General features: G+C 70.9%; 42 protein-coding genes and 1 pseudogene. 15 read left to right on the top strand and 28 right to left on the bottom strand.

Going from position 1 to position 56425, the window contains the following annotated elements:
* The 7 genes from ABFX50_RS46025 to ABFX50_RS45995 form a co-directional block, all read right to left on the bottom strand.
* Positions 1–7529: amino acid adenylation domain-containing protein (locus tag ABFX50_RS46025; RefSeq protein ID WP_346156452.1), on the bottom strand; the 7529-nt coding region annotated here is incomplete at its 3' end.
* 55 nt (positions 7530–7584) lie between these two features.
* Entirely contained in the window at positions 7585–8619 is a 1035-nt protein-coding gene (locus ABFX50_RS46020) for a methyltransferase (protein ID WP_346156450.1), read from the bottom strand.
* Positions 8612–9868 carry a tryptophan 2,3-dioxygenase gene (locus ABFX50_RS46015; protein ID WP_346156448.1) on the bottom strand — a complete coding sequence of 419 codons (1257 nt, stop codon included), beginning with the start codon at positions 9866–9868 and terminating at the stop codon, positions 8612–8614. The genes ABFX50_RS46020 and ABFX50_RS46015 overlap by 8 nt, the downstream gene beginning before the upstream one ends.
* A 19-nt stretch (positions 9869–9887) precedes the next feature.
* Complete coding sequence (locus tag ABFX50_RS46010) at positions 9888–10631, bottom strand: tryptophan 2,3-dioxygenase family protein (RefSeq protein ID WP_346156445.1); 744 nt, start codon at positions 10629–10631, stop codon at positions 9888–9890.
* Between the two features lie 120 nt (positions 10632–10751).
* Entirely contained in the window at positions 10752–12461 is a 1710-nt protein-coding gene (locus ABFX50_RS46005) for a non-ribosomal peptide synthetase (protein WP_346156443.1), read from the bottom strand.
* 30 nt (positions 12462–12491) lie between these two features.
* Positions 12492–13175, bottom strand: a complete 684-nt coding sequence (locus tag ABFX50_RS46000) for an FMN-binding negative transcriptional regulator (RefSeq protein WP_346156441.1) — start codon at positions 13173–13175, stop codon at positions 12492–12494.
* A 17-nt stretch (positions 13176–13192) separates the two neighbouring features.
* Positions 13193–13828 carry an LmbU family transcriptional regulator gene (locus tag ABFX50_RS45995; RefSeq protein ID WP_346156439.1) on the bottom strand — a complete coding sequence of 212 codons (636 nt, stop codon included), beginning with the start codon at positions 13826–13828 and terminating at the stop codon, positions 13193–13195.
* A 230-nt stretch (positions 13829–14058) separates the two neighbouring features.
* Between ABFX50_RS45995 and ABFX50_RS45990 the strand changes: the two genes are divergently transcribed.
* Positions 14059–14700, top strand: coding sequence for a TetR family transcriptional regulator (locus ABFX50_RS45990; protein WP_346156436.1), 642 nt, complete (start codon positions 14059–14061; stop codon positions 14698–14700).
* Here ABFX50_RS45990 and ABFX50_RS45985 read toward each other — a convergent pair.
* On the bottom strand, positions 14675–15298 hold the full coding sequence (locus ABFX50_RS45985; RefSeq protein ID WP_346156434.1) for a ScbR family autoregulator-binding transcription factor: 624 nt from the start codon (positions 15296–15298) through the stop codon (positions 14675–14677). The two genes, ABFX50_RS45990 and ABFX50_RS45985, sit on opposite strands and share 26 nt — an antisense overlap.
* Before the next feature lie 189 nt (positions 15299–15487).
* Between ABFX50_RS45985 and ABFX50_RS45980 the strand changes: the two genes are divergently transcribed.
* Together ABFX50_RS45980 and ABFX50_RS45975 are read left to right on the top strand one after the other, a co-directional pair.
* Positions 15488–16417 carry a ScbA/BarX family gamma-butyrolactone biosynthesis protein gene (locus ABFX50_RS45980; protein WP_346156432.1) on the top strand — a complete coding sequence of 310 codons (930 nt, stop codon included), beginning with the start codon at positions 15488–15490 and terminating at the stop codon, positions 16415–16417.
* A gap of 33 nt (positions 16418–16450) precedes the next feature.
* On the top strand, positions 16451–17239 hold the full coding sequence (locus ABFX50_RS45975; protein WP_346156429.1) for an SDR family NAD(P)-dependent oxidoreductase: 789 nt from the start codon (positions 16451–16453) through the stop codon (positions 17237–17239).
* Here ABFX50_RS45975 and ABFX50_RS45970 read toward each other — a convergent pair.
* Positions 17210–17989, bottom strand: coding sequence for a MerR family transcriptional regulator (locus ABFX50_RS45970; protein WP_346156428.1), 780 nt, complete (start codon positions 17987–17989; stop codon positions 17210–17212). The genes ABFX50_RS45975 and ABFX50_RS45970 overlap by 30 nt on opposite strands.
* A gap of 68 nt (positions 17990–18057) precedes the next feature.
* Here ABFX50_RS45970 and ABFX50_RS45965 point away from each other — a divergent pair, with 68 nt between their 5' ends.
* On the top strand, positions 18058–19017 hold the full coding sequence (locus tag ABFX50_RS45965; RefSeq protein WP_379505852.1) for an ABC transporter ATP-binding protein: 960 nt from the start codon (positions 18058–18060) through the stop codon (positions 19015–19017).
* Positions 19014–19916 carry an ABC transporter permease gene (locus ABFX50_RS45960; RefSeq protein ID WP_346156425.1) on the top strand — a complete coding sequence of 301 codons (903 nt, stop codon included), beginning with the start codon at positions 19014–19016 and terminating at the stop codon, positions 19914–19916. Before ABFX50_RS45965 ends, ABFX50_RS45960 begins: the two co-directional genes overlap by 4 nt.
* Positions 19917–20362: 446 nt before the next feature.
* Here ABFX50_RS45960 and ABFX50_RS45955 read toward each other — a convergent pair.
* From ABFX50_RS45955 to ABFX50_RS45895, 13 genes and pseudogenes are all read right to left on the bottom strand, one after another.
* Positions 20363–20548, bottom strand: a pseudogene (locus ABFX50_RS45955) (IS5/IS1182 family transposase); the annotation flags it as partial.
* A gap of 194 nt (positions 20549–20742) precedes the next feature.
* Positions 20743–21222: a hypothetical protein gene (locus ABFX50_RS45950; protein WP_346156423.1), complete on the bottom strand. Its 480-nt coding sequence runs from the start codon at positions 21220–21222 to the stop codon at positions 20743–20745.
* Positions 21223–21231: 9 nt separating this feature from the next.
* On the bottom strand, positions 21232–21453 hold the full coding sequence (locus ABFX50_RS45945; RefSeq protein ID WP_346156420.1) for a hypothetical protein: 222 nt from the start codon (positions 21451–21453) through the stop codon (positions 21232–21234).
* Between the two features lie 36 nt (positions 21454–21489).
* Positions 21490–22311, bottom strand: a complete 822-nt coding sequence (locus ABFX50_RS45940; protein WP_346156416.1) for a hypothetical protein — start codon at positions 22309–22311, stop codon at positions 21490–21492.
* Positions 22312–22367: 56 nt separating this feature from the next.
* Complete coding sequence (locus tag ABFX50_RS45935) at positions 22368–22898, bottom strand: hypothetical protein (protein ID WP_346156413.1); 531 nt, start codon at positions 22896–22898, stop codon at positions 22368–22370.
* Positions 22899–23058: 160 nt separating this feature from the next.
* Positions 23059–23529, bottom strand: coding sequence for a hypothetical protein (locus ABFX50_RS45930; RefSeq protein ID WP_346156411.1), 471 nt, complete (start codon positions 23527–23529; stop codon positions 23059–23061).
* Between the two features lie 161 nt (positions 23530–23690).
* The gene (locus ABFX50_RS45925; RefSeq protein WP_346156409.1) at positions 23691–24338 is read right to left on the bottom strand and encodes a hypothetical protein; all 648 of its coding nucleotides are present in this window, start codon (positions 24336–24338) and stop codon (positions 23691–23693) included.
* Positions 24338–24988: a hypothetical protein gene (locus ABFX50_RS45920; protein ID WP_346156406.1), complete on the bottom strand. Its 651-nt coding sequence runs from the start codon at positions 24986–24988 to the stop codon at positions 24338–24340. Before ABFX50_RS45920 ends, ABFX50_RS45925 begins: the two co-directional genes overlap by 1 nt.
* On the bottom strand, positions 24988–25197 hold the full coding sequence (locus ABFX50_RS45915) for a hypothetical protein (protein WP_346156404.1): 210 nt from the start codon (positions 25195–25197) through the stop codon (positions 24988–24990). The genes ABFX50_RS45920 and ABFX50_RS45915 overlap by 1 nt, the downstream gene beginning before the upstream one ends.
* Before the next feature lie 104 nt (positions 25198–25301).
* Positions 25302–30878: a hypothetical protein gene (locus ABFX50_RS45910; RefSeq protein ID WP_346156401.1), complete on the bottom strand. Its 5577-nt coding sequence runs from the start codon at positions 30876–30878 to the stop codon at positions 25302–25304.
* On the bottom strand, positions 30879–31313 hold the full coding sequence (locus ABFX50_RS45905) for a hypothetical protein (protein ID WP_346156398.1): 435 nt from the start codon (positions 31311–31313) through the stop codon (positions 30879–30881). It lies immediately after the preceding gene.
* An 8-nt stretch (positions 31314–31321) separates the two neighbouring features.
* Positions 31322–32161, bottom strand: coding sequence for a hypothetical protein (locus tag ABFX50_RS45900; protein ID WP_346156395.1), 840 nt, complete (start codon positions 32159–32161; stop codon positions 31322–31324).
* 73 nt (positions 32162–32234) lie between these two features.
* The gene (locus ABFX50_RS45895; RefSeq protein ID WP_346156392.1) at positions 32235–33881 is read right to left on the bottom strand and encodes a major capsid protein; all 1647 of its coding nucleotides are present in this window, start codon (positions 33879–33881) and stop codon (positions 32235–32237) included.
* 203 nt (positions 33882–34084) lie between these two features.
* On the opposite strand from ABFX50_RS45895, the gene ABFX50_RS45890 reads away from it, so the two are divergent.
* Positions 34085–36001: a hypothetical protein gene (locus ABFX50_RS45890; RefSeq protein ID WP_346156390.1), complete on the top strand. Its 1917-nt coding sequence runs from the start codon at positions 34085–34087 to the stop codon at positions 35999–36001.
* 25 nt (positions 36002–36026) lie between these two features.
* Here the strand turns inward: ABFX50_RS45890 and ABFX50_RS45885 are convergent, their stop codons facing one another.
* From ABFX50_RS45885 to ABFX50_RS45875, 3 genes are all read right to left on the bottom strand, one after another.
* Positions 36027–36662 (bottom strand): hypothetical protein, encoded by a 636-nt coding sequence (locus tag ABFX50_RS45885; RefSeq protein ID WP_346156388.1) that lies wholly within the window; start codon positions 36660–36662, stop codon positions 36027–36029.
* A gap of 343 nt (positions 36663–37005) precedes the next feature.
* Positions 37006–40161, bottom strand: a complete 3156-nt coding sequence (locus ABFX50_RS45880) for a phage minor head protein (RefSeq protein ID WP_346156385.1) — start codon at positions 40159–40161, stop codon at positions 37006–37008.
* The gene (locus tag ABFX50_RS45875) at positions 40154–41716 is read right to left on the bottom strand and encodes a hypothetical protein (RefSeq protein WP_346156382.1); all 1563 of its coding nucleotides are present in this window, start codon (positions 41714–41716) and stop codon (positions 40154–40156) included. The genes ABFX50_RS45880 and ABFX50_RS45875 overlap by 8 nt, the downstream gene beginning before the upstream one ends.
* Positions 41717–41896: 180 nt before the next feature.
* On the opposite strand from ABFX50_RS45875, the gene ABFX50_RS45870 reads away from it, so the two are divergent.
* A complete protein-coding gene (locus ABFX50_RS45870; protein WP_346156380.1) occupies positions 41897–42409 on the top strand; it encodes an NUDIX domain-containing protein in 513 nt (170 codons plus the stop codon).
* Positions 42410–42500: 91 nt separating this feature from the next.
* On the opposite strand, the gene ABFX50_RS45865 is transcribed toward ABFX50_RS45870, so the two are convergent.
* Complete coding sequence (locus tag ABFX50_RS45865; RefSeq protein WP_346156378.1) at positions 42501–43385, bottom strand: DUF8189 domain-containing protein; 885 nt, start codon at positions 43383–43385, stop codon at positions 42501–42503.
* A gap of 1145 nt (positions 43386–44530) precedes the next feature.
* On the opposite strand from ABFX50_RS45865, the gene ABFX50_RS45860 reads away from it, so the two are divergent.
* The 6 genes from ABFX50_RS45860 to ABFX50_RS45835 all read left to right on the top strand — a co-directional run bounded on the left by ABFX50_RS45860 (position 44531) and on the right by ABFX50_RS45835 (position 52325).
* Positions 44531–44794 (top strand): hypothetical protein, encoded by a 264-nt coding sequence (locus tag ABFX50_RS45860; RefSeq protein WP_346156375.1) that lies wholly within the window; start codon positions 44531–44533, stop codon positions 44792–44794.
* Between the two features lie 569 nt (positions 44795–45363).
* Positions 45364–46230: a hypothetical protein gene (locus ABFX50_RS45855; RefSeq protein WP_346156373.1), complete on the top strand. Its 867-nt coding sequence runs from the start codon at positions 45364–45366 to the stop codon at positions 46228–46230.
* The gene (locus tag ABFX50_RS45850; RefSeq protein ID WP_346156455.1) at positions 46184–47683 is read left to right on the top strand and encodes an NUDIX domain-containing protein; all 1500 of its coding nucleotides are present in this window, start codon (positions 46184–46186) and stop codon (positions 47681–47683) included. Before ABFX50_RS45855 ends, ABFX50_RS45850 begins: the two co-directional genes overlap by 47 nt.
* 2022 nt (positions 47684–49705) lie before the next feature.
* Positions 49706–51073 carry an NsdA family TPR-like regulatory protein gene (locus ABFX50_RS45845; protein ID WP_346156370.1) on the top strand — a complete coding sequence of 456 codons (1368 nt, stop codon included), beginning with the start codon at positions 49706–49708 and terminating at the stop codon, positions 51071–51073.
* Positions 51070–51570: an NUDIX domain-containing protein gene (locus ABFX50_RS45840; RefSeq protein ID WP_346156366.1), complete on the top strand. Its 501-nt coding sequence runs from the start codon at positions 51070–51072 to the stop codon at positions 51568–51570. The genes ABFX50_RS45845 and ABFX50_RS45840 overlap by 4 nt, the downstream gene beginning before the upstream one ends.
* Positions 51571–51659: 89 nt before the next feature.
* Complete coding sequence (locus ABFX50_RS45835; protein WP_346156364.1) at positions 51660–52325, top strand: NUDIX hydrolase; 666 nt, start codon at positions 51660–51662, stop codon at positions 52323–52325.
* A 704-nt stretch (positions 52326–53029) separates the two neighbouring features.
* Here the strand turns inward: ABFX50_RS45835 and ABFX50_RS45830 are convergent.
* Positions 53030–53287 carry a Rossmann-fold NAD(P)-binding domain-containing protein gene (locus ABFX50_RS45830; protein WP_346156362.1) on the bottom strand — a complete coding sequence of 86 codons (258 nt, stop codon included), beginning with the start codon at positions 53285–53287 and terminating at the stop codon, positions 53030–53032.
* Between the two features lie 507 nt (positions 53288–53794).
* Here ABFX50_RS45830 and ABFX50_RS45825 point away from each other — a divergent pair.
* Together ABFX50_RS45825 and ABFX50_RS45820 are read left to right on the top strand one after the other, a co-directional pair.
* Positions 53795–53932 carry a hypothetical protein gene (locus tag ABFX50_RS45825; RefSeq protein ID WP_346156360.1) on the top strand — a complete coding sequence of 46 codons (138 nt, stop codon included), beginning with the start codon at positions 53795–53797 and terminating at the stop codon, positions 53930–53932.
* 490 nt (positions 53933–54422) lie between these two features.
* The gene (locus ABFX50_RS45820; RefSeq protein WP_346156357.1) at positions 54423–55001 is read left to right on the top strand and encodes an RICIN domain-containing protein; all 579 of its coding nucleotides are present in this window, start codon (positions 54423–54425) and stop codon (positions 54999–55001) included.
* Positions 55002–55054: 53 nt separating this feature from the next.
* On the opposite strand, the gene ABFX50_RS45815 is transcribed toward ABFX50_RS45820, so the two are convergent.
* Complete coding sequence (locus ABFX50_RS45815; RefSeq protein ID WP_346156355.1) at positions 55055–56038, bottom strand: tyrosine-type recombinase/integrase; 984 nt, start codon at positions 56036–56038, stop codon at positions 55055–55057.
* Between the last annotated feature and the right edge of the window lie 387 nt (positions 56039–56425).

Genomic DNA, 56425 nt, shown 5'->3' with positions numbered 1-56425 from the left:
TCCACACCGACCCGCTCCACCCCCAGCACCTCGGCGAACAGCCGGCAGAGCACCTCCTCCTCACCCGCCGACGGCGCCCGGTACACCGACGCCCCGACTTCCGGAGCGGGAAGCGCCGCCCGGTCCACCTTCCCGTTCGGCATCAGCGGCAGCGCCGGCAGGACGACGACCGCGGAGGGCACCATGTACTCGGGCAGCCGGCCCCGGACGAAGCCGCGCAGGGCCTCGCCCTCGGCCCGGCCCACCGCATACGCCACCAACCGGCCGTCCCGCGCCACCACCACGGCCTGCTCCACCAGCGGGTGCGCGGCCAGAGCCGCCTCCACCTCGGCCGGCTCTATCCGGAAGCCCCGGATCTTGACCTGGTTGTCCGAGCGGCCCAGGTACTCCAGCTCCCCCGTCGGGTTCCAGCGGGCCAGGTCGCCGGTGCGATACATCCGCGCGCCGGGCGGCCCGAACGGGTCGGCGACGAACCGCTCGGCGGTTAATCCTGGGCGGTTGTGGTAGCCGCGCCCCACGCAGGCGCCGGCGACGTAGAGCTCGCCCGCGGCGCCCGACGGCACCGGCTTGAGCCTGGGACCGAGCACGTAGACACGCATGTTGCCCAGCGGCCTGCCGATGGGGGCGCCGCCGCTGCTGCTCCGGGTGGCGGTCGTGCCGAGCAGGCAGGTCGTGGCGTAGAAGGTCTCCGTCTGCCCGTACGCGTTGACGATCTTCGCCCCGGGCAGCGCCGTGCGGGCCTGCCGGACGAGCGAGGCCGGCAGCGCCTCGCCCGCGAACACGACCGCGTCGGCCGTGACCCGCCCGCCGAGCCCGCCGACGAGCTCGGCGAAGGCCGACGGGACCGTGCTGATCACGCCGCCCGTCCAGGTGTCGTGTTCGCCGAGCACGAGCACGTCCCGGACGATCTCGGCCGTCCCGCCCCGGCAGAGCGTGCTGAACAGCTCGAACACCGACACGTCGAAGCTGATCGAGGTGCCCGCGAGCATCCGGGCGCGCGGCGGCAGGCTGAGGACGTCGTTCAGGCGCAGCACGCCGTTGACGACGTTGCCGTGGGTGATCGCGACGCCCTTCGGCTCGCCGGTGGAGCCCGAGGTGTACATCAGGTAGGCGGTGTTGCCGGGCAGGAGCCCGGTACGGGGAGCGTGCTCGGGCCCGGAGCCGAGCTCGCCGAGGTGGACCCGTGGGATGCGCGCGTCGCACACCGCCGGCTCGGCGGCGGGGTCGGTGACCAGCAGCGCGGGACGGGCGTCGGCGAGCACGAAGTCGAGCCGATTGCTGGGGAACCCGGGGTCGATCGGCAGGTAGGCGGCGCCCGCCTTGAGCACGCCGAGCACGGCCACGACCAGCTCCGCGGACCGGGGCAGGGCCAGCGCCACCGTGGTCTCGGGGCCCGCGCCGCGGGCGATCAGGTCGTGGGCGAGCCGGTTGGCCCGGGTGTCCAGCTCGCGGTAGGTGAGGGTGCGCCCGCCGGACGTCACGGCAGGGGCGTCGGGCGTCCGCTCCGCCTGGCGTTCGACGAGGCCGGGAACGGTCAGCGGCGGGGTCGCGACGGCGGTGTCGTTGAGCTGGTGCAGCAGCCGGTGGCGTTCGCCGGGTTCGAGCAGGTCGAGCCGGGCGAGGCGGGCCTGAGGGTCGTCGGCCAGGTGCCGCAGGACGCGCACGACGCGGCGTGACAGCCGGTCGGCGTCGGCGCCGGAGAGCCGGTCCCGCTGGTACTGCACGGTGAGCCGCAGGTGGGGGTCGGCGGCGGCGAGCAGCGCCACCGGGTAGTGCGTCGCGGTGAACGGCCGGACGCCGGTGACGGCGAGGCCGGCCGTGGCGTTGGCCTCGTCGAGGCCTATCCGGTCCACCGGGTAGGACTCGAACACGATCAGGGTGTCGAACAGGGTGCTCAGGCCGGTGGCCTGCTGGATGTCGCCGAGTCCGCTGTGGTGGTGCTCGAGCAGCGCCGCCTGCCGGTCCTGCACGCGGGCGAGCACCTGCGCGAAGGTGTCGGAGGGCTCGCAGGGCACCCGGACCGGCACGGTGTTGATGAACAGGCCGACCATGTCCTCGACGCCGGGCAGCGCGGGTGTCCGCCCGGAGACGGTGGTGCCGAACACCACGTCCCTGCGGCCGGTCAGCTCGGCCAGCAGCACGCCCCAGGCGCCCTGCACCAGCGTGTTGAGTGTGACGCCCAGCTCGGCGGCGCGGCGGGACAGGGTGGCGGCCACGTCCGGGGGCAGCGGGACGTCGGTCTGGCCGATGCCCGCGTCGGTGGTGGGGGCGGGCGGGCTCGCCGCCAGCAGCGTCGGCTCCGACACCCCTTGGAGTTCGCGGGCCCAGGCGCGCAGCGACGCCGCGTGGTCGCGGGAGCCCAGCCAGGCGAGGAAGTCGCGGAACCCGCCGGCCCTGGGCAGGCCGTCCGGCTCGCCCTGCGCCGCGTAGAGCCGCAGGAGGTCCTGCATCAGCCGCGGGAGCGACCAGCCGTCGAGGAGGGCGTGGTGGGTGCTGAGGACGAGCTCGGCCCGGCCGGAGCCGAGCGTGACGAGCGTCAGCCGCAGCAGCGGCGGGGCGGCGGGGTCAAAGCGGACGCCGCGGTCGGCCACCAGCAGCCGCTCCAGCTCGCGGGCGCGCTCGGCCTCGTCGAGCCGGGACAGGTCGTGCTCGCGCCACGGCAGCCGGACTCCGTCCACCACGAGCTGGGCGAGGTCGCCGGCCTCGTCGGCGGCGAACGCGACGCGTAGGTTCGGGTGCCGGTCGAGCAGCGCCTGCCCGGCCGCGCGCAGCCGCGCCGGGTCGAGCGGCCCGTCGAGGCGCAGGACGAGCTGCATCTGGTACGCGTCGGCGCCCGCCCCGGTGAGCATCGAGTGGAAGAGCATGCCGGACTGGAGAGGCGTCAGGGGCCAGACGTCGGACAGGCCGGGCCAGGCGTGCTCCCATGTTTCGAGCTGGCGCAGGCTCACGCCGGTGAGCGTCAGGTCCGAGGGCGTCAGGCCGCCTGCGTCCGGCGCGGCGGCGTGCTCGGCGAGTGCCGAGACGGCGGCGGCCCACAGCTCGGCCAGTTCCTCCACCTCGTCGCGGGAAAGCAGCTCGTCCGGGAAGGTGAACAGCGCCGTCAGCTCCTGCTCGCCGGTGATCAGGGTGTCCACCTGCAGCGCGGCGGGGACGGGCAGGCCGGGATCAGGCATGGCGACTAGTTCTGGCCATTCCGGCGCGGGCCCCCAGGCGCCTCCGTCCAGGTCCTCGGAGAGACGTCCGAGGTAGTTGAAGATGATCTGCCCCTCGGGACGGCGGCTCAGCTCGGCCGCGGTTTCCTCGTTGAAGTGGCGGAGCAGGCCGTACCCGATGCCGTGGCCGGGGAGGGAGCGCAGTTGCTCCTTGACCGCCTTGATGGCGGCTCCTGCGGCGGGACCTGCGGCGAAGGCCTGCTCGACGTTGATCCCGTCCAGGTCGAGCCGGGCCGGGTAGACGCTGGTGAACCAGCCCACGGTGCGGGACAGGTCCGCGCCCGGCACCACGTCCTCCTCGCGGCCGTGCCCCTCCAGCCGGATCACGGCGGCGGTGCCCGGCACGCCCTCCCGGCGGCGGTGGCGGAGCAGCGCCAGCATGAGCGCGGCCAGCAGTCCCTCGTCCACACCCGCGCGGAAGGCGGCGGGCCACCGGGCCAGCAGGGTACGGGTGATCGCCGGCGTCAGCCGGACGCGCACGGTGGAGGTGGCCGAGGCGACGTCGCGGGCGGGGTCCAGCGGGCGTGCGCCGAGCGGCGGCTCGTCGGTGGCGACGACGTCGAGCCACGCCGGCAGCTCGTGCCCGCGGCGGGCCGCCTCCGACCGCAGCGCGTGCGCCCAGCGGCGCATCGAGGTGCCTACAGGTGGCAGGGCCGGGGGCCGCCCGGCCTGCACGTCCGGCCAGGCCGCGGCGAGGTCGGGCAGCAGAATGCGCCACGAGACGCCGTCCACGACGAGGTGGTGAGCGAGAACCACCAGTCGCCCGCCGGCGCGGTCGCCAGCCTGGTTGGGTGGGTCGAGCCAGATGAAGCGCAGCATCGAGCCGCGTTCCGGGTCCAGCTCGCGCTGGGCGGCCTCCAGGGCGGGCGGGACCTCCTCCGGGCGCTCGACGCGGCGGATCAGGCGGGCCACCGGCACCGAGCCGGCCGGCTCCACGCGCAGGTCACCACCGTCCAGCCGGGAGCGCAGCACGTCGTGGTGGTCCACCACGGCGGTGAGCGTCGCGACCAGGCCGGCGTGGTCGATCTCCGGCGGCAGGGTCAACGCCATCCACTGCGCGTACCGGCCGAACGCGGGGCCGCGCGCGGCGGCCTCGCGGGCCACCGGCAGGAGCGGCATCGGGCCGGTTCCGCCGCCTTCTAGCTCCTCCAGCACGCACGCCGGGCCGGCGTGGATAACGTCGGCCAGGTCGGTCACGGTGCGGCGCTCGAAGACGTCACGCGGGCTGAGCGCGAGGCCGCGGGCGCGAGCGCGGGAGACGACCTGGATCGCGCGGATGCTGTCGCCGCCCAGGGTGAAGAAGTCGTCCTCGGCGCTGACCCGGTCCAGGCCCAGCACCTCGGCGTAGACCTCGGCCAGCGCCTCCTCGGCGGGGGTGCAGGGAGCGACGTAGTCGCCGCTCGCGAACGCCGGCTCGGGCAGTGCCCGCCGGTCGAGCTTGCCGTTGGTGGTCAGCGGAAGCCGGTCGAGCAGCACGAACGCGGCGGGGACCATGTACTTGGGCAGCCGTCCCGACACCCACGCGCGCAGCTCCGCGGCGTCGGCGCCGGCGCGGAAGTCCACCTCCTCCCCGCCGCCGATGCCGCCCGCGGCCTGCGGCACGACGTAGGCGACGAGCTGCTTGCCGCCGGTCCCCCGGCCCTCGCGGGCGATCACCGCGGCCTGCGACACGCCCGGGTGCCGTTCCAGGGCCGCCTCGATCTCGGCGGGCTCGATGCGGAAGCCCCGGATCTTGACCTGGTGATCGGCGCGTCCCATGAACTCCAGGCGGCCGTCGGCGGCCCAGCGTGCCAGGTCGCCGCTGCGGTACATGACGGTGCCCGGCGGCCCGTACGGGCAGGCGACGAAACGCTGGGCGGTGAGCCCGGCCCGGCCGTGGTAGCCGCGGCCGACGCCCGCGCCGGCGACGTACAGCTCGCCGATCACGCCGGGCGGCACCGGGGTGAGGCCTGGGCCGAGCACGTACATCCGCGTGTTGCCGATGGGCACCCCGATGGGGCTCGCGCCACGCTCGGCGAACTCCGCCAGCATCTCCAGGTAGGTGACGTGGACCGTGGTCTCGGTGATGCCGTACATGTTGACCAGCACCGGCGCGCCGGGCGTCTCGCTGGGGTACCAGCCGCGCAGCCGTGCCGGGTCCAGCGCCTCGCCGGCGAAGACCACCATGCGCAGCCGCAGCCCCGAGGTGTCGGCGGGCCGGTTGGCGGACAGCTCGTAGAAGGCCGAGGGCGTCTGGCTCAGGACGGTCACGCCGTGGCGGAGCAGCAGCCGCCACAGCGCGTCGGGGGAACGCACGACGTCCCAGCCGGCCAGGACGATGCGCCCGCCGTGCAGCAGCGCGCCGCACATCTCCCACATGGACACGTCGAAGGCCTGCGAGTGGCAGCACGACCAGACGTCGTCCGGGCCGAAGCGGCACCACTGCTCCGTGCCGGCGAACAGCGCCACGAGGTTGCGGTGGGTGATGGCGACGCCCTTGGGCGTGCCCGTGGAGCCGGAGGTGTACATGAGGTAGGCGACGTTGCCCGGACGGGCCCGCACGGGCAGGTTGGCCTCGCCACCCTCCTGGCGGGTGACGTCGATGCCGAGGCGCGGCGTCACTACGGACCAGGGCACGGCCCGGTCTCCGGCCGGGTCGGTCACCAGGACGTGCGGCCGGGCGTCGGACAGCACGTAGTCGAGACGGCCGCTCGGGAACTCGGGGTCGATCGGGAGGTAGACGGCGCCGGCCTTGTAGACGCCGAGCAGGGCCACGACGAGGTCGGCCGTGCGGGTCACGGCCACCGCCACCACGGACTCGGGCGTGACGCCGCGCCCGGCCAGGGCGTGCGCCAGCCGGTTGGCGCGCGTGTTCAGCTCGCCGTAGGTCAGTGTCACGTCGCCGGCGACCACGGCCACGGCGCCCGGCCTGGCCGCCGCGTGACGTTCGAACAACTCGGCGACGGTCGCGCCGGACAGCGGCACAGCCGTGTCGTTGAAGTCGGCGAGCAGCCGCCGCTCGTGGGCGGCGAGGAGCTCGATCGAGCCGGCCGGGGCCTCGGGGCGCGCGGTCAGGGCGCGGACGGTGGCGATCAGGCGTTCACTCAGCGCGGCGGGGTCGGCCTCACCGTAGAACGCTGCCGGGGCGTCTACCCGTACGTGCAGGTCGCTGTCGTGCCTGCCGTCAAAGTAGGTCGAGATCATCAGCTCGTCCACCGAGCCGAACGAGCCGCCGGCGAAGTACGCCGTGCTGCCGGCGAGGTCCAGCCCTTCGACGAAGGGGATGATGTTGACGATCGCGCCGAACGGGCTGCGTACAGCTCCGGCCCGGCCGGTCTCACGCTGAATGTCGGAGACCTGGTGCGTGGCGTGCCTGAAGACCTCAGTCTTGGCGCGCTGGGTCGCGTCGAGGACGGCGGGAAGGTCGGCGGTGACCGGCACCCCGATCCTGATGGGCACGAGGTTCGACAGGACGCCCGGGGTCCGCCGCGTGGTGCCGAAGCGGTTGTTGACGGTCACGGTGAACAGCGGCTCGGGCAGATCGCACATGTGGCGGAAAAAGACGGCCGCCGCCGCCATCAGCAGCGTCGGCAGGGTGACGCCGTACGAGCCGGCCAGCCGTTCCCAGGCGTCGGCCTCCTGCCGGTGCACGCGCGCGGTGTGGCTCCACACGCCCGTACGGCCGGCGTCGGCCCCGCCGGACGCGGGGGTTCCGGGCAGGCGGGCCGGGGCGGGCGTGTCCGACAGGTAGCGCCGCCAGAACTCCGCGTCCCTGCCGAATCTGTCGGAGGCCCGGTAGCGCGCGTCCCGCTCGTGCAGCGCGACGGGCTCCTCCACCGGCCAGTCGGGAGCGGGGTCACCCTTCCGCAGCGCGGTGTATACCTCGGCGATCCGCCGCGAGACGAGCGTGAGCAGGCCGAAGGCGTCGGTCACGACGTGGTTGCAGACCAGCACGAGGAACGACCGCTGCTCCCCCAGTGTCAGCAGGCCGGCGCGGAACAGCACGTCCCGCTCCAGGTCGAACGGCCGGGCCGCGAGCTCGGCCACGTACGCCCGCGCCGCTGCCTCCGGGTCGGCCGCGCCGCTCATGTCCGCGGCGAAGGGCCGCCACGCGCCGAGGTCGCAAGGCTCCTGGCGCAGCCGTCCTGCCTCCTCGCTGAAATTGACCAGGACGGTGCGCGCCTCGGTGAGCACGACCCGCAGCGCGGAATTCAGCACCGCATTGTCGAGCTCGCCCTCGACGTCCCAGACGGCGGCCACGTTGTTGGGCGGCTCAGGCCGCAGCCGCTGTGCCAGCCAAAGACTTTCCTGCGCCGCCAACACGCCGATCGAAGTCATCCGGGACACCCTCCTCAAAGGTCTTTTCCAGCCTTATTCGCCGCAGTCCCGAGAGTCAATTGCCGGCGCCATTGTCCTGCCGACCGGACACCGTTCCCCCTGGTCTCCGGACTTTCGCGGCGAGTAATGTGGAGCGTGTTCCGCGCTCAATTGCGGTCAGTTCGAAGCCGCCCGCCGCGAACAATTGCCGCCATTCGCCGGCCGCCCGTTCGCGCCCGCCGAGCAGCACCAGCATGTGCAGGTCGAGGAGCTTTTCCGGATGGCGGGCGTCGTCCTCGGGGATCACCTGCTCGACGACGAGCAGCGTGCCGTGCGGCGGCATGGCGGCGGCCACTTCGCGCAGGATGCGGACCGCGGCGTGGTCGTCCCAGTCGTGCAGGATCTGCGCCAGCACGTAGACGTCGCCGCCTTCGGGCACGCCGGTGAAGAAGTCGCCGCCCACGACGGCGCAGCGTTCCGCCGGGACGTCGGCCTCCCGCACCACGTGGGGCAGGTCGAACAGCACGCCGTGCAGGTGCGGGTTGCCCGCCAGCAGCGTCCTCAGCAACTCGCCGTTGCCGCCGCCCACGTCCACGACCGTGCGGGCGCCGCTCCAGTCCCGTTCGACCAGCGGCCGCATCCGTACGGTGACCAGTCCCGCCTGGGCGGCGTCGAAGGCGGCCGACTCGGCGGGGTGCGCGCGCAGCCACGCGAACATGGGCTGCCCGAACAGCTCGTCGAAGGCCGGTTTCCCGGTGCGCAGCGAGTGCCCGGCGAGCCCCCATGCCCGGTAGGCCTCGCCGGCCATCAGCGTGACCAGGTGCCGGAGCGAGCCGGGCCGGTCGGCGCGCAGGTACGCGCCCGTCGCGGTGAGGGCGAAGGTTCCGCGCGGCCCCTCGGTGAACAGGCCCTCGGCGACGAGCACGCGCAGGAACCTGACGAGCGCGCCGGCGTCCGTCCCCGACCGCCTGGCCAGGTCGCCCGCCTCAGCCGGCCCGTGCGCGAGCAGGTCAGGCACGCCGGCCTCGGTGACCGCGAAGACGGCCTGCGAGACGATGTATCCCATGATCGCGTGGCGCAGCTCGCGGTAGCCGTCCTCGTGCTCAGGCATGCTTGCCTCCTGGTGACAGCGCGGGGAACAGCGGGCGTTCCGCCGCCTCCCGCAGGTAGTCGGCGCCGGAGCTGCCGCCGGTTCCCGGCACCCGGCCGATGATCTTGAGGGCGATCCCCCAGTGCGTGCGTTTCATCGCCTGCCACGCCTTGTCCAGCCCGGCCATGGCCGCGGCCAGGCCGTCCAGCGGCGGCCCTCCGCCCGTCGCCAGGTACTCCTCCTGGAGGGAGCGGCCGGGGCGCGGCCTCTCGTCGAGACGTAACAGCTCCATGGGGAGTTGCTCGGTGGGCAGGGGCGCGCTCAGACGTTCCACCTCGCGGTAGGCCCGGGACTGGATGGCGCTCCGGCCGTCGGTTGACGACCGGATGACCGCGAACGACTCCTTCGGCATGGTGGTCAGCACCCGGTAGAGGCTGCCGGTGGCGGCCACGCGGGCGGTCGCGTCGCGCACCTCGGCCGTCGCCGCCGCTGCGTCCCCGCCGGCGAGGGCCGCGACCGCCCGTTCCAGGCGGCGCGCCACCTGCCGGTAGACCAGCTCGAACACCTGGATACTGCGGATGAACATCACCTCGTCGTGCAGCGGCGTCATGGGCAGCAGCGTGATCTCGGCGGCCAGCCGCACGGCGGGCGGCACGGCGTCCAGGGCGAGCCGGGCGAGCTCCCCGGCCCGGTCGGCGGCGGGCGCCGCCGGGAACCGGGCAGTCACCCCGGCGGCTCCCGGCGCCAGCTCGCCGGCCCGTGCCAGGGCGCGCAGGCAAGCCCGGACCCTGACCTCCTGCCGTGAGCGGCGCCCCCGCCCGGCCGCGGCGGCGGCCTCGAAGGCCAGCAGATCGGCCAGCAGAGCCACCTGTTGTAGGTCGAGGCCCGCATCGGGGCCTCCCGGAGTGGTCTCGGCCACGCGATGCAGCAGGAGTATCGCGCCGTAGGAATCGTAGTCCCCGTCCTCCTGGTCGAAGGTGCAGGGCAGCCAGGACGACAGGATCAGCCCGTCGGCCGCCCTCCCGCCACGGCCGCGCCGCGGGCGGCCCTCCTCGGCCAGCACACGCAGGGCCTTAACCAGCTCGGCGTCCACTTGACCGCGGCCCACCGCCTGGTAGTGCCGCACGATCGGGCGGAACGGGAACGCCGCCGGGCGGGCGTCCTCCTGCCAGTCCGCGAGGCTGCTTAGGGCCGAGGACGGGCATCTCGCCGTCTCGTCCAGCGCCCGCGGGCTCAGGCCCCCGACCCCGACGTTCGTCGTGACTCGCATGCGATGTCCTTCCGCTGGGTCACTGGGGATCAGGCACGTGCCACAGTTCGGGGAAGGACGGCGTGAAGACCGTCGAGCGCAGAAACTCCGCGCCGGTCGAGCCGCCGGTCCCGGCCTTGTCGCCGATCACCCGCCGGGCCAGGACGGCGTGCCGGAACCGCCACTCCTGGAATGCCTGGTCCAGGTCGCGCAGCCCCTCGCACACCTGCGCCGCCACCGCGTCGTCCCGTTGCAGCATCCGCAGGGCCAGCCGCACGTCGTCCGGCGGATACCCGCAGGCCGCCAGGTACTCGAGGAAGGAGGCGAACAGCCGGGGCTGGCCCGCTCTGTCCTCGATGCGCGCCCTGGCCCGGCTGCCCTCGGGAAACTGCCGCGCCACGTCGCCGTCGCACCGGCCCAGCACCAGCTCGATCTCGCGGAACTGCGCCGAGTAGAAGCCGCTGCCGCCCAGCCGCTCGCGGAAGGCGTCGAACTGCCCGGCGGTCAGAGTCTCCAGCGCCTCCATCTGCGCCGTCAGCACCGCGAACCCGGCGCGCAGCCGCCGCAACGTCCGCAGGGCGTGGCCGCTGTCGGCCGCGGAGAGGGCCGCCTGGAGGCCGCCGAGCTCGTGCAGCAATTCCTTGAACCACAACTCGTGCGACTGGTGGACGACGACGAACAGCAATTCGTCGGGCTGCCCGGTATTCGGCTTCTGCAGGTCCAGCAGCGTGTCCAGGGACAGATATTCACGGTACGCGCGGTACGCGGAAAGAGCGCTGGTCATACCTCTTCACTAGCACGGCAACCGTAGCCCCTGAGCAAAACCTTTCATCAGTCATTCACGCCCGGTCCGCGCGCACACAAAAAAGCGCCCCGGACTTTCTCCGGGGCGTTGTCGAGCGGGTCAGGAACCGGCCTGCACCAGCCCTTCGATATCCGCCAGCGTGGCCGCCTCGAAAATGCTTCTGATGGGCACCGAGACGCCGAACTCCCGGCGAATTCTCCGGGCCAGTAGGGTGGCCAGCACAGAATGGCCGCCGAGGTCGAAGAAGTTGTCCTCGGGACGCGCCTCAGGCACGCCGAGGATCTCGGCCGCCATGCCGCACACGTCGTCACATCCGGGTGCGGGCGCGGGGGCCCGGCGCAGGGCGGCGCGGTCGATCTTCCCGTTGGGCGTCGTGGGGAAGCTCTCCAGCACGACCACGGCGGCGGGGACCATGTGCGCGGGCAGCGCGGCGGCGAGGTGAGCGCGCAGGTCCGGCCCGGTGACCGGGTCGCCTGGCCGGGTCCTGGCGTAGGCCACCACGCGGGCCTCCGCGAGCCCGCCCTCCACGACGGCGCAGGCCAGCTCGACCGCCGGGTGCCCGGTGAGGCGGGCCTCGATCTCGCCCAGCTCGACCCGGAAGCCCCGGATCTTCACCTGGTCGTCGGCGCGCCCGGCGAAGAACAGCTCGCCGTCGGCCCGGCGCCGGCCGCGGTCGCCCGAACGGTACATGCGGGACCCGGCGGTCCCGTACGGGTCGGCGACGAACCGGGCGGCCGTCTCCGCGGGACGGCCGAGGTAACCCCGGGCGAGGCCGGGCCCGGCCAGGTACAGCTCCCCCTCCTCGCCGGGGGCCGCCTCGCCGAGCCGTTCGTCCAGCACGTGCACGGCACTGCCGAGCAGGGGACGGCCGATGCTGATCTCCTCGTCGCCGTTGATGGGCCCCATGGCGATGCCCACGGTGACCTCGGTGGGGCCGTACCCGTTGAACATGCGCCGGCCCTTGGACCAGGTCCGGGCGAGCGGCCGGGTAATGGCGTCGCCGGTGGACATGACGACCCCGCCCGGCAGCAGCCCGCCGGCGTCGGTGACGCTGAGCGCGACCGGCGGCAGGGTCGCGTGGGTGACCGCGTTCCTGATCATCGTGTCGTGCAGCGGCGGCCCGGGCAGCAGGTCGTCGGCGGGCGCGAGCACGAGCGCCGCGCCGGACAGCAGGGCGAGGGAGATGTCCCAGAAGGCCGCGTCGAAGCTGATCGAGGCCCACTGGAGCACTCGGTCGCCCGGCCCGGCGCCGAGCTGCGCGGCCTGGCTGGCCACGAGGGCGGCCACGCCGGCGTGCGTCACCGCGACGCCCTTGGGCCGGCCGGTCGAGCCGGAGGTGTAGATCACGTACATCAGGTGCCCCGGGCGGAGCGGGGCGCGGCGTTCCCGGTCCGTCAGGTCGCGGGGCGGCTGCGCCGCGACAGTGGCGGCGACGGCGGGATCGTCGATCAGCAGCTCGGGCACGCCCGCGCCGGGAACGCTCACCCGCGACGAGCGCACGAGCAGCACCGGCCGCGCGTCCCGGAGCATGAAGGACAGCCGCTCCACCGGGTAGGCGGGGTCGAGCGGCAGGTAGGCGCCGCCCGCCTTGAGCACCGCCAGCAGCACGGTCATCAGCCCGGCGGTGCGCGGGACCGCGACGGCGACCAGCGTGTCGGGGCCGACGCCAGCCGCGACCAGCCGCCTGGCCAGGCGGTTCGCGTCGGCGTTGAGCCGGGCGTAGCCGACCGTCCCGCCGGGCGAGATCAGGGCCGGTTCCTGGCCCACGCGGGCCACGGTCGATTCGAACAGGTCATTGACGGTGCGCATGTCCGCTCGCGTCTCCTGGTCCGGCGCTTGCTACGGCTTGCTGCTACGAGGGGTGGCGGGCTCCACCCGGTCGGTGAGGCGGCCCATGAGCTCCGCCACCTGACGGGGACCGCAGGAGGTCCGCCCGGCGAAGGAGCCGCGCACCCGTTCCCGGATCTCCGGCCGCTGCTCCTGGCTGAGCTTGAACATGCCCTCGGCGCGGGTCACCGCGATCCGGAACGCGCCCACTCCGGGCAGGATGCGCCGGAAGTAGCCGAGCGAGTCAGTCATGTCCCAGCCTGTCCCGAACGCCGCCTCGAAGGCGCGCACCGTGGCGCACACCACCTGCAGTGTCTCGGCCTCGCCGCTGATGGGGCGCAGCGTGCCGTGTACGTGGACGGAGGTGAAGTTCCAGGTCGGCGCGGCCGGGGTGACCCCGTAGACGGTCGGCGAGACGTAGGCGTGCGGGCCGGCGAACGTCACCAGCACCGGCACGTCCGCCTCCAGGGCCTTCCAGTGCGGGTTCGCCCGGTTCATGTGCCCCAGCAGCACGGCGCCCGACAGGTCGTCCGCCCACGGCTCGGGGCCGGCCGGGTCGGGGATGATCGGCACGTGGGTCGCGTAGGGGCCGGCGGAGGCGGGCCCATTGGTGGCCAGCAGCGCCAGCGGGCTGCCGCGGACCAGCTCGGCAGTCCAGCCGTCGTCCGGCTGCCGGTAGGGACCGGGAACGAACATGCGATAGGGTCCTTTCCTCAGACGGTCTTCCTGTCGGCGTCGTCCCGGCCGCTCGACGCGTCGTCGATGATCCGTACGATCCAGTCCATGAACGGCATGCGGGCCGCCTCCGACGCCTGCATCCACCGGTCCCGGCGCTCGGAGTCCAGGCTCAGCGTCACTTGCACCTGGGTCGCCGAGTCGGCCTCGTCCAGCCTCCGTGCCCGCTTGCGCAGCTCCTGCCGGAGCCGGCGGGCCGACCATCCTTCCCGCTCGGCGCGCGCGAGCCAGAGATCCTGCTCCGCGCCCGGCAGCGAGGCCGCCTCGGCGTGGTGCTGCAGGCTCAGACTGTCCCGTCGCCGGGACGGCGGGAACTTCCTGGCCACCCAGGCATAGTTGCGCAACGTCTGGTAGCTGAGCGAGGTCTCATCGCAGACGACCTGGTAGCGGCCGGGAAACTGTTCCTCGCCGTAGACCAGCCAGTCGGCCAGCCACCAGCACGAGGAGTCGCTGATCCGCCGGATCTGCTGCCCGATCCGACACCAGGACTCGAAGCCGAGCCCCACGGGGATGCGCAGTTCGACGCGGCCCGCGTAGACCCCCGCGTCGATCCCCAACCGGCCGCGGACGGCGCCCTGCTCGCCTGCGTGGACGCCCGCGGCACCGGCTCGCACCGCTGGGGCTGGCCCCGGGCGGGTCCGTCGGTTGACGGCGGCACTCATAACGATCGCATCCTTCCTCCTCGAAGGACGAGCAACTGGTTACGCGATCGTCAGCTAAAACCGTCCGGTTGGTTTTGTCAATGCATGCGGCATCTAGGAGCTTTGTGCAGTATCTCCAGGTCAGAGAAGTTTTCTGAAACCGCACAAAAGGTATGTTCAGCTGAAAGGTGAGGGACAATGCGATGATCCAGGAACGCGCCGAACTCACCAGAAACAAGATCATTCACGGCGCCGCGCAGGCTTTCGCGGAGTACGGCTTCGCCAGCACGTCCCTCATGGAGATCGTGCAGCTCAGCGGCACCACCAAAGGCGCACTGTACTTTCATTTCGGCTCCAAGGAACGGCTCGCCGAGGAGATCCAGGAGCGCGCCGACGAGGTCTGGACCGGCATGGAGAACCTGGCGTCCTGCCGTTGCGACGGCCGCGCCGCCGTCCAGGCGCTGATCGACTTCACCCACATGTTCGCCCGCAACCTGGCGAGGAACACCGTCTTTCGCGCCGGCTTCCGGCTGGACGGCGAGCACAGCACCCCCCGTGAGCGCTGGATCCACCTCCTCCGGCTCCTGCTGGCGGAGACCGGCTCGGCCTCGGACGGGATGGAGGCGATCCTCGTCGCGTTCGTGTCCGGGGTGGAGGCACTCTCCCGCCGCCGCCCCGGCCGGATCGGCGCGCGGGCGATCACCGCCGTCTGGGAGACGCTCCTGCCGGTGCTGACCACGACGCCGTCGGCCTACCTGCCCGCCGGACGGCCGCACCCCCACCCCGACGACCCGCTGGGCTGCGCGGGCCGACCCGCCGCTAGCCGGCCTGGGAGAGCAGGATGACGCTGCGCCCCTCGGGCAGCAGCCCGTTGAGCAGCACCTGCCACATCATGTCGAGCCGCTGCAGGAGGTCCTCGCGGCGACTGTAGATGAACGACAGGATCTGCGTGCCGTAGAAGGCGCTGTTGATGAACCTGGCGCACTCCTGCGCCTCGAGGTCGCCGCGGAGCTCGCCGCGGTCCTTGGCCTCGTCGAGCAGCTTGACGAGCACGAGGTCCCAGTCGGTGAACGCCTCCAGCGTGGGGCTGCCGAAGGCGCCCTCCGCCACCAGCCGTACGCCGGCCAGGTGGATCGGGTTCTCTTTGATGAGCCGCGCATAGGCGTAGGAGAGGTTGATCAGCGTGCGCAGCGGTGTGGCGCCCTGGGCGGCGACGGCCTCGGCCAGCCGGGCGCCCTCCTCGCGGTGGGCGGCGATGACGGCCTGCGCCAGCTCCTCCTTCGAAGAGAAGTGGAAGTAGACCGCGCCCTTGGTGACTCCCGCGCGCGCGATGATGTCCGCCGTGCGCGCGCCGCGGAACCCGTCCGTGGCGAAGACCTCGGCCGCCGCTCGGAGCACGACAGCGCGGGTGCGTTCGGCGCGTTGCTGAAGCTGTCGTGCCATGCGACCACCAAGTACGAAAAAAGACCCTTGTCCCGCATCATAGCTGCCCGGTCCGGAAGCTTATAATGCGCGATTTCCCGCTGGGAGCGGTTCTCGTGACCTGAAAGATACAGAAATCTGGCTCACAGTGGTGAAAAACAAGGATACCGGTACGTTTGTTAGACCATCCTCTCGGGAGGTGACATCCGCATGCGGCTCACCGGGTCAGGTCTGAACGCGCTTCACCTGGACCCCGAAGAAGGCCTGTTCGAACAGACCATCCCCCGTCAACTCGTCCACCGGACCGCGGTCACCGAGGTGCTGATCACCGGATTCCGTACGGACGGCGTGGACGCCTATCTGCTAGGCGCCCAGTGGCCGCTCTGCCACCGCTTCTACCGCACCGCCGACGGGCACCACGACCCGTTCCTGCTCGTCGAGAGCGTGCGCCAGGCCGGGCTGCTCATCGGGCACGCCGGCTACGGCGTCCCGGCCGGGCACGCCTTCGTCATGGACCACCTGGCCTTCGAGATCTCGGCGGACGCGCTCGCCTGCGACGCGACCCATAGCGACGTCATGCTGGCGGTGTCCTGCCACCCCCTCGGGCGCGGGGGGCGCGCGATCAAGAGCCTCGACTTCACCATGGAGCTCTACCGCGGCTCCCGGCACGCGGGGACGGCGCGGGCGCGGGCGCGCTGTACCAGCCCCGCCGTGCTCGCCCGCCTGCGCGGGGGCCAGGCCAAACGGTTCGGCCAGCCGTTCGCCCCCGGACCCCCGGTGCCCGCCGAGTCGGTGGGCAAGGCGCACGCCGAGGACGTCATCCTCGCCGCCACCGGCGACGCCGAGGTCTGGACGCTGCGCTGCCGCCCGCATCCGGTCCTGTTCGACCATCCCATGGACCACGTGCCGGGCAACCTCATGATCGAGGCGATGCTCCAGGCCACCCGGAGCCGGCACTGGCCGCGAAGGGTGGGCGTCCGCGCCCTCAGCGCTAACTTCCACAGCTACGCCGACCTCGACCGGCTGGTCACCGTACGCGCCGCCGACCCGATCGGCGATGACGAGCCCATCCTGGTCTCCCTGACACAGGACGGCGAGCACCTGGCCGACGGGCTGATCACGACGACGCCCCTGAACTGACCGGCTCACGGAGACGACCTCACGGAGACGACCATGACCGACAGCGCGCTCCTGACCGACAAGGTCATCCTGATCACCGGGGCCAGCAGGGGCATCGGCGCGTCCGCCGCCCGGTTGTTCGCGCGCGAGGGCGCGGCCGTCGTCCTGACCGCGCGCGGCGAACGTGAGCTCGCCGATCTCGTGGACGAGCTGACCGGGAAGGGCCACGAGGCCGTGCACGTCGCGGGCGACGTCACCGCCCCCGGCCACGCCGCCCGCGTGGTCTCCACCGCCCTCGACCGGTACGGCAGACTGGACGCGGCCTTCAACAACGCCGGCCGCGGCGGCGGCCCCGACGCGATGCACCTGATCAGCGACGCGACCTTCGACCAGGTGATGGCGGTCAACGCGGGCGGCACCTGGCACTTCATGCGCGAGGAGATCGGGGCCATGCTGCCACGAGGCGGCGGCGCGATCGTCAACAACGCGAGCGTCGCCGGGCTGCTGGCCGGGCCCGTGTCGGCCGCCTACGTGGCCGCCAAGCACGCCGTCATCGGCCTCACCAAGGCGGGCGCGGCCGAGTACGGCGCGCGCGGGATCCGGATCAACGCCGTCGCCACCGGCGTGGCCCGCACGCCCATGAGCGAGGCGTGGATGGCGGCCAGCCCCGGGGTGGAGTCCTCGCTGGCCGAGACCGCCCCGCTGGCCCGGGTGGCGGGCGCCGAGGAGATCGCCGAGGCCGCCGCGTGGCTGTGTAGCGACCGGGCCTCCTACGTCACCGGCGCCACGCTCACCGTGGACGGCGGGCTCAGCTCATGTGTCCTGCAACAGGCGCGCGTGTGAGAAGAGGCCGCCGTCGTGGGCGTCCATGCTCAGGTAGCCGTGCAGGACGGCGGTGCCCTCCAGCATCGCGGCGGCGGTCCGGGTGAGCGCTCGCCGCCGGTCCTCGATCGCGACGCGCAGGGCCTGGGCGCTCCCGGTCCTGCGCAGCTCGTCGAGCAGGGCTCTGATCTGCGGCAGCGGATGACGCCCCTGCCGCAGGATGTGGATCATCTGGGCGTCGCGGACGTCGTCGGGCCCGTACCGCCGATAGCCGGTGACCCGCTCGCGTTCCGGCGTGAGCAGCCCGGCGGCCTCCCACACCCGCAGCGCCGAGGTGCGCAGCCCGAGGTGCCGGGCGACCTCCCCGATCCGCGTCACGCCTCGCGCCGGGACCGGGCCGGGGTCGCTCGCCACGGCCTCCAGCGCCTCGCTGGTCGACCGGAGCGCCAGCCGCTGGCCGTGCAGATCCGCGTGGGACTCGTCGATGAGCGCGAGCGCCCCCGGCACGTCGCCCGCGTGGATCGCCAGCATGATCGAGCGGGCGGTGTCCCAGCCGAAGCCCTTCGCCAGCGACCGGTAGGCGAGCAGGGCGGCCCGGTGCCGGGCGTCGAAGCGGCGGTAGCCCGAGGGCGTGCGCTCGGTGGGCGGCAGGATGCCGGCGTCCGCGTAGTTCCGGATCTGCTGGGTGGAGACACCCACCTCGCGCGCCAGGTCCACCGGCCGCAACGTTGTCCGGTCGCCGGTGCCTGGAGTTGATAGTTTCACTGCCACCCGACCACTTTATTCGTGCTCAGAGCACATCAACCTTCAACGTAAAACTTCAATGAGAGACTTTAAGTATGGACATCACGCACCGAAAAGCCGCAGACACATCGGAGAAAGGACGAGGACACCCCGCGACCCCCGTGATCCAGACCCGCGACCTGCGCATGCGGTACGGGACGACGGACGTGCTCCACGGCGTCGACCTGCGTGTCCATCCGGGTGAGGTGGTCGCCCTGCTCGGCCCGAACGGCGCGGGCAAGACGACCACCATCGAGATACTCGAGGGCTTCCGCCGCCGCTCCGCGGGCGAGGTCGAGGTCCTCGGCGCCGACCCCGACCACGGCGACGACGCCTGGCTCGCCCGGATCGGCATCGTCCTGCAGTCGTGGCGGGACCACGGCAAGTGGCGCGCCGGGGAGCTGCTCGACCACCTCCACCGCTTCTACGTGCCCTTCCGGAAGCCGTACCGGGCGGACGAGCTCCTGCGCATGGTCGGGCTGGCCGACCGGGCCGACGCGGTGATCGGCACCCTCTCCGGCGGCCAGCGCCGCCGGCTCGACGTGGCCATCGGCCTCGTCGGCCGCCCCGAACTGCTCTTCCTGGACGAGCCGACGGTCGGCTTCGACCCCCAGGCCCGGCGCGACTTCCACGACCTCATCCAGAGCCTGTCGCACGGGCAGGACACGGCGATCCTGCTCACCACGCACGACCTCGACGAGGCCGAACGGCTCGCCGACCGGATCGTGATCCTCGCGGGCGGGCGCATCGTGGCCGACGGCACCGCCGAGGAGCTGGCCGCCCAGGTGTCGAGCGAGTCGGAGGTCCGCTACACCCTCGACGGCGTCCCGCACACGAAGTCTGTCCAGGACGCCACCACGTACGTCCGCGAGCTGTTCGCCGAGCACGGCGACACTGTCGGCAACCTGCAGGTGCGCGCGGTCAGCCTGGAGGACGTCTACGTAAGCCTGGTCCAGGAGTACGAGTCGGGACGGCGCACCCAGCCGCCGGCGAAGCTGATGGAGGTGGCCCGATGACCACGACCTCGACGACGACCAAGGCCACAACCAGGGCGGTGGCCGTGAACGCCCGCACCGCCGCCGCGCGCGCCGGCCTGCAGCGCGGCTGGATCGAGTTCCGCCAGACGATGACCAGCGGCCAGGATCTCTGGTCGGTGATGTTCTTCCCGGTCGTGACCCTGGTGGTCATGTTCCTGCTGCGGCACAACACCGTGCCCGGCACCGGCTTCTCCCTCGGCTCCCAGGCCCTGCCCGGCATCCTCGGCATGAACGTCGTGCTCAACGGCATGATGATGCTGGCCCTGTCGCTCACGATGGACCGCGAGGACGGCACACTGCTCCGTGCCAAGGCCACCCCCAAGGGGATGACCGGCTACCTGGTCGGCAAGGTGACCAGCCGGGCTGGCACCGCCGTCATCGGGCTGCTCGTGCCGCTCGTCCCCGCGGCCTTCCTCTTCGGCGGGCTTGACCTCGGCCGGCCGTCGGCCTGGATCACCCTCGTCTGGGTGGTGGTGCTCGGCCTCGTCGCGGTGCTGCCGTTCGGGGCGATCCTCGGCTCGCTCTTCGGCTCCGCCCAGGGGGTCGGCTTCGTCACCTTCCCGATGATGGTCCTCATGGGGATCTCCGGCGTCTTCTACCCCATCAGCGGCTTCCCCGAGTGGCTGCAGTGGGTGGGGCAAGCGTTTCCGCTGTACTGGCTGGCGCTCGGCCTCCGCTCGGCGATGCTGCCCGACGCGATGGCCGTCGCCGAGATCGGCGAGTCGTGGCGGCACCTGGAGACCGCGGCCATGCTGGGCCTGTGGGCGGTCGCCGGGATCCTGCTGGCTCCCCTGGTCCTGCGCCGCATGGCCCGCCGGCAGTCGGGCTCGGTCGTCAAGGAGCAGCAACGCAAGGCCATGCAGCAGCGCACGACGTGACCGGCCCCTGCACGCTCACCTGACAGGTCGTCCTTGGCGTTCCGCAGGTTGGCCACCAGCTCCCCATAACCTTGGCGTAGCCGAGGTCATGGGGAGCTGTAGCGCTCAGCGGCGTGCCAGGGGGACGTGGTTGGCCTTGACGGCGGGCAGCTTGGCCCAGGTGGGCTTCTTCGTGTACCGCTTCAAGATCCATCGCGTAGGGCTTAAATTGGGAGTTCTCCGGAGTGGTTACACGGCTCGGTGGTACTCGTTGATCGGCCCGCCGAGCACCTTCCGATGCCCGTTGTAGTGATCGGCATACTCACCGCGGCGGTCCGAGTTGGCTGGGGTAGCGCTGGCCGACTACGACCCGGCGGATCGGTCTCTGGCGTATCCGACTCGGCAAGCGGAACAAGGAGCGGCTCGTCTACCTCACCTCCAGCGCGGTCGGTCGGATCGAGGCGTGGCCTCTCCTTGTAAAGGTCGGCGTCGTGACTGACAGGCCGACCGCCCGCGGAGCCCTTCTTCTTCCGGTTGGCGGCCTGGTCTCTCTTCTCCGGAATCACTGCCTTGATACCGCGTCTGCGCAGGTCGGCCCGGTTGCCGCGGGAGGAGTAGGCCTTGTCGGCGGCGACCGCGTCCGGCCGGGTGCGGCCCAGGAGCCGTCGACGCCGACCCGCCACGCGGCGGGGCACGCCGTCCGCGGGCGGCGTGACCGTCAGGCCCGGCTCCACCTCGATGGCGACGTGCGGCACCAGCAGTCCGGCCGTCGTCTGCTCCAATGCGTTGCAGGAGGAGTCCACGATCCGCGGGTCGATTCGGTAGACGCTGCCGCACCGTCCTGTCATCACGCGACCTTCTCGTAGGTGACGAGCGATCCGCTGTTGGGGCCGCCCAGAATCGAAGCCACGTTGGTGGAGCCGCCCCGGCGGCCCTGGAGCCGCAAGGTTCGAGGTTCAGGGATCGTGTAGTGGAAGTCGACGGGTGACGTGGCCTGCACGCCGAAGTTGCCGGTGCCGATGTTTTGGTTGGGTTTGGTGGCTCCGGCCAGCGTGCGGAAGCTCTCTGGCACGATCACTCCTCCGGCGGTCACATCGACGAACTGGGTGAACACCGCGATGCCCACGATGGTGTCCGACGCGAGTTGGGTGACGTTGCCGCGCAGAGCACCGCCGACCCGGTAGGTGCCTGCCTCGGGGAGCGTGATCGTGAACGGCGTGTCGTGCCAGACGTTGACCGTCAACGGCTGCAGGTTGAATGTCGCGACGACCGCCTGGCCGACAACGGGCGTCGGCCGCGGCGGCTGGAAGCTGCCTGAGGTGGGCATGAGGGCTCCCTACGGGCACTCTGCCAGCGGGCTGACCGGCGTGTACGGCGTCGCGTAGTCGCCGTTCTCGAACCGGCCGAGCAGGACGGGCGGCACGCCGGGCGCGGTCACGTCGATCGCGTACACCTCGACGTATCTGACGATCAGGCTGCCGTCGCCGTTGACGTCGTCGCATCGGCAGTTCTCGACGGCCTGGGGCTGTGGCCGCGCGATGGCGCTGCTGGTGGGCATGCCGCCCCTCCTGTCTGTCGGTGTCTGGGCGGCGGGTCAGACTTCGCGGGTCGTGTGAACGACGAAGTCCGAGCCGGCGACGCCGGTGAACACGAACTCGTCCTGCAGCGCCTCGCCGGGGTCGCCGCCCCGGTCGATGCCCCAGCTGAACGAGCCGCCCGCGGGCAGGGTCGTGGCCGCGCCGCCGCCGATGGCGACGGTCGGCGCACCGGACACCACGGTGACGGTGACCGAGCGGGCGCCGGCGGGGATGGTGACAGTGCCGGCGCCGACCTGCCGCTGGATCGTGCTGTCGATCTGCGGGTTGACCGTCGCGGCCGAGCAGATGCCGACGGTGCCGGTCGGCGCGTAGGCGGTGACGCCGTCCAGGGTCGTGTTCGTCACGGTGACGACACCCGCCTCGTCGACCGAGTAGCGGCGCAGGAACGTCGTCGCCACGCCTGCGTTGACGTCGCAGAGCACCTCGAACTCGTGCTCGTCGCCGGCGGCCGCCGCGCAGACGCCGACCGTGCCGACGACCGTGTACGCCGCGCCCGCCAGGTCGAGGTCCTCGGTGGTCACGGTGCCGTCGGCCGCGAACGTGTACGTCCGCAGGAACGTGACGACGTTGCCCGCGCCGTCGTCGTCGCACAGGACGAGCGCCTCGGAGTCGGTCGTCTCCAGCGGGCAGCGGCCAACCGTGCCCGTCGGCGCGTAGACGGTGGTGCCGTCGAGGGCGGTGTCGACGACGCTGACCACGCCGTTGGTATCGACCAGCCGCCGCATGAACGGCGTGATCACCCCTGCGTTGTCGTCGCACAGGATTTCGTACTCGGCATCGGTGCCCGCCGCCGAGATGCTGCCGGACGTTCCAGCCATGATCGTGCTCCCATTCGTGGGTAGGTTCCCCCAGGCGGGGGCGTACAGGGTGGGGGTTAGAGGCGTTCGGTCCAGACGATGATCACGACGGTGCCGGGGTTGCCCGCGAGCTGCACGGGGCCGACGAGCTGGTCGGATCCGACGCCGACATCGCCGAGCGCCGACCACGTGTGCGACTCACCCGAGTACAGGTCCGAGACGCCGTCGACGGTCGTGATCGCAGCGCCGGCGGCGGCGACGACAGTGATGGTGATCGACTCGACGGGACCGGCGGCCAGGCCGAGGACGTCGACGTTCCCGGGAGCTCCGGACGGCTCGAACACGAACCGGTGCGCCTGGGCCTGCTGCGCGGCCGGCGCGGTCGAGTCCGTGCAGACGGTGACCGCGCCGACGGGCGCGTACCCGGCGCCGTCCAGGGTGGTGTCGACGGGCACGCCGGACGGGGCGCCCCTCTCGGCGTCGAAGGTGTAGCGCCTGACGAACGGGCCGTTGTCGTCGCACAAGGTCATCGTCGTGACGACGAAGCCCGGGTCGGCCGGGGTTCCACCGCCTCCGCCGACGAGGATCGGCCCACAGCATCCGCTCACGATCTTGCTCCTTCACTCGTTGGCGATCTGGTTTCGGTGAACGCGGGTGCTCGGCACGCGGCCGGAACCCGATTTCGGAGATCGATACGCCGGCCACTACGAGCACGTTGACGACGGCGAGCGTGACGACCGGCGGCCCCGTGACGCCGCGGGCGGCCGCTCATTCGACCCGTCGATAGCGCAGCGTCGTACGACCGGCCACCGTGTCGCTGCCGATGCCTGCCTGTGTGGTGGCACCAACGAAGTTGGTGCGAGACGCCTCCAGGCGGATGCTTCGAGGTCCCGGCACGCTGTACTCGATCAGGATCGAGGCCTTGCCGTTCTCGCCGAAGTCCGCCGGGGCCGCCTGCTGGAGCGAAAACTGCTGCACGATGCACTCGCTGTCCGGGACGACAGCACCGGCGGCGACGTCCCACAGCCGGGCTTGCAGCCACACGTTGAAGGAGCTCCCGCTGACTTCGATGTTGCCGCGGACGTTGGCGTCCATCTGGTAGACCCCGGCCCTCGGCAAGGTGACCTGCAAACCGGAGTCGACCCACGTGCCGGATGCGGTGGCTTGCAGGCTCACGGGGGCGGGCAGGGCTGCATAGCCGTGCTCGACAAGGCGGAGTCCTGCGGCGGTTCCAGTCATGCCGGCGTGTCTCCTTCCGGGGCGACCCAGTGGGCCGTGATGAATGTGCGGCCGTCGGCGTTACTGACGGCGGAGGCGCTGCCGTCCGCGGCGGGCCGGTAGGCGGCGAGTTGCTCCGTGTCCGGCACAGCCGCCCGCAGCCATCGGCCATCGTCTCCCCCTCAGTCCGAGATCTTCTTGAAGCGGAAGTTGTGGGCCCAGACCGCTTTCCCTGAGGTGGTTCCGGCGTCGGTACGCCAGGACGCCTCAACCCGGATCGCTGCCGGGCCAGCCACCTGGTACAGCGCGGCCGCTGAGGCGTTGGCTTGGATGCCGCGTGTAACGCCCTCGGTGGACTGATCGGTAAACAGGATCACGCGCCGCTCAGCTGTGGGGACTGCGGCGCCAGCAGTGACGTTGAAGATGCGGGCGTCGATGATCGCGTTGGAGAAACTGCTCGTCCCGCCGATGGACCCTTGCACGTCAGCGATCACCTCATAGACGCCGGCCTCCGGCAGCACCAGCTGCGCCCCGGTGACGGGAACCCAGGTGTTCGCGGCCGTGCCGTCAAGGCCCACGGCTCCGGTTGTCTGCCCGGAGACGGGCGTGAGCCGGGCTCCGACCTGCCACGTCTCCGGGCAGGCCCCGGCGGCGGGCGCCGTGACGTCGATGTCGACCGACCGCTCCGCGGACACCGCGCCAGCGGGGGCGATGCCCTGGAGCGCGGTGCGCGGCACGAGCAGCCCGGCCGCCGACTGTGTGAGTGCGTTGCAGGCGGCCAGGTCGAGGCGCGGATCGACCCGGTACGTGCGCCCGCATCCCCCCGTCATCAGTCAGCCACCTTCGTGAATCCGAGACGAGGCCCTGCAAGCGACGCCTGAGTGGAGTCGTTGAAGCCGACGTGCTGCCGCTGCCCTTCCAGGCGGATCGTCGTCGGCCCGGTGACGGTGAGGGAGGTGTTGAGGCTGCCGGCGTTCTGCAGCGCCATCACCGTGCCGCCGCCGGGATCGTTGATGTTGCCGAACTGGATCCGTCGGGTGGTGCCGGGCACAGGCGTTCCAGAGGCGACGTTGAACAAGCGGGCGTTGATCGCCACCGCCCACGGTGTCGTCGCGTTGATGTGCGAGAAGCAGTCGGCGGACAGGTCGTACGTCCCCGCTTCGGGAAGTACGACCTGGGCGCCGGTCGCCACCCATGTCCCGGAGGCGACGGCCTGGAGGTTCGCGTCTGCCCCGAACGCCTCACCGGTGCCGGGAGTGAGACGCGCGCCGACCGTCCACGTCTCCGGGCAGGAGCCGGCGGCTGGGCTCTGCACGTCGACGTCGACCGAGCGCGCGGACCCGACTGCCGTGCCCGGCGCGATGCCGGTGAGGGCGGTGGCGGGGACGAGGAGGCCGCTCGCGGTCTGGGTGAGCGCGTTGCACGGCCCTGGGTCCAGGCGCGGAACGGCGCGGACGGATCCGCAGCAACTCCCCGCCATCAGTCGCCGTCCGGGATCGGCGGGGAAGGCGGGGCAGCGGGGTCGGGCAGGCTCGCGAGATAGGCGGCCTCGTCGACCTCCTCGTAGCCGAGCTCGAAGTACGGCGCCGGATCCTTGAGGTTGTGGACGACCTGGACGCCCTCTCCGTTGGTGAAGTAACGCGGGCCCGGCACCGAGGGCGGTGTGCTCTCTGTGGTGTCGTCGCTCATCAGCGCCTCCTAGTCGGCGGATTTCAGGAGCGTGAGGGTGGCGTTGCAGCGCAGCGGGTCGCCCCTGGGGTCGGCCCGGTACACCCCGCCGCAGGCGCCCGCCATCAGCGGTACGTCCAGTTGAGGAGGTAGTTCGACGCGGCCGTGGCACCGGCGAAGGAGGACGCGGCGAGGGCGGTGTCGCTGTCTCGCGCCACCGACCACGTCAGCGTCACCCCGGACGGGACGGGCACGCTCGTGCCGTCCGACATGGTTACGTTGACGCTGCCCGCAAGGACGGTCAGGGAGACGCTCTGCACGTCGGTGAAGGCCGCGGCGAGGTCCTGCACCGCGGTGCCGGTGACGTTGCGGACGCCGGTGGACAGCGGTCCGGGCAGCGCCTCGGCCGCAGTGCACTCGACGGGCGCGGTCGGCGTGTACGGCTGGGTGAGATCGCCGTCAAGATACGCCCCCAGCAGCTCAGGCGCTGCGCCGTCGCAGGGGTCGATCGCCCACAGCTCGGTGTAGGTAACCTCGCCGATGCCGTCGCCGTCCGCGTCGTCGCAGCCGCACCGCTCCAGGACCTGCCGCGCGCATGGCTCCGGCCCGCCGCACGGCACGGTCATCCACCCATCCGGCAGCGCATCCTGCCGCACGCCGTGCTCGTCGAGGTAGTAGACCCTCCCGTCATCACACAGGACTCGCGTCCACAGCAGGTACGAGTCCGGGGCGACGTCGTACTCGGCGATCACATGCAGCAGCAGCCCGGCCGCGCCCCCGCCGGCGACTGTTTCCCGGACGTGGACGATGATCTCGTTCATGCCTGGCTGGGCGCCGGGCACCGCCGTGGGCGGCAGCACGTAGGGCGGATCGTTGTGGTCGGCACCGACTGGCTGCCAGGCGCCGCCGTTCAGCCGCCATTCAACAGCCAGCTGGTCGGCGTTCAGCGCCGTCGTCGAGATCCGGATCGAGGCCGGGTCGGTGTCGTCCGGCAGCGTGAACGCCGCGCGCACGTACCAGTCGCCCGACCCTGGCGGCTGCGGAACAGCGGGGCCCTCACCCGGCTGGCCGGTGTTGTTCAGGACACCGCCCGGGTGAGGTGCCACCCAGTGCGCGGTGCCCTCAGTGGTTCCCCCGTCGGCGGTGGTCCAGCCCGGGAAGCCGGTCAGCCGGTAGGTCGGCCACCACGGCCCGGCCAGGTCCGGGCTCCACGTCCAGTCGGCGTCCACCGAGTTGTCGGCCAGGCCCTCAGGGTTGGCGAGGAACTCCACCCGGCCGCTGGAGCGGACACACACCTGTGTCGTCTCGCAGCCGCCGCACTCCCCCACGGCGCCCGTCGGCGTATAGGCGGCGCCGTCCAGCGTGTAGTCGCTGTAGCCGACGATCACCCCGGTCTCGTCACGCTGGTAGTCGCGCACGAAAGTCGTGACCGTGCCCGTTGCCAGGTCGGTGTCGCACAAGGTCAGAGCGTGCGAGGAAGGCTGGAGCTCGTCGACGCAGCGGCCGACGGAGCCGACCGGCGTGTACGGGATGCCGTTCAGCGCGATGTCTGTGCTGCCGCTGACGGCGCCCGCGCAGTCATATGCCAGGTGCCGCAGGAACGGTGTGCTCGTGCCGTCGGCGGCGGTGTCGCAGAGGCTGACGGTGTTGGTGTGGACGCAGGCTGCGACGCTCCCGCCGTCCTCGCCGCTGGGGCAGCGGCCCACCTCGCCGGCGATCGTGTACGGCTGGCCGTCGAGGTCGCTGTCCGCGGTCGCAGTGAGCGCGCCGCCGCAGTCGTAGGCGTAGGCGCGCAGGAACGGGGTCGCGGTGACCGTGAGGACGTCGGAGCGCACGTCGTCCGGGCGCAGGTAGACGTCCCGGTTGGTCGCGTTGCCCTCACTGACGTCAGTGATCCGGATGGTCACCCCGGCGGAGGCAGGCGCGACGAACTGGAGCGGAGCCTGCTGGACCCAGCCGGGGCTGACGCCGGCCCCGTTGGACAGGTTCCGCTGCTGGGTGGCGATGACTGTCGCGCCGTCGAGGATCTCGACGCGGTAGATGGCGTCGTTCATGGCCGGGTTGGGGGCGCCGGATCCGCCCCAGCTGGTGGCGAACCCGAACTCGTACCCGGCGCCTGCCACCAGGCCGGTGACCGTGCGGGTGGCCACCCCGTTGGGCGGCAGGTTGCCGCCGGAGAAGACCAGAGCGGGCCCGGCTACGCCGACGTTCCCGGAAAGGGTGAACGAGGAGGCCGGGGTCGGGGTGGGCGGCTGCGGCGAATACTCAAGGTCGCACAGCGTGACAACTTCGGTGTCACGGCACGGCTCCTGCGGCGGCTGCTGGCAGCAGTCGCCGCCGACCGTGACGCACTGGCCGGCCTCTCCTGTCACCGTGAACGGGTCGCCGTCGAGCGTGGTGTCGGTGACGGCGACGACAGCGCCGCTCTCGCAGTCGGTGACCAGCGTCCGGAAGAACTGGGCCGCGCAGCCGGACAGGTCGTACTCGACGGCGGCGGTGAAGGCGGACAGCTCCCACGACGTTTGCTGCGGGCTGCCTGGGCATGACGGGCTGCCGTCGTAGGTGTCGAGGGCGACCAGGACGGTGATGTTGCCTGCGGCCAGGGCGGCGGCCGGGACGTCGGCCTGGACGGTCAGCGTGCCCGACCAGCCAGCCGGGGCATCATGTGGCGGCAGCGCGCTGGCAAGGAGCGTGCCTGGGCCGTTGTAGAGGGCCAGCACGCCGGTGATCGAGCAACCGGCGTCCGGGCCGAGCTGCTCGGCGTCCACCGACACGGTCACCAGGGCGGTGCCGGCGTCGCACGCGGGCCGCGGCGCCTGCAGGGTGGCGGCGAGCGTCCCGACCGTGCCGATCGTGCCCGGTTGCGGCCCGGCGGCCGCCGGGATCGTCAACGTTCCGCCGTCCCACAGCGCCTGCCCTCCGGCCACAGGCGAGCCGGTCGGGTACGGGTAGTAGGGGGCGGGGACGGTGTCGGTGACCGTCGGGGCAGGTTCGCCGTCGGTGGGAAGGTCACACAGCAGGGTCGTGCTGCTGTCCCGGCACGGCTCCTCGCCCGCGCCGGAGCAGGTGACGCAGTCGGCGATGACCGGCCCGACCGGCGTGTACGGGGTGGAGCCGTCGCTGGTGTCGAACCGGGCGACGACCGCGCCGGAGCAGTCGCGGCACACGGTGCGGAAGAACCGGTTGCCGCAGCCGGGCCGGGCGGCCGCATTGGTGACGCAGATGTCGAAGTCGCTGGCGGTCCACTGCTTGAACGCGCCGTTCGACTTGGTTTCCAGGTCGAGCGTGAGGACGATCCGCCCGTCGGCGATGTCCGACCAAGGCACCGTCGCCGACGCGGTGAACGCCCACGTGGTGCCGGCGGGCCGGTTGGAGTCGACGACCTGGGCCAGCTGCGGCACCGCGCCGTCCGGTTCGCCGCCGTCGCGCAGGATGCGCCAGCGGCCGTCGGTGATGATGCCGCCGCCCGGCCCGTCGTTTCTCGCTCGGCCGCTCGCGGTGATGGTGACCTGGTCGTCTGGCAGCCAGCAGTCGGGGCAGGCACTGCCAGGCTGGACGGTGCCGGCGATGCCGTAGTGGAGGCCGACGTTGCCGGGGTCAGGGTCGGCCGGGTTGTTCGGGAAGACGACCTGCCCGCCCTTCCAGAACGGTGCGCCGCCGCCGGGCACGTTCAGCCGGACGGATGCGCTGCCCGCGTCTCCGGCAGCCAGGTAGCGGGGCGACCAGGCGGCGTCGGCGACGCGGGCGCCGGGCGCGCACGCCGACCCGTCGCACAGCTCGACCGTGTCGCAGTGCAGGCACTGCTCCTGGCAGGCGCCGACGGTGCCGGTCGGGGTGTAGGCGGTCTGCCCGTCCAGGTCGGTGTCGGTGACCGACAGCACGGTGCCGTCGCAGCCTCGGCAGATGGTGCGCTGGAACGGGCGGGTCCGGTCGACGGTGACGTCGAGGTTGCCGTACAGCGGGAACGCGCCGCCGATCACGCCGGACGGGGCGGGCCAGGCCACGACCTTGGTCATGCGGAACGTTGAGGCGTCCGTGGCGGTCGCGGCAGGGCCGGCCGACAGGACGCGGGTGGCCGCGTTGTAGACGTGGTTGGCGTGGATGGCGACGACCTGCGTGCCGGGCGGCATCGTCAGCGTCGCCGACGCGGAGACGCGGCCCTGCCAGGTGAGCGTGACCGGCTCGCTGAAGGAGAATGTGGCGGGCGCGGCGTCGGCCCGCCACCACCGCTGGGCGAACAAGACGACGTCCGGGCCGGAGATCGACCAGCTCACCCCGTTGGCGAGCGGGTTGCCGCCCGGCGGGATCGGGCCGATCGGGGAGGTGACCTGCTGGGTGTCGCACAGCAGCGTCGACTCGCACTGCCCGCACTCGGCGGGCACGCACACCCCGACCTGGCCGGTGACGGTGTAGGGGCCGCCGTCGAGGTCGTAGTCGACGAACCCGGTGACGGCGCCGTTCTCGTCGCGCCGGTAGTCGCGGGCGAACGTGGTGACCGCGCCCGTCACCGGGTCGGTGTCGCAGAGGACGACCAGGTCCTGCTCGGGCTGCTCCACCCCGGCCGGGCAGGTCGACAGCTGCCCCTGCAGCACGTAGGTGCCGCCGGTGGTCGCGTCGACCAGCCGCACCGACGAGATGGAGCCGTCGCCGGCGTAGGAGTACTCGATGAGGACCAGGCCCAGGACGTCCCCGCCTGGGGACAGGTCGCAGAACGTGCCGGACACCTGGATGCTGCGGGAGTCGCCGCAGGCGATCGTCCCCGCCGGAGGGCTGCCAGCCGAGAACAGGCCGGTCGCCAGGTTGATCCACCCGTCCTGCGTGACCGTGCCGGCACAGTCGCGGGTCACCACGACGGCGATCGGCGTGCCGTCGGCCAGGCACAGGCCGACCGTGGCCGCCGGGGTGGCGGGCTCGGCGCACTCGGCGGCCTGGCCGCAGGCACGGACCGTCCCGGCGACCGTGTACGGGGTGACCCCGTCCAGCTGCAGGTTCTCGACGACGTGCTGGCCGGCGCCGATCGTGATCCGGCGCAGGAAGCTGCCGGAGTCGTCGCACAGCATGTACGTCTGCGTCTCGACGCACCCGTACTCGCAGTCGACCGGCGCGACCGGGGTGTACGGGACGGACGGGTCGCCCTGGTAGGTCAACACCAGCTCGGTGCTGCCGTCCAGGTGGACGCACCACAGCTCGTTGTAGGTCTGGTCGGCCTGGCCGTCGCCGTCGGTGTCGTCGCAGCGCTGCACGCAGATCGTGTCGACGCAGCCCGCCTCCAGCGGCGGGCAGTCGACCGGCGCGACCGGCGTGTACGGAGTCGACGGGTCGCCGGAGTAGGTGAGCACGAGGCTGCTGGAGCCGTCCGCGCGCACACACCACAGCTCGGTGTAGGTGGCGTCGGCCTGGCCGTCGCCGTCGATGTCGTCGCAGCGCTGCACGCTGACGGTGTCGACGCAGCCGGACTCGCACGGGCCGGCTCCTGCGGGCGGCCCGGCGGTGAAGGCGCCCGTCGCCGGGTCGATCCAGCCGACCGTCTGCGGGTTGGCCGCGGTGGCGCCGCAGTCGGCGCAGCCGGACCGGACGACGAGCAGGACCGGGCTGCCGTCGGGCAGGCACAGCGACGCCGACGCGATCGAGGGGCTGCAGCAGCCCTCAACGGTGACCGGGCCGCCGCTCCCGGTCGGGCATGGCTGCGGCTCGACGGCCATTCAGCGGCCCTCCCCGCTGCGGGTGCGGCTCTTGCGGCGCTGCGTCGGCGCGGGCTGAGCTGCCGGGGCAGCGGCCGGCTCGGGCCCGGCGGGCGTCTCGGTGGCGGCGGGCGTCTCGGTGGCGGTTCCTTCGGCGGCCGTGTCGACGGCGGCGTCCAGGCCGTCGGCGACAGGCCCGGACTCCTCGTCAGGCGTGGGAGGCGGCACCTGCCCCTGGTCTGCTTCCCCTCGCATGGTCTGCGCGCCAGGGGCGGGTGCCACGTACGGCTGGCCGTCCAGGCGTGCGCCGTCCAGCAGCTCCTCCGGGATGGCCGCGATCAGCTCGTCGGGGACGGCGAACTCGGTCGGCGACACAGTGCCCACCTTCGGCCGCTGGCCGACCGCCCACCGGGCGAAGGCGGGCCGGAGGTCTCGACGGGGCCAGATCTTGATCACGCGGTCTCCTACGGGCAGCACGAGCACAGGTCGACCAGGACGGCCTCCACAGCGCACGTCGTCGACGGGACGAAAGTGCGCTCGGCCAGCACCAAACGGTCGTTGTTGCGGATGTTCACGCTGGGCGGCGCGGTCCCCGGGATGACGTCGACCGGGCCGCGCCGCACCACGACCGGGCCGGACGCGTACAGCCACGCCTGCCCGGCCGGGGCCGGGCTTCCGTCGGGGCCGGTGTTGACGGCGTAGCCCGCGCCGAGCACGACGCAGTTGCCGAGCCATGTCCGCACGCGGCTGCCCTGCGGCACAAGCTGGTGGAACCGGCCGAGCAGGGCGGCCGCGCCGGCGGGGACGTGGATCACGCCTACGCCGCCGTAGTCGGTGGCCAGCCACCCCTCCAGGATCGACACGCCCTGCGACACCGACACCGGGCCGGCGGGCGGGGTGCGGTCCACGGCGGCCGGGGCCAGCACGTTCTGCCAGAACCATTCCTCGAGCGCCCGCCCCTCCCCCTGCGACAGGCCGGCGCGGGCGTGCTGCTCGGCTTCGGCGTAGGGGAAGCCGGGCGCGGAGCAGATGGCCCCCGCGTACACGGTGACCGGGCCGGCGCTCTCGCTGTCGGGCCGCTCGAACTGCTTCGGGCCGGGAGGAGGCAGCGGTGTGCCGGCGTCGTCGGTCGGGCACCAGTCCGTCGGGTAGGCGTGCTTGCACGACAGCGACACCCAGTCGACGCCGAGCAGCTCGTGCTCGTCTTCCACGTCGATCACGGTGGTGCAGCCGCCGAGCAGGCCGTTCGGCAGCGGCGTGCCGGGGATGGCGGCCACGCGCCGCCTCATGCCGGGGTGCGGCATGTGGCCACCTCCTCACGAGGTCGAGGCGCCAGGCACGGGGCGAGCCACCCGTGCCTGGCGGGATCGGCGGAGGTCAGGCGATCGGGCAGGCAGCGGTGATCTGGGCGGCGGTGGCGCCGTTCGGGCAGATCGGCACCGTGACCAGCCGCAGGTCGGGGCCGCGGTTGATGAGCGCCACGCACTCCTCGGAGAACAGCGCGGTGTAGTCGTTCGTGGAGAACTTCGTGCTGTCGTGGATGACGCCCAGGCTGATCTCGCCACCGCGGCCGGCCTGGAGGCTGCCGGCGACGTAGATGAGGAACTGCAGCTGGGAGGGCCAGTCGACAGCCGGGGTGAGGCCGCCGATCTCGGTGGGGACGGCGGGGCCGAGGCCGCGCGCCCACTGGATGCGGACACCCAACGTCGCGAACAGCTCGACCAGCTCGGAGACGCGGACCTCGTCCAGGCGGCGGCCGTTCTGCCTGGCCAGGTCAGCCAGCATGAGCGACCGGCTCCACCACGGCAGAGTGACCTCGACGTTGATCGAGTCACACAGGCTGTGCCGCTCCACCATGTCGGCGGCCTGCAGCGCGATCGCCGCGTAGATCGCCGACAGGGCGCCGAACGTGGCGGCGATGGTGACCGGGGTGGCCTGCGTCACCGCCGCCTCGAACAGGTGCTGGCGGATGCGCAGCTCGTGGGCGACCATCACGTTGCGCTGGTACCAGGCGACCAGCTCCGGGAAGTGCCGCTGCGTCAGGATGCCCGCCTCGAGGCAGACGCCGATGGCGTCGCAGCGCACCTCGATCGGGTCCGGGCACGGAATCTTGAAGCACGGCTTCGTCGACCCGGCGATGTCGTCGGCCTCGGTGTGCACGAACGTCATCGACGCGACGTCCAGCGACGGGATCGGGAAGTAGCGCAGACCGCCGCGGGCGAGCTGGATCTCCGGCAGGTCCCACAGCATCTCGGGGCAGGCGATGTCGGTCAGCTCGTACACCGTCTCCGACGGCGCACACCAGCCGCCCGAGGCGACGATGTTCCGCTCCCCGGTGGAGGGGTTGGCGGGCAGGCGGGACTGGTCGGCGGCGAGGATCACCGCCCGGGTGCCCTCCGTACCCGACGACGAGTCGTTGATGATCAACTCGTGCTGGAACGGCAGCCGGTAGCTGGCGGTCAAGCCGACGCCGCCACCAGCCGTCTTGAGGGCGTTCGCCCTGCGGATGATGCCTTCGGTGACGCCGTCCATGTCGAGCGGCTGGCCGGGCTGGTAGCCGGGCACGTCCACCGACGCGGTGATCTCGGGTCCGGGAGCGGGGGGCGGCGGCAGCACCGACGGCATCCGGCGACGCACCCCGGACAGGTCCAGCGCTGGGCGCTGGCGCGGCACCAGAGCGGACGCGGTCACCGGCTCCTCGGCCGGGGCCGGGGGCTCCTCAACGGCAGCCGCCTCGCCACCTTCGGCAGCGGCCTCTACCGGCTCCTCGGGAGTGCCGCGCACCTGGGCGGCCAGCTGGTCGATCTCGGCGGCGGCAGCCTCCGCTGCCTCCAGCCGGGACTGCATCTCGCCGCGGATGTTGGTCACCGCGCCGGACAGGCGGCGAAGCTCGGCCAGGTCGTCGGGGGAAACTCGGTCGCTCGTGGACAGCGCGTCGAACGCGGCGACAGCACCCTCGAGGAGCGCTGACAGTTCGACGTCGTCCAGGGCGGTGATGTCGTCGGGAAGCTCAAACCGCTCCACGGGGCCTCTCTCCTGTGTGAGAAGGAGAGCCCGGCCCGCGGCCAGCAGCTATCTAGCCAGGTAGCTTAACCGCTTGCAGGCCCAGGGGCTTGAACCCGTCCAGAGCCGTGCTGCCGTTTCGCGGACTGCCGCGAAACGGTAGTGCCTACACCCGCACCATACGCCCCGAGCGGTCGTTTCTGTCACCCTAGACACCGATACAGATGACCATGGAAGACGGGTGGCCGATGGCTTCAGCAACGTCAATGCCTGACACCGCAGATGAGGCGCGGAACGCCCTCAAGGGGCCTAAGCGCGCCTGGTCCAGCCCGTCAACGCTCACCGTCCCTTCGGCCGCCATGGAGCTTAAAGAGTGGCTGGGCGACTCACGCAGCTTCGACCCAGGCAATCACCCAGCGGCACTGCAGTCGGCCATCGACGACTTTAACCGCTCAACAGAGTCCGCACTGCCCATGAACGTTCGAGATGCGATACAGGCAGAGCTCACGGCCCTTAAAGCGGCGCTGGTGCCTCTCCGCAACGATGCGACCGCAAGCAGAGCACCTGCAGAGGCGGCGCTGGGTGTTCTCCTCGAACGCCTCAAGAGCCCTGACGTGCTTCGAGCGGCCTGGCTCGACCTGTGGGCAAAATGCGGGCGGGTGGAGTCGTCCCCTGACGCGATCGCCCTACGACGTGATCTCTTCCTCGCGTGTGCACGCCTGGCGGAGCATGATCTCGAAGAGTTCCTGTACGACTTGGACGGACTTCTCGACAACGATGCGTCCACAGTCCTACGTATCCGCGTCGCGCTAGGCGACACCGGGATGCCCGACTCCCTTGACGCGCCGGAGGTCTGGGAGACAACAGAGCTGTCCGCCACCGGGCGGCGTGATCTTGTCAGCCGCTACCTCGCCTTGCCCGTGGCCCCTCATGACCATGTGGTTTGGCTGGCCTACGAGCGAGCCGCTCTTCACCTGCGCAATGCCGTCACGATCGAGAACATGGCCTTCTTCGAGAGCCAGATCGTGCCCCCTGAGCCGCAGGCGATCGATTCCAAGCTTGCCCAGTACGGCGAGCAATGGACTGACCACGACGGGCACATGGCCGCCGAGATGGCGCGCGGCCAAGGCATCGTGCTGGTTCGTGTCTTTCTGCCCGCGAACACCTACGTCGACCCCGTGCAGACTGCCCGCGACCAGGTCGAGGCGCTAGTAACGCTCGGCAAGTTCCACGCGGATGCCTCCTGGGATCGGGTCTGGCATCTCCTTCCCGGCGCACAGCACAAGTCCCCCACCCAACTCAGGCTGCAGCTCATTACCCCCAGCAGCGACCCGGCTGGTGCCGGTCGCGACCGGCAAGCCCGAGTCTTCAGAGAAATGGCCACCTGGGCCACAGCCCACAGCAAGATCCCGATCACTGAGGGCCGTCTTGCCGAAGCGATAGAACTGCTGGGTTGGTGGCGCGACGCTCAAGACCAATCAGCTCTCGGCCGTGTGACTGCGAACGTGCGCGTGATCGAGGTCGCAGGGTCGCGGGTGGGCACGACGCCGTGGGGCGACCATCTGAGCAGGTACATGAAGTCGGCATGGTTGGTGTATCAGTGCCGACGAGAGCTCGCTGCCACGATTTATGACGCGGTCGGGGCTGAACTGTCACAGCTGCCGCCGGCGATGTGGCAGCCGCTCCAGACCATCAAGGATAAGACCGTGCACTACGACGGCCTGGACCGTGTGGACCTCGTGCCTAACTCGACACGGACAGCCGTAGAAGAACTCCAGGCCCTCTACCCTCGGCACCATCAGGTGGGTCGGCGATTGCGCACCCTTCACAATCGGTTGGACAAGCCTGCAGCGTTCGACCAGTGGCTTACCGAGCTTAAAAACCAGTGGCTGTCTTTGGTCGACCGGCTCGTCCGCATCCGTAACGCCATTACCCATGGCGGACCAGCCACACCCGGCGCCGTCGATAGCATCGCGCTCTTCAGCAGCTATCTCGCCGCGTGGGAGGTCGAGATCGTTCTGGAAGCCGCCCTGACCGGGGACGATCTGGTCGCCGCCCACAACACGTTCCAGACCCAGAAGTCCGACTTTCTCGAGGCGTGCAAGACGGCACAACGCCCAGGTGATCACCTGTACATATGACGGCGGTCCGGCGCAGGACGCGGCCTCACAGGTAGAGCTTGAGCCAGTCGTAGACCCAATTGGTTACGAGGCCAACGAAGAAGCCACCCCCGGCTCCGATCAGGACGAAGCGCCAGTTCATGCGACGCTGACGTTGATCCAATTCGTCCGAGTTGACGTCGAGGTATGCCCGCACCACGTCGGCGTGCTCGCGGTCTCTCTCAGCCTGTTGACGCGCCTCTACCGCTGATCGGTGCAGATTCTCGACCTCTTCCGCACGGTGAGCGGCCATCACCTGCAGTTCGGCGAGTTCTCGGGACGTGTCTTGGAGGCGCTGCGAGGCCTCCGCGAGTCGGTCCTCGAGTTCGGTGTCTTCCGCATCGACGAGCTTCTCGTATGCGAGGGTGGCCTGCTGCCGATGGTTGAGGAGACGATGGTCGTACTGCACGGTTGAGAAGGCATACACGGCCGCCGCAGATAGCACCACGAAGACGAGCCAGCCTTCGATCTCGGGGGGCACGCCTCTGAAGTAGGCGAAGCCAGCGACCCCGGCAACACCCCAGAACGCCCCGACAGTCAACAACGCTCGCAGACCCGCCGTCTTTCTGCGCCGCAGTAATTCAGCAGTCGTTAGCCGCTGATCATTGCTGGCGCGGCCAGTGGAGCGGAACAGTCTCTTCACCGCGAGCTCCGAGCAAAACAGCCCACGGCGATCGCCAGCGGAAGCAGCTGTGGCACCGGCCACTCAGAGGGGATCATGTGCCGGATTCTAAGCACTCGCCCTTGGCCGTGACTTGCGAACGCCCCGCACGATGCGGGGCGCTGCAAGGAGCATGCTCACGGGGCGGGCGCCGTATCGGCTGGACCGGTCGCGGGAGCGGCGGCAACCTCGCCGCCCGGGTAGCGTTCGGCGACCGCGTCAGCTGTCGATCGCGACGCCGATTCGTAGACGACGCGGCCAATCGCGTCCTTCACCTGCCACATCGGTGTCGCTGCCGCGCGGGCCGCGCACGGGCGGCACACCATCAGCCGGCCTTCACGCTGGCGGCCATGCCCTGCGCCAGTTCGGCGCGCACGGCGTCGAGCTCCGCCGACAGGGCTTCGATCTCGGCGCGGGCGGCAGCGCGCCGCTCCATCTCATCGACCACGGCGGGGGCCAGCGACGCCGCCAGCCGGCCGTAGTCGATCTCGGGGAGCGTTGGCGCGGGCTGCTGCGGCACGGCGGCCGCGGTGAGCGCCATGTTGGACCGGCTGATCACCGCGGAGGCTGCCAGCCGCGACGGGTGCCCAGGGACCGGGACGGTCAGGACGGCGCGCAGCGCCCACTGTCCGTTCGGGTTCTGCCGCATGTGGTAGCTGGGCTGGCAGCTGGCGAATACGAGCCGGTCCCAGTCCGACAGCCACGGCGCGGCCGCGCCGGAGAACCACATGCCGCGCTCGTTCATGCCGACGGTGACGACGCCGGCGACGGTGCGGGTGTCGTCGAACTGGCAGGCGGCCGTCTCGCATTCGGCGCCGTCGCGGTGGTGGCCGACGTTCATCGTGAAGGCGCCCACCTTCATGGTGCTGCCGTCGTCGAGGTTCATCTTCGCGCGCAGGAACGTGGAGAAGTCGATGTCGCCGAGCTGCTCGATCGTCAGGCGGCGTCCGGGCATGCCCTCGTGGGGGACGCCGCGCTGGGCGACCCATCCGTAGATGCGGCCGTCGCGGTAGTGGACGCCGCCGGAGTCGGGCGGCAGCTCATCCGCGGTGGGCTCGGCGAACCAGGCGGCCGGCATCGCCGGGAGCGCCTGCAGTTCGTGCCAGGCGGAGGCGGTCAGCGCGTCCATCACGTCGGCGGCCTCCACCTCGATCTGCTCACAGTCGTCGCAGGCGGCGGCGGCCAGGCCGGGCGCGTAGCTGTCGGCGGGGTCCAGCGTGATGCAGGCCTTGTCGAAGGCGGGCATGGCGACCAGGGTGGCGCCGCGCAGCCGCGCCTTGGTGATGCGCATGACGAAGTCGCCGGCCTGCTCGCTGAACAGGACTTCGCCGGGCTTGTCGTCGCTGTCGCCGGCGGCCGCGGTGACGACGCCGGCGGCGGTGAGGGCGGCGCGCAGGCTGCCCGCGTCCATGACGCCTTCGTCGCTTGCCGTCCAGTCGGCGACCTGGGTGGCGCGTACCGACCAGCCGCCGTCGGGCAGCTGCATGATCGACGCCTGCTTGAGGGAGGCGAGCAGGATCACGCCTTCGTCGGCGTCGGGCGCGCGGTCCTGGCGTGGCCGCCGGTCGACGAACTCCATGTCGACGTCGTCCAGATCAACGCTCACGCCGAGGGGCGCGTCCGCGTCGAGCAGGTCGATGGCGGCCTGCCCGGCGTCCCGGTTCGTGTAGAGGACGCCGCCGCCGGTGATGCGGCCGCCGACCCGGTTGATCTGCTGGATTTCGCCGGCGAGGACGGCGCCTTGGTGGCCGCCGCGCATCTCGTCGGCGAACTGCAGCGGCCACGACTCGCCGTCCCAGTACAGGGCGCGCGGCGCGAAGATTCGGCCGTCGCCGGTCTCCTCGCCCTCGAAGGCGAGCGCGGTGTCGCCGGGCGTGGACCAGCGGCGGGGCGGCGGCGCGGCGGCGGACAGGTCCTGATCGGGCATGTCGGTGTCTCCTTCGGTGGCGGGCCCGGCGAGCGGGATGTCGACGACGTCGCTGCCGAACGCGACCCTGAGCCGGTCGAACACCAGCGGGCCGGTGCGGTCGGCCAGGGCGGCGACCTGGCCAAGGTCGTCGTCGTAGGTGAGGGTGACGTGCGCGACCCACGGCGTGTGCTGGGCCGGGTACTCGTACACGTCGCCGACGGTGGAGGCGACGGCCCGCTGGACGGCGGCCAGGTGCTCGCCGCCGACGCCGAGCACGATCGCGGTGTCCCGCTCAGCGGATCGCGGGTTGAACGCGCTGATCGCGAACGCGTCGGCCTGGAGCGGCATGGCGACGTCGTCCTCGTTGCGCAGGGAGCCGACCTGTTCGGTGAGCCGCTCCACGATCGTCGCCCGCGTCTCGGCGTCGACGCCGTCGGCTTCGCCGAGGAACAGCAGCGTCAGGTGCAGGTCGTCGGCGCGTTCGCCGCCGTCGACGGCGAGCCGGTCGATGTCGGCCTGCGACGGCACCAGCGCGATCATGCCGCTGGTGTACGGCCCGCCGGACGCCGCGGTGATCTGGTCTCTCACGATTCCTCGCTCCTCGAAGGCGGTGACGACGTCGTTGATCTCTTGGGCGGTGAGCCCTTGCCTGCCGTCCTCGTCGGGGTTCGGCTCGTCGGAGTCGCCGAACGTCATGCCGCACCGGCAGTTGATGACGTTGCTGGCCGAGGCGGCCGGGTCGCCGGGGAAGTCCAGGAACTCGCCGCCCACGTGGAAGTCGCCGTCCAGCAGCACCGTCTGGCCGTCGACGCGGAAGTGAGCGTCCCTCGTTCTCAGATCGAGCGTCGAGACCCACGTCTTGTACAGCGGCCGCACCGCGGCGGGCTGGGTGCGGGCGACGTGCAACTGCGCCCAGTTCCACGCGGCGAGCGTCTCGGTGCGGGCGATACGGGTGGCGCGCACCTCGCCGAGCTCCTGGCCGCCTTCGCGGAAGACGGTCTGCAGCCGGTCGCGCAACTGGCCGATGTCGTCGCCGGCGACGGTGCCTTCGGCGAGCGCCTGCCGGGCCGCCTGCCACAGGGTGTCGCCGACGTCGCGCAGCCGGTTCTCGGCCGCGGTCAGGTAGTCGCGGACCGTCGCGGGCAGGTCCTGGGGGCGGTGCAGGTAGATGTCGACCAGGTCGGGCACCTCGTCGACCTGGTCGATGTCGTCGACTTGTGGCGGGCCCGGCTCGCCTGGCCGATCCGGCGGCGCTGGCCGGCCAGGCGCAGGGGCGCGGCGGGTGAAGAGGCGGCGGGCGGCGACCATGCCGGCCGCGAACACCGTCAGCAGGGCGAGCAGCACCAGCAGCAGTTGCGCGATCCACAGCTCGGCGACACGGCGGGCGTCGGAGTCGTCGACCGGTTCGCCCTGCGCGACCAGGTCGGCCAGCGAGGCGCGCAGCGACGCCGCGTACTGTTCGGCGACCCGGTCGAGCGCGGCCTGCACGACCCGCTCGACCATCGGCTCCAGCCCGTCCAGGGTGCGGGCGAACTCGTCGCGCTGCCGGGCTCGTGCGTCGACGTCAGGCACCGGCGGCCTCCCACCGGATCGTCACCAGCGCGTACACCAGGTCGTCCAGCTGGGAGCAGGTCAGGCCGTGCTCGGCCATGAACAGCTCGGCGAGGCGGCGGCCGCGCTCGTTGTCGCGCCGCTGCAGCAGCGCCACCAGGCCTTCGCCGGGCAGCGTCGCCAGGTCCAGTTCGGCGTGCGCGGCCGAGGCGGGCAGCGTGTCCGGGATCGCGTTCGTCTCATCGACCGGCAGGTCGCCACCCGCCGGCTGCTCTTCGGGCTCCTCTTGGGCGGGCGCTTCGCGTGCGGCCCGCGCCGCCTGCTCCTCCTTGCTGGGAGCATCGTCCTCGTCGAACCCGGTCTCGCGGCGCAGCGCCTGGTCGGAGATGACGCCCCGGTCGTACACCTCCAGCGCCGTCTGCGGCCGGTTGGCGCGGATCCGCAGCTGCGAGGTGTCCCACCACACCAGCGCCTCGCCGGCGTCGGCGTGGCCCTCGTCCTCCAGGGTGGGGCGCAGCCACTGCGTGGTGAGAGCGTCGGCGACCGTCGACAGCCGCGGTTCGACCGCGAGCGTGATCGCCTCCTCCTTCAGAGACCAGCTGCCCCAATGGTTGACGTCGCCGGTGCCGAGGAGGATCTCGGCCGGGGTGTCCAGGCCGCTCGCGAAACGGCGGATCGTCTCCTCCCGCAGTTTCATCGCCAGGTCGTCGAAGTCGGACTCGAACGTGATCCGCTGGATGGCGGCGATCGACTCGGCCGGCACCTCCAAGATGATCGGCACCGCGGCCGCCGCCGACTCCGGGTCCTTGTAGGCCGTCTCGGCAACCTGCATGAACACTTCGAGCAGGTCGTCCTCTTCGCCGCTGGTCGTCGAGGTGCTCTTGGTCGGGAAGCGGGTCCCGTGCGGCACCAGCAGCACACCCCGGCCGGTCAGCCTGCTGCGGGCGATCGCGGCGACGGCGGCGTTCAACAGCCGCAGCTCCTCCAGCAGGCCGAGGCTGGAGCGGATCGGCGAGTCGGCTTCGATGTGCCGGCGCGGGTGCGGGTCCCACACGCGGATGGCGACTGGCGCGAGCTGGTCGGGGTCGGCCGGGTCATGCTGCGGGATCAGCACCGGCTGTCCGTCGATCTCCGCCTCGAGGGCCTGGCCGCGCCGCTTCACCTCCAGCACCGACAGGACCCGCCAGTCCTCGCCGCGCTGCTCGCCGGTGATCTGGTCCATTTTCGGCTGGATCACGGTCCACGCTTCGCCGGCGACGACCAGGTGTGGGCCGAACGAGGCCAGCAGCTCCGACTGCCCGGCCGGGCCGCCCGCGATGCTGGCGACGAGCTCGGCGGCGCGGTGCGAGTCCGGGTACGGCTTGACGGTCCCGTCGGAGTCGCGGCTGCCGGCGATCAGCCGACCCTTGCCCATCGCGTTGCCGATCCACCCCGCTGCGAACCGCACCTCGGGCGTGTTGTCGTAGTAGGCCCACGCCCGGTGCTGCCACGACTGATCAGGTTCGGCGACCTGGGAGCGGAAGCGTTTTACCGTCCACCGCTGGGCGGCCGCGACGATCTCGCGCGCCACCTTCATGACGGGCTGCCGGGCTGGGAACTGGTCACGACGCGGGCCCCCGAGGAACGCAGGATGCCCGGCCCACAGCTCAGCGGCGCATCCGCCAGCCTACCGGGCAGCTTTCCGCGCCTCGGTGAACGCGGCGGACTCGTCGGTTACCGCCCGCCTCTGGGGCTCCTGTGGCTAGGCTGCTCCGGCGTGACAGCTGCTACCGAAACGGTCTACCTATGGCATGAGGCGCCCGTCCCCGAGGGGCTGCCGGTCGTGCGGGTCCACGGCTACCTGATCTGCCCGGCGACGGGCCGCGTGATGATCCAGGACGTCGAGGGCGTGATGGGCCTCCCCGGTGGCCGCCCCGAGCCCGGCGATCAGGACGCGGCGGCGACGTTCGTGCGTGAGGCGCTGGAGGAGAACCAGGTCCGGGTCGGCCGTGTCGCCTACCTCGGCTACCAGGAGGTTCACGAGTGCGGTCGTGAGCCGTACGCGCAGGTCCGCATGGTGGGCGTCATCGACGCCTTCGAGCCGCCGCTGCCCGATCCGGACGGCGCCGGCCACACCTGCCGCAGGCTGATGGTGCCGCTGCAGGACGCGGCCGACGTGCTCGGCTGGGGCGACCCGGCGGTGGAGCAGGCTAAGGCGGCTGCCCGGGTCGCCGCAGCCGAGTGGGGGCTGCCCGTCGACGAGCCCTCACCCGCGGGCTACGTCGACTAGAGCCTGCCTCAAAGTGCTCATCAACGGCGTGTCGTGACCTCGTGGCCACCTTAGCGGTGACGCGGCGGTTCGACCTCACCGATGCGTACGCCTACACGTGAGCTGATACCCTCACGCCCTTGCCGAAGACGTAGAGCCGGCTGCCGAACGCTGCGGCGGCGAGCTGGTCTTGGGTGAGGCCGCCTCCTTGGACTTCTTGCCAGCCGCCGAATGGTTGGTTCTCCAGGGCGGAGTTCACGTAGATGCGGTTGTCGTTTATTCCCGTGCCGAAGACGTAGAGCCGGTTACCGAACGCTGCGGCGGCGACCGCGCGCTCGGTAAGGCCGCCTCCTTGGACTTCTTGCCAGCCGCCGAATGGTTGGTTCTCCCGGGCGGAGTTCACGTAGATGCGGTTATCGTTTCCCTTCCCGAAGACGTAGAGCCGGTTACCGAACGCTGCGGCGGCGACCCCGAGCTGGGTACGGCCGCCTCCTTGGACTTCTTGCCAGCCGCCGAATGGTTGGTTCTCCCGGGCGGAGTTCACGAAGATGCGTTGGTCGGTTTCCGTGGCGAAGACGTAGAGCCGATCGCCGAACGATGCGGCGGCGAGCCGGAAGAGGCTGATGCCGCTCATGCCGCCTCCTTGGACCTCTTGCCAGCCGCCGAACGGTTGGCCGTCCCGGGCGGAGTTCACGTAGATGCGTTTGTCAGTGCCCTTGGCGAAGACGTAGAGCCGATCGCCGAACGATGCGGCGGCGAGCGGGGAGCGGGTGATACCGCCTCCTTGGACTTGTTGCCAGCCGCCGAATGGCTGGTTCTCCAGGGCGGAGTTCACGTAGATGCGTTCGTCGGTTCCCGTGGCAAAGACGTAGAGCCGGTTCCCGAACGATGCGGCGGCGACCGGGTGGTGGGTGAGGCCGCCTCCTTGGACTTCGTGCCAGCCGCCGAATGGCTGGTTCTCCAGGGCGGAGTTCACGAAGATGCGGAGGTCTATCATTTGTTCCTCCCCAGTTTGGTTTGCGACGTAGTCGCTGACGATTGGGGGCGGGCTCGGTGGTATCGCCGTCAGACGGACAGGGGAAGGATTTCACCGTTGGCAGGTCCCGAACATCTGCACATACGTCACGGCTGGGAGGCCGGACGGTGCGGCCGGATCTGCGCTTCCCCACGCCATCTGGACCGTCATTTCTGTTCCTCCGCCGAGCAGGTTAAGGAAGTGGGGCGGACTTTGGTACCACGCGTCGAAAGCGGCGCGGGGCGTCACGTGATCCCGCCCCCAGCCCACGTAGGTGTTTTCAGCCACCGACCACCCCTTCGTGCAACCACGCGGATAGCCTGCCTCCTCGGCGCGAATCTTCGGGGTCGATCTGGTCTGTGGATTGATATGCGAGTCGCACAGTTCAGGTTTGTTCTGCTGGGGGACGCAGTTCTTGCCTGGCGTGACCTTCCCCCACCAGCGGAGTCGGACCGCGTCCTTGACATGGCGATAGGCGGCCCCGGGGAGCCCGGGCAAAGCGTTCTTCCCAAGGCCCTTTACGCTCGCCCGCGTCGCCGGCGGCCACTGGGGCAAGCCGGCCCCCCATTCGCCCGATGGCCACCAAGGAGGCTTCGGCGGTCGGGGCAGGAGATCGTTGCTCCAATAGTGCCGTGTCTGATTGACCATGCACAAGATCGCTTGCTCGATAGCCCGTTCCTGCTGCCGATACTCGCTGCGCCCTATGGCTGTGTCGGGGAACTCGGATATGGGCCGGAGAACCATGTGCTCATTCGGGCATGCTTCGCTTCCGGCATGCCTCATGGCCACAGGAACGGTCGGCGCTGTGGACTGCACCGGAGATCCGGCGACTGGCAGGCTCAAGCTGACGGCGCCAGCTACGGCGATAACCCCTCGTTGAAGGTGCGAGGCTCGCATGACTGGCCTCCCTCGACCGGAGGGCTCGTAACTCCCCTCCATCGTGCTCCTGCCTGCGTGATGCGGGCGTGACAGCACCGTGACGGGGAAGATGCGACGGCGGGGTCAGGCCTTGGCTGCCTTCTGCAACGCCATCCACGCCGTGCGCGACGCCTGGCGAAAAATGGGTGCATTGACTTCACTGCTTCCAGAGAGAAAGAGTGAAGTCCCCGAAAACTAGGGAGGTCGTCTTGCGTACGCTCCTGCTGATGGCGGGCGCATGCCTGGCAATGGTGGCCGCTCTCCTCCTCTTTTTTGCGCTTGACCAGGAGACGGACGGACTCATGTCCGTCTTGTTCGTTATCTTCCTGATCGTCCTATTCCTGACGGAAGTAACTAAAGGCAACTCATCGACCAAGGTCAGCAGCGACGGAGGTACCGGATACGACGGAGGGAGGAGAGGCGGAGACGACGGATGGGGTGACGGTGGAGACGGCGGAGACGGCGGCGAGTAAGGAAAAGGGAGGAGCCCCGATCGGGAGGGTGGTGACCGGGGCTCCAGCTCGTGGGAATTACTCGTAGAGGGTGTCGGCGTAGGAGAGCTGCTTAAGGAACGATGCCCGCCTGGATCCCCTACTTCGCCAAGAACTAGCGGCCGCCGGACAGGCGCGTGTCCTGGTCGGTAGGGCTGTGCTGTCAACGCCCAGGGCGCGACCGCACGCAGGAAGCCCCGCACGTTGTACCCGTAGTCGAAGCTGGCCGCCGCCAACTGCCGTCCGGCTTGCCGTGGCCGAGTCCGCTCGTTCGGGTCGGCATCGAGCGCCGTGCACTCGATCGGTAGTGCCGACCTGAGCGGGCGTGGCCGCCGACGGGTCGGTTCCTTGGGTGGTGGTCGATGAGGACCTCGGGGTTGGATGTCGAGGTGCCGGTGTACCTGGCGGGGACTGCGCGCGGCTGGCCGGGTCTTCATCCCGGCGGCTCCTGCCGAAAGTCGGCATAGTGCACAATGATGTCCCGAAGCGATCAATGCCGACATAGGCTCGCCACTGACAGTCGGTCCGACTCGTGTGAAGGATTGAACGCTGTGACGGTGAGCGAGCCAGACAAGCCTCGATTCCCGGACAGCTTCAAACATGCCTTCACCTATGGCCAGAGCGGAACCGGGTTCTTCGGCCCCGACGTACTACGCGGGCTCACCGAGGGAATGGACGAGTTCCTGTCCGAGTCAAGCGGACGCTGGAACCGGTCGAGATCGTTGGGGCCTGCGCTTCTCGGCTGCGTTCCCTGGTTCGACGACCCGGAATTGCTCGCCCGGGTCGTCTGCTTCCCGTCCGCCTGCGTGGTGGTCACCAAGCAGGAGCTGAAGAAACGCGGCCGTGCGGCATTCGAGGAGCTGAAGCGGCACGCCGCCCAGGGACGGGGTTTCCCCGCTGAGGCGTTCAGCACGCTTACGGGCATGGCGTCCCGGTACGACGGAGAGCCGCCGCTGCTGTATCCGACGTCGCCAAGGCCGCCCTCCGTGCGACTCCAGACCTTCAGGTCGTTCGGGTTCCGCAAGTCCGGCGGCACGCCCGTCCCCATCCTGCACGCCAAGCTGTTTCTGCTCGGCGAGCTGTGGTGGCACGACGAGCACCCCGAAGGATACGTCGACGACATCGTGGGATTCACGCCAAAGCGCCTATGGCTCGGCAGCGCCAACGGCACCAGGAGCTCGCGCCTGAGCTTGGAGTTCGGTCTCTGGGTCGATGACCGGGAACTGCTGGCCCACGCCAAGGAGTTCCTGGTGCAAGTTCTGGAGCACTCCGAAGGCATCGACCCCGACGACGACCAGTTCGATCCCGAGTTCGTCCCCTACGACTACGACGACGAGGCGTTCTGGGAGTACTACCGTGACCTCGGCTCGCATGTTGACCCAGACGATGAGGCGGACGACGGCCCGGACGACGAATGAGACAGGCTGCCTCTTCTGCGTCGGGGCCGCCCGCGAGGAGCTGAGACTGCGCTCGTGGTCGAACCGGGTTGCGCCGAAAGCTCTCCCTGCCACCGCACCTGCCCCGCCCTGTGGGGTCGGCGTCGAGTGCCCGCCAGTCGCCGCTGCGAGCGAGGCAAAATCAGCTGGGCGTCGCGGCAGGGGCACCCAGGTCGATCACTCGCGTAGTCGTGCTCACCACGTAGACGGGGCGGGTGCGCGCGTATCCGGCCAGAGCCAGCGACAGCTTCGGCTCGCCGCCGGTGTGCGCGCGGGCGTAGTCGACGAAGTCGTCGTCGACGCGGGCGCGGCCTTCCAGCAGCATCAGCCGGTCCGGCCCGTACAGCTCCTCCAGCGCTCGCGCCGTCTCCGGGTTGGGCTTCTCCACGAGGTCGACCATGACGAGTGCGCCGTCCGCTCCAGGCGTGGTGGCGAGCACGCCGCGCTGCTGGGCGAGCGCCCGCTGGTAGGGGCGTGCCAGGACAGCCACACCGGGCGGGGCCTGCCGGAGCGCGGCCAGCGGGTTGAACGTGGGATACACGTTGTCGCCAAACACCACATACAGCCCGTCGCCGACGCTCTGGCCGTGGGGCAGGTGGTCGGCGGCGTTGAGGACCGACGTCAAGTCGCCGTAGCTGCCGGACTGCGCGACCCAGTCGAGGGCCAGCAGCCGGCCAGGACTGTCGCAGGGAAGGTCGCAGCCCGCCGAGCGGAGGTAGCGCAGATGCCCGTCAGGGGCGAGCGCCTGCCGCGCCCAGGAGGTGAACGACGTGTAGTACGGGTGGTAGACGATCACGGCGTGGGCGGGGCCGAGCGCGGCGACCTCCTGCAGGATGTGCACGATGCCGGGCCGGCCGTCGTCGAGGGGCAGCCACTCCTTCGGCAGGTATCGGGCCCATCCGTGCACCCGCGTGCCGAGCCCTCCAGCTGCGACGACCACCCGGGCCTGCCCGATCGCGGTGCCGGGCGGAACCGGGTGGGGTACCGTGCGCGCGTGATGAAAGTGAGAGTCACCGGCATCGTCATCGAAGACGACCAGATCCTGTTGCTTGACCAGGACACCGACACCGGCCGCTCCTGGTCGCTTCCAGGCGGGAAGGTCGAGCTGGGGGAAAGCCTCGCCGACGCCCTCGCCCGCGAGATGCGTGAAGAGACCGGCGTCGAAGTGACTGTCGACCGGCTGCTGTACGTGTGCGACCACCTGCCCGGCGGCGGCACCCACGTCATCCACATGACGTTCGAGGCCACCCGCACCGGCGGCACCGTGGGCGCCGTCGCCGAGGGCGCCGACACCACCCCGATCCGCGGCGTGAAGTTCGTGCCGCTCGCCGACCTGCCCTCGCTCGGCTTCAGCGCCCGCTTCGTCGAGCTGGCCCAGGCCGGATGGCCCGAAGCCGGCTCCTACATGGGCGCCAAGGCCAACATCGGCCTGTGACGCCGCCGCCAGCGCCGCGGTGAGACGGCCGTCGAGGACGTGCAGCGGCAGGCTCCGCTCCTGCAGGCCGCTCATCCACTCCCGCAGCAGCGCGGCCAACTCGTCGGCCGGTACCGGCTGGCGCGGCTCGTTCTGGACGAGCCGGACGCCTACGCCGCGCGAGCTGCCGGCCAGGTGCCGGGCCCTCCGCCGCAGCACCTCCTGCCACGCTGACGGGGTGTTCCAGGCCGCGCCCGTCAACCACCTGGCCATCGGCTCGTCCTCCGAGCCGGGGCCGTCCGAGCACCACACCTGCACGTTGCCGATCACGTGGTGGATGGCGTCACCGGCGACCCCGTCCTGGACGACCGGCACGGTGTCACCCACCGCGTAGTCGGTGTTGGCGGCGACATCGGGGGCGACGTCGCCCGCCATCAACGCGACCATCTCGTCCAGCAGCGGCAGCCGGGCGCCGTGGCGGGCAGCGAACGCGGCCGCGCCGATCCACGTCACCCAGTACGCGGGATGGTCCTCGAACCCGGGGCTGACCGTCCACCTGCCGTCGTCGGTCTGGTGCAGGCGGCCGCCGCGCTCGTGCGGCATCTCGCAGCACAGCAGGTAGGCGCCACCGGATCGGTTGTCGACGCCGTGGTCGGCCAGCTCGTTGAGGAATCTGGCGAACTCGGCGTTCGACACCAGCAGGTTGCGCCAGCTCAACCCCTCACGCGTGACATACCCGGGCCGGAGTGCGCTCCGGCCGCGACGCGCGGCCGCCGCGAGGGGCCGTCTGCCGGTCGACGGGCGGGCGGGCGGCGCCGGCGTATACAGGTGGTCGCCTGCCAACCACTCGACGGCCTGGGCGGTGACGCCGGCGGGAAACTCGCGCTGCGCGGTGTCCAGTGCGGCGGCCGCAGCGGCGCGCACCAGCTCGGCCGACCGCTCGTCCAGGTGCGTCGTCAGCGCCGTCTTGGGGACGGTGGTGACGAAGGTGTCTTCGGCCACCGCCTGCGCCGCACCCGCCCGCGCGGCCGTGGGCGGGGTGGCGGGCTGGGCGGCGGCCGGGCGGGCGCTTCCTGCCAGCTCGGGCAGCACGCGCGCCAGGCTGTGCCAGCCGGCCGCGGGGCTCCTCACCGCCGACTCGTACGGAATGCACACGATCTCGCCGCCAGTCGCGTCGCCAGCGTCGTCGGAGCGGGTGCCGAGCGCGGCCGCCAACAGCACCGTGTTCAGGACGTGCAGGCGGGCCAGGGCGACCAGGTCGTCCGGGTCGTCGTCGGGCACCAGCGCCGCAGCCCCGGCCACCGGGACGTCCGGTCGCCGGGCGGCGTCCACCATCTGCCGGTAGCGGGCGCGGTAGTCCCAGCGCTCGAACAGGCGGCCGCGCGCGAAGGAGGAGGCGACGCCGAGCGGGCTGCGCGTCAGCACCACCACGGGCGCGTCCGGGAACAGTTCGAGCACGTTCGGCACGGCGAAGAACAGATTCGTCTCCTTGATCACCTGCCGGATGGTGGCGTACTTCGACACCGTGAACGCCACCAGGCAGTGCCGGCTGTACGGAGTGAGCCGCCGCTCGGCCGCCACCAGGCCGGCCGCGTCCGGGTTGAGCGGCGACAGCGGGTGGTCATGGGCGAGCTGCTGCCGCAGCGGCTCGTTGTGCTGGTCCATGGCCACGCGCAGCGTGTCGGACAGCCAGTTGGAGCCGACCCGTTCCATCGTCCCCAGCATCAGCAGCGGCGGCAGCAGCCGCGCACCCCCGGCCTCGGCCGCGCACCGTCTCGCCTCCACCCTGGCGTTGATCTCGCGCAGGATCGTGCTCGTCTCTCGCATCGCTGCGATCTCCTCACCGTCGTCGTGACCGTCGCGACAAGGACATCCGGGCGGCGGGAGGCGGGCCAGATGCGCGCCCATGCGCCACCGGCCCGGCAGCATTGCGGGGTTGTGCGGGGTTGCGTCCCTCGCATTCGGCTACGCAGGAGCGGCCATCCGGCTTACCGTGGTGACGGCAGAACAGGGCGCGGCTGGTCATGTCAGGGAGCGGACGCCATGCAGGGACGGCCTGTCACCAACCACCACCTGGCGGACGTCATCGCCGCCACCGGCCGTTCAAACGGCGCCCTCGCCCGGAAGGTGAACACGCTCGCCGCCGACCGTCACGGCCTGGACCTGCGCTACGACCAGGCCAGCGTGTACTGGTGGCTACGCGGCCGCGTCCCCGACGACCCGGTACCTGCGCTGATCGCCGACGTCCTGCAAGGCTGGCTCGGCCGCGCCGTCGAAGTCGACGATCTCGGATTCAGCGACCGCACCGGCCACCTCGGTCTGTCCGTCGCGGCCAACGCCGAGCAGGCCGCCGCGACCGTGTCGGAGCTGTGGAAGCACGTCGTCCAACGCCGCACCGTGCTCGGCTCGGCGTTCATTATCAGCGCCGCGACCAGCGCAGGCTTCGACTGGCACTTCGCGCCCGCACACGCCACCGCCGCCCGCACCACCGGCGACCGGGCGGTCGGCATGGCCGACGTGGAGCGGCTGCACAGGGCGCGGCTGGAGTTCATCGCCCTGGACCGCGCCAACGGCGGCGGCCACGCCTTCACGTGGCTGGTCGACCACCTGGACCGGGCCGTCAACCCGCTGCTCGCCGGCCGATACACCACCGCGGTGGGGCGCGAGCTGTTCGCCGCCGTCGCGTCCCTCACCGAGCTGGCCGGGTGGATGGCGTTCGACCAGCACCGCACCCATGGTCAAGGACTGGCGCAGCGGTTCTTCATCCAGGCGCTCAGCCTGGCCCGCCAGTCCGGCGATCGCGCCTACGCCGCGCACATCCTGTCCAACCTCGCCACCCAGGCGCTGTTCCTCGACCATGGGGCGGAGGCTGCCCGGCTGGCCCGCGCCGCACGATCAGGAGCCGGCCGGGCCGCGACCCGCACTCTCCTGGCCCGCCTGGCGGTCGTCGAGGCGCGAGGCTGGGGGCTCGTCGGCGACCGCAGCGAAGCGCGTGCCGCGATCCGCCGCGCCGAGCAGGCCATGAACCGGGCGACGCCGGACACCGACCCGGCTTGGCTGGCCACCTTCACTCCCGCCCACCACGCCGGTTCCGCCATGCACGCGCTGCGCGACCTCGGCCTGTACGACGAGGCGGCCCGGCACGCCGACGCCGCCCTGGACCTTCCCGAGTCGAACGTCCGCACCCTGGCGCTGCACCAGACGCTGCTGGCCACCGTCCACGCCGGCCGCGGCGATCTCGACGCCGCCTGCGCCACAGGCCGGCAGGCTCTCACCGTCTACCCATACCTGGCCTCCGCCCGGCTGCAGGCCCGCCTGCACGACCTTGAGCGGCGGCTGTCTCGCCACCGCGACGTAGGATGCGTCCGCGACTACATCGAGCAATCCCGGGAACTGCTCCAGAAACCATGAACGATCATTCAACTCCGACGGTCTCGCCGACGTTCGTCGAGCCGGAGATCTACTACGCGCAGCTGGCGTCCGTGCACACCGCGACCGGTGCGCTCATCACTGATCAGGACCAGCGGATTCTGCTCGTCAAGCCGAACTACCGCCCTCACTGGCTCATCCCCGGCGGCATGGCCGATGACGGCGAGCCGCCCGAGGTGGCCTGCGCCCGCGAACTCCGCGAGGAGCTGGGCGTCGCCGTCGACGTCGGCCGGCTGCTGGTCGTCGACTGGGCTCCGCCGTACGGGCACCGGACGCGCCCACTCGTCTACTTCCTCTTCGACGGCGGCACTCTGGCCGACCAGGCGATCGAGCTGCAGCGCGACGAGCTCGACGACCACGCCTACGTCACCGTCGACGAGGCTGTGGCGCTGTCGTCGCCGGCCGTGGCGGCTCGGATCCCGGCGGCGCTCGCCGCGCGCGAGCAGGGCACCACCGTGTACCGGCCCCAGCACGGTTAGCGGCTGCCCGGCCAGGGCATCCAGCGGGCGCCTAGCAGGCACCAGCCGAATCCCCCCGGTGCCGGCAGCTGGCCGTAATACTGTCGGCCATGACCAGCGATCCCCACGGCGCGACACCGTTCTCCTGCGTCAAGATTCGCGTCGGTGCGCTCGTGTTCTGCGGCGATGACATCGCGCTCATCCGCCGTGACCGCGCCGACTTCGTCCACTACACGCCGCCCGGCGGCAAGGTCGAACCCGGCGAGGACCTCCTGGCCGCGCTCGCCCGCGAGCTCGCCGAGGAGCTTGCTCTCGACATCAGCCACGCCACTCCGCCCCAGCTGCTGTGGGTGGCCGACCAGATGGTCACCCGCCCTGGGCCGACCCCGCCGCCGCGGAAACTCCACCTGATCTACCGGCTTCATGTCACACCCGAGGTGCGGGCCCGGATGGCCGTCGAAGAGTACGACGAGCTGCCCGACGGGAATCGCGAGATCGGCATCGTCGAGTGGATCGACTACCGCAAGACCGCGGAGCTGCCCATCTTCCCACCCATCGGCCCCGCTCTCGCCGCGCTGCCCTCGCCGAGGCCATGGCGGTCGAAGCGGCTCTACCTGCCATCACCGACGCCAACTACACCTGGGTGTAAGCCGCCGTCGTTATCGCGGCGGCGAGCGCCGGACTCATCCCCGAACGCTCGGACCGAAACTCGGAGTCGAGCGCCACAGCCGTCACCCGCTGTGCCCTGCGGCAACGCCCTACTTTGCCCCTGGTGACAGCGACCCGAGCGGCGGGCCTGGTATTCGGCCAGCAGGTTCAATGGACCCTGGGCGGACAACCGGCCGTGGTTTGCGTGTCCGCGTCTGCCGACCGGCCCGGGAACCCGGATCCGGGCCGACAGAAGATCCGCAGAAAACGGCCTAACCGCTGATGAGTCGACCGATCAGCGTGTGGGTTCCCTCGTGGATAACGAAAGTATCCGACACCAGGGTTGCGGTCGGACTCGCAATGCCCTCAGGAGTGAGGAAGCATTGCTGTCGGTATGCAAACCGATCGCTGCCGGTACCGCCGACGGCGCCGACACTACAGCCCCACGAGTACCAGCCCGCAGCAAGGTCGATACTCCTCCGAGATTCGCTCCTCTGGACAACCTGACAGGGCAGATCGACTGTGCAACCTTGGAAGAGCCCGCCCCGCATCTCATATGTGCTCTGTCTCAGCCATATGGACCGTATTGCTGTGGAGGCCCAGTTGCCGGCATTGGGCGTCCCGGTCATCCAGAGTGACCGCCTGATTTCTGCACTGTCTGCATGAGCCGGGGCAGCCGACCATGCCGCGAAGACGAGGAGTGAAGCTAACACCGCTGTGCAGCGCAGCAACTGCCACTTGATGCGACTAGCGAAACACGTCACTTCTTTCCTCCATCAGATTGGTTGTGCACGAGAATTCCCTCCGTAGGGAGTGCATGGTCATCCGACTGTTAGGCGCCGCTGCCTCCTCCGATCCCCTGCAGCAGGTCCGGGCGGCCGAGCTCGCCGAATGGCAGCCATGGCACATCTCCGGCGCACGAGGCGAGCGCGTCCACGGTTCCCACCCGCTCGTACATCGCTTGAATCGCCCCAGGGGCGATGATGTCCACCGCGACGTCCGGGCCCTTGCGCCATGCCTCGACGACGTTATGTCCCCGTTCGGCCAGGGCCTCCAGGACGCTCCGGCCCAAGGTTTCCGTCGCACCCACCAGCAGAATGCATGCGCACCAGCTTGCCCGCCGCACCATCGTGAAGTCCAGCTACCTAAACTTCAGATGCTTTTAAGATCTACTTATGCTTGATGTGAAGCGACTAGGCCCGCCGCTCGGGTCGCTGTCACCAGGAGCAAAGTAGGGCGTTTCCGCAGGGCACAGCGGGTGACGGCTGCGACGCCCGACTCCGGGTTTCGGTCCGAGCGTTCGGGGATGAGTCCGACGCTCGCCGCCGCGATAACGACGGCGGGGACGTTTTCGCAGATCGCTTTGCTCGCGAGCGCTCTTAGCCAAGCCGCCTGGGAGCTCCCGGTGACCCACAGCTACTTTGCGTCTGGTGCCAGGGACCCGCGCGGAGGGCCAACAACGCCACCGCGAGCGCTGACCCGCCGATGTACGGGCCCGCCTGGTCGGCCAGGTCCTCGTTAGCCGAGATGACACCACACAGGGCGATGAACACGACGGTGAAGATCTGGATCTGGATGAGCAGCCGACCCTGGTCACATGGCTTGGTCGGCGGCGGCCTCGCCGTCCCGCGCGTCGTGGCACGACGTCCAGCCGGTCGGCTCGCTGTCCGGCGCGAACGCGGCATCCCGCTTCCAGGCCCGCGCCGCCAGGACCGCTTCCCGCAAGGTCGGGTAGTTCCCGATCGAAAGAGGCGGCGGGCGCCTTGTTCGTCCCGGCGCGGGCAGGCATCGCCACCCCACACCGCTCCGGCTCACCAGTGCGCAGGCGGTGCTGGTAACGGCCGACTTCGGGGCATCGCGGCGACGGGATAGGGCTATCACTGTGGCGGTAGTCCCTAGCGCCATCAGCTTTGATTACTTAGAGCATGAGTTCAATCACAAATTGTTAGGACTAAAGGGCTGGAGGATCATGCATCGCCCCCTGCGGCATGTGCGTGCCATCGCCGCCACTGCAATCGCCACCGATGAGATCACCATCTGCGCCCGGCCCCCGACCCCCTGCCCACCTTACGGCGGCAACGGCGGCGGCTGGCGCTGACCCGGGCCCGGCGTCCGGCTCGCGTTCGGCGGCCAGTTCCCGCGCACAACACCGACACACCACACATCCCGTCCGCGATCTCCTCACGGTCGGCGCATTCGCCCGCCCCCTTCCTGGAAAGGCTGTCATGACCCCCGCGTCCCTGCTCCGTCGTCTGACCTGTCTCATCGCCGCGGCAGGCCTGTCCCTCGGCCTCGCCTCTTCCGCGCGGGCCACGACCATGCTCCAGGCCGACCCCCATCCCGCGGTGTGGGGCTGGGTCGATGAGAACCGCACCTACAAGATCGACAACGTCCTCACCGGCGGCCACTTGGTGCCTGAGGGCTGGGGCTTCAACTCCAACGAGGGTCTGCCCATCTACTCGGCGGTCTCCGACGCGGGCAACGGCTGGAAGTTCCAGCAACGCCGCCACTCCGACGGCTGGGCGTACTACCAGATCAAAAACATCCACACCAACCGGTGCATCAAGCCCGGCCCCTTGGGCGGACTCAACCGCACGCTCGTCATCCAGGTCGCCTGCAACACCAGCGACTCTTCCCAGTACTGGCGGGTAGAGCGCTCCTCGTTCAGCCGCAATGAGGTGCAGTTCGTCAACCACTCCTCTGGCGAGGCCTTCCGGCCCTGGACCGACGTCAACGTCGACCAGTGGGTCTTCCTGACCAACCCCGGCGTCAGGGCCACCTACTGGGCCCTGGACGCCGTGTAACCACCGACCTCCAGCACACTGCCGCGCGGCCGTCACCGCGACCGCGCGGCTGCTCATCCAGTTGCCGCCTTCGCGATGGCGGCGGCAACCAGGTAGGCGGGGTCGGAGGCGAGCGAGCGGCTGGCGCGGTCGTAGCCCTGGGTGGTGCGCGGGTCGGCGTGGCCGAGGGCGTGCTGCCGGTCTTCGAGGTCGGCGCCGGCGCGGCGGGCGGCTGCGGCCCAGGCATGCCGAAACGAGTGCGGCGTGATCCTCGCGGCGGCTGGGATGCCCGCGTTGCGGGCCGCGCGGCGGACGAAGCGGTAGACCATGTGCCGGTCGAGCGGCCGACCGTCGCGGTCGCGGAACAGGGGCTCGTCGGCTGCGGCGCCAGGTCGGGCGGTGAGCATCGTTTCGATCGCGGCGCGGGCCGCCGGCGGGAGGCTGCGGACGCGGATCTTGCCGCCCTTCATCTTGCGCAGGGCGAGCGTGTGGTTGCCTTCCTGGTAGCCGAGATCGCCGACGGTCGTCAGGCACAGCTCGGTGACGCGGGCGCCGAGGGCGACCATGGTCTCAGCTAGCGCGGCAGCGCAGAGCGGGCCGATGTGCTTGTCGGTGCGTGCGGCGGCGACGATGGCGGCGGCTTCGGCCTCGGTGAAGGAGACGGTGCTGGTGTGGTCGCGATCGATCTTCGGTTTGTCGGCGGCGTCGACGGGGTTGGCCGGCACGGCGTCGAGCTTGTGGAGGAAGGCGTACCAGGACGACAGGGCCGACATCTTGCGGGCGATGCTGCGCTTGGCAAGAGGTTTCGGCGACTTGGGGTGCGCGGGGACGGTCTCGAGGTGCCGGGCGTAGGTGTTGATGTGGGTCCAGCGAGCCGCGACGGGGGTGAGCCCGATGCTGTGGCACCAGGCGAGGTATTGGAGGACGTCGCGGCGGTAGGCGTCGCGGGTGTTGGCGGACAGGTCGCGGTTCCGGAGCCAGGCGTCCGTGAAGTCCGTTAACTGCTCGATGGTGGCGAGTGTGCCAGCATGGCCGGTCTGGTGACTGAGTGTGGTCACGTAATGACACTACCAAGATCCGGTATGCATAAGCGGGATTATGCGCGCGATTCCAGGAGTCCCAGACAGGCGCCCGCCTTGCCCCGGTTAAGCCACCCCCTACCGGAGACGGCGCTAGCATCCGGTTCGCCAAGCCAGAGCCAAGCGCACACCCATATATAGGGGCCGCTGCAGCGCCAGCCCGCTATCGACCCTCCTGCGGCGTTGCAGAGCGCGAGTCCGGACCGACCCGTTCTGCGTTCGCTGCGGCGCTCCGACGACGAATCGCTGTCACCTTCCATCAACAGTGCTAAGACCGTGACTCATTTGGAGATTGATCGTTAGACCGTTCGTGGATGCGTTCCTTCGACGGCTGGTGCCTGATGAGTTGTGGGAGTTGTTCCTGCG

This window comes from Nonomuraea recticatena (assembly GCF_039533245.1).
Classification (GTDB): Bacteria; Actinomycetota; Actinomycetes; order Streptosporangiales; family Streptosporangiaceae; genus Nonomuraea; species Nonomuraea roseola.
The sequence above is the reverse complement of the archived record's forward strand: the minus strand, read 5'-3'. Positions and strand labels throughout refer to the sequence as shown.

Excerpts from the sequence above, each read along its gene's own strand:
- ABFX50_RS46020 (WP_346156450.1), bottom strand. The coding sequence starts at position 8,619 with ATGCCTGAGCACGAGGACGGCTACCGCGAGCTGCGCCACGCGATCATG.
- ABFX50_RS46015 (WP_346156448.1), bottom strand. The coding sequence starts at position 9,868 with ATGCGAGTCACGACGAACGTCGGGGTCGGGGGCCTGAGCCCGCGGGCG.
- ABFX50_RS46010 (WP_346156445.1), bottom strand. The coding sequence starts at position 10,631 with ATGACCAGCGCTCTTTCCGCGTACCGCGCGTACCGTGAATATCTGTCC.
- ABFX50_RS46005 (WP_346156443.1), bottom strand. The coding sequence starts at position 12,461 with ATGCGCACCGTCAATGACCTGTTCGAATCGACCGTGGCCCGCGTGGGC.
- ABFX50_RS46000 (WP_346156441.1), bottom strand. The coding sequence starts at position 13,175 with ATGTTCGTTCCCGGTCCCTACCGGCAGCCGGACGACGGCTGGACTGCC.
- ABFX50_RS45990 (WP_346156436.1), top strand. The coding sequence starts at position 14,059 with ATGATCCAGGAACGCGCCGAACTCACCAGAAACAAGATCATTCACGGC.
- ABFX50_RS45985 (WP_346156434.1), bottom strand. The coding sequence starts at position 15,298 with ATGGCACGACAGCTTCAGCAACGCGCCGAACGCACCCGCGCTGTCGTG.
- ABFX50_RS45980 (WP_346156432.1), top strand. The coding sequence starts at position 15,488 with ATGCGGCTCACCGGGTCAGGTCTGAACGCGCTTCACCTGGACCCCGAA.
- ABFX50_RS45975 (WP_346156429.1), top strand. The coding sequence starts at position 16,451 with ATGACCGACAGCGCGCTCCTGACCGACAAGGTCATCCTGATCACCGGG.
- ABFX50_RS45965 (WP_379505852.1), top strand. The coding sequence starts at position 18,058 with ATGGACATCACGCACCGAAAAGCCGCAGACACATCGGAGAAAGGACGA.
- ABFX50_RS45960 (WP_346156425.1), top strand. The coding sequence starts at position 19,014 with ATGACCACGACCTCGACGACGACCAAGGCCACAACCAGGGCGGTGGCC.
- ABFX50_RS45950 (WP_346156423.1), bottom strand. The coding sequence starts at position 21,222 with ATGCCCACCTCAGGCAGCTTCCAGCCGCCGCGGCCGACGCCCGTTGTC.
- ABFX50_RS45945 (WP_346156420.1), bottom strand. The coding sequence starts at position 21,453 with ATGCCCACCAGCAGCGCCATCGCGCGGCCACAGCCCCAGGCCGTCGAG.
- ABFX50_RS45940 (WP_346156416.1), bottom strand. The coding sequence starts at position 22,311 with ATGGCTGGAACGTCCGGCAGCATCTCGGCGGCGGGCACCGATGCCGAG.
- ABFX50_RS45930 (WP_346156411.1), bottom strand. The coding sequence starts at position 23,529 with ATGACTGGAACCGCCGCAGGACTCCGCCTTGTCGAGCACGGCTATGCA.
- ABFX50_RS45925 (WP_346156409.1), bottom strand. The coding sequence starts at position 24,338 with ATGACGGGGGGATGCGGGCGCACGTACCGGGTCGATCCGCGCCTCGAC.
- ABFX50_RS45920 (WP_346156406.1), bottom strand. The coding sequence starts at position 24,988 with ATGGCGGGGAGTTGCTGCGGATCCGTCCGCGCCGTTCCGCGCCTGGAC.
- ABFX50_RS45915 (WP_346156404.1), bottom strand. The coding sequence starts at position 25,197 with ATGAGCGACGACACCACAGAGAGCACACCGCCCTCGGTGCCGGGCCCG.
- ABFX50_RS45910 (WP_346156401.1), bottom strand. The coding sequence starts at position 30,878 with ATGGCCGTCGAGCCGCAGCCATGCCCGACCGGGAGCGGCGGCCCGGTC.
- ABFX50_RS45900 (WP_346156395.1), bottom strand. The coding sequence starts at position 32,161 with ATGCCGCACCCCGGCATGAGGCGGCGCGTGGCCGCCATCCCCGGCACG.
- ABFX50_RS45890 (WP_346156390.1), top strand. The coding sequence starts at position 34,085 with ATGACCATGGAAGACGGGTGGCCGATGGCTTCAGCAACGTCAATGCCT.
- ABFX50_RS45875 (WP_346156382.1), bottom strand. The coding sequence starts at position 41,716 with ATGAAGGTGGCGCGCGAGATCGTCGCGGCCGCCCAGCGGTGGACGGTA.
- ABFX50_RS45865 (WP_346156378.1), bottom strand. The coding sequence starts at position 43,385 with ATGATAGACCTCCGCATCTTCGTGAACTCCGCCCTGGAGAACCAGCCA.
- ABFX50_RS45850 (WP_346156455.1), top strand. The coding sequence starts at position 46,184 with ATGTTGACCCAGACGATGAGGCGGACGACGGCCCGGACGACGAATGAG.
- ABFX50_RS45845 (WP_346156370.1), top strand. The coding sequence starts at position 49,706 with ATGCAGGGACGGCCTGTCACCAACCACCACCTGGCGGACGTCATCGCC.
- ABFX50_RS45840 (WP_346156366.1), top strand. The coding sequence starts at position 51,070 with ATGAACGATCATTCAACTCCGACGGTCTCGCCGACGTTCGTCGAGCCG.
- ABFX50_RS45835 (WP_346156364.1), top strand. The coding sequence starts at position 51,660 with ATGACCAGCGATCCCCACGGCGCGACACCGTTCTCCTGCGTCAAGATT.
- ABFX50_RS45825 (WP_346156360.1), top strand. The coding sequence starts at position 53,795 with ATGGCTTGGTCGGCGGCGGCCTCGCCGTCCCGCGCGTCGTGGCACGAC.
- ABFX50_RS45820 (WP_346156357.1), top strand. The coding sequence starts at position 54,423 with ATGACCCCCGCGTCCCTGCTCCGTCGTCTGACCTGTCTCATCGCCGCG.